Source organism: Brucella haematophila, assembly GCF_005938105.1.
GTDB lineage: Bacteria > Pseudomonadota > Alphaproteobacteria > Rhizobiales > Rhizobiaceae > Brucella > Brucella haematophila.
Genome location: NZ_VCPE01000012.1, coordinates 115,344 through 173,014, shown reverse-complemented (window position 1 = coordinate 173,014; position 57,671 = coordinate 115,344). Strand labels below are relative to the sequence as shown.

Genomic DNA, 57,671 nt, shown 5'->3' with positions numbered 1-57,671 from the left:
TCGTGGAACGGCGTCGAAATTTTTGACGATTACGGTCACCATCCGGTGGAAATCCGCGCCGTGCTAAAAGCCGCGCGCGAAGCCACAAGCCAGGCAGGCGGTCGCGTGATCGCCATTGTGCAGCCGCATCGCTATACGCGCCTGCACAGCCTGTTCGACGAATTTGCTGCCTGCTTCAACGATGCCGACACCGTCATCGTTACGCCGGTCTATACGGCTGGTGAAGACCCTATCGAAGGCGTGAACTCCGAGACGCTCGTCAGCCGCATCAAGACGGCTGGCCATCGTGATGCGCGTTATGCCAGCGGACCGGAAGCCTTGGCACCGCTCGTAGCCTCCATCGCGCAGCCGGGCGACTTTGTGGTCTGCCTCGGTGCGGGCAACATCACGCAATGGGCCTACGCGCTGCCCAAAGAACTCGCCGATCAGGGTAAGAAGTAATGGACTATCACCCGATGGAAAGCGGCGAGACGCTTCTCAAGAAGCTTGATAGCAAGCTGTCGGGCCTGCGCGGGCGCCTGACGCCTGATACGGGCATGGACAAGATCACCTGGTTCCGTGCCGGTGGTCCGGCACAGGTTCTGTTCCAGCCTGCCGATGAGGAAGACCTGTCGAATTTCCTGAAGGCAGTGCCGGAAGAAATACCGATCCTCGTGGTCGGTATCGGTTCCAATCTGCTCGTGCGCGACGGTGGCGTGCCTGGCTTTGTTGTCAGGCTCTCTGCAAAGGGCTTTGGCGAGGTGGAGCGGGTCTCCGAGACGCAGCTCAGGGCAGGCACCGCGACGCCAGACAAGCGCGTGGCTGCGGCGGCGCTTGAGGCGGGGCTTTCCGGCTTCCATTTCTACCATGGCATTCCTGGTGGCATTGGCGGGGCGCTGCGCATGAATGCGGGCGCCAATGGCGTGGAAACACGCGAGCGCGTCGTGGAAGTTCGGGCTCTTGACCGCAAGGGCGAGCTGCATGTGCTTTCCAATGCCGATATGGGCTATGCCTATCGCCATTCTTCGGCATCGCCGGAGCTGATATTCACCTCGGCGCTGTTCGAGGGCGTCCCGGGCGACCGCGAGGATATTCAGCGCGCCATGGACGAGGTGCAGCATCATCGTGAGACGGTGCAGCCTGTGCGCGAAAAGACCGGCGGTTCAACTTTCAAGAATCCCGAAGGCACATCTGCCTGGAAGGAAATCGACAAGGCTGGCTGTCGTGGACTGCGCGTCGGCGGTGCCCAGATGTCGGAGATGCACTGCAATTTTATGATCAATACTGGCACCGCGACCGGGCATGATCTGGAGACTTTGGGCGAGACAGTTCGCGCAAAAGTTTTCGAGAACTCAGGGATTCGCCTCCACTGGGAGATCAAGCGTCTCGGTTTGTTCCGCGACGGCGAGCGCGTAGAAGAGTTTCTCGGCAAAGTTTAATAAAAAAATTGCCCGGATTTTCTGCCTGAAATTCCGGGCTTTTTTGCCTTCGCAAGCGACGCGTAAGGTTCGTCCCTTTTGATAGGGTCTTGTCACGGAATCAATCCTCTGATTCTTTATGGTTAACCACACAGTGATTTGATTCGGCAGGATTTTCCTGCTGTGGGTGTCTGCGGCCTCCAGTGTCGTGGTCTCGAAGTTCGCTAGGGTTCGATATCGTGCGCGAGTGCGAACTTCGAGATCAAAACGACACTGGCTGTTTAAAAAGTAGCCGGTGTTCTTTCGATCCCGAAATTCGTCGGTGATCGATATCGGTTGAAACGAATTTCGGGATCGGAACACCGGTCCGCTGGACTGTTCGGACTCTGTTCTTGATTCACCGCGCAGGGGATTGCGCAGAGGGGATGCTTAACATGACGGGAAAACACGTCGCCGTTTTGATGGGTGGGTTCTCCTCCGAGCGTCCTGTCAGCCTGTCGTCTGGCGCGGCCTGTTCAAAGACCCTCGAAGAGTGCGGTTACCGCGTGACTCGCATCGATGTGGATCGCAATGTTGCCAGTGTTCTTGCCGAGTTGAATCCTGATGTCGCCTTCAATGCGCTGCACGGTCCGTTCGGTGAAGATGGCGCCATTCAGGGCATCCTCGAATATCTCCAGATTCCCTACACGCATTCCGGCGTTCTCGCTTCGGCGCTCGCCATGGACAAGGATCGCGCCAAGAAGGTTGCTGCGGCTGCTGGCGTGGCTGTTGCGCCGTCGCGTCTGATGAACCGTTTCGATATTGGTTCCGAGCATCCGATGGAGCCGCCTTATGTCGTCAAGCCGGTGCGTGAAGGCTCCAGCTTCGGCGTCGTGATCGTCAAGGAAGACCAGACCCATCCGCCGCAAATCATCGGCTCCGCCGACTGGAAATATGGTGACGAAGTTCTGGTGGAAAGCTACATCGCCGGGCGCGAACTGACCTGCGCCGTGATGGGCGATCGCGCCATGGATGTCTGCGAGATCGTTCCGGTTGGTCATCAGTTCTACGATTATGATTCAAAATATGTTGCAGGCGCATCAACTCACGTGTGTCCGGCAAAAATTTTACCAAATATTTACCAAAAAATACAAACAATGGCCCTTACGGCGCATCGGGCAATCGGGTGTCGGGGCGTAAGCCGGTCGGACTTCCGTTTCGATGATCGTTTTTCAGAAGAAGGCGAAGTTATCTGGTTGGAAGTTAACACCCAACCGGGGATGACGCCCACCTCGCTCGTGCCTGATATCGCCAAAGCGGCTGGTATCTCTTTCGGTGAATTGTTGAGTTGGATGGTGGAGGACGCGTCTTGTTTGCGTTGAACGGCAAAAATGATGGATATAGGCGCTCGGGCGCGATGCGAGACGCATCGGCGATGAATGTCGCATTCGTCCTGCCACGCTTTCTGCGCAAGCCGTTTCGCTTCGCCGCCCGTCTGTTTCAGGGCAATGTCAGCATTCCGCGCCATGCCGGCACCATCGGCATGCTGGGCTTCCTCGGCGCCACCGGCCTTTATGGCATGGTCGTCGGCAATCATTCTCAGGAAGTGGTGAAGGCCACGGCCTCGACGCTCGGTTTCGCTATCGAGGATGTCAAGGTTGTCGGCAATCGCGAGACCTCCGATATCGATATTCTGGGCCAGCTTAACCTTGATGGCGAAACGTCGCTGGTGGGCTTGAGCGCAGAAGAAGCGCGCGCCTCCATCGCGCAGTTGCCGTGGGTTGAGAGCGCAGAAGTACGCAAGGTTTATCCGGGCACGGTTCAGGTTGCGCTGCATGAGCGTCAGGCTTTCGCCATCTGGCAGAACGACAACGAATTGTCGCTGATCGATGCCGAAGGCGATACCATCGTTCCTTTCCGTGCCGGTCGCTACAACACGTTGCCACTCGTCGTCGGTGACGGTGCCCAGAAGGTCGTTAAGGGCTTTGTCGACGAGGTCGCAAATTATCCGGCGCTGGCTGGCAAGGTTCGCGCATACATCCGCGTCGCCGACCGTCGTTGGGACCTGCTGCTGGACAATGGCGTGCGCATCATGCTTCCGGCGGAAGATCCGCTTAAAGCGCTCGCGCAGATCCAGAAGCTCGATGAGGAAAAGCATCTTCTGACCCGCGATATCACGGCGGTCGATCTCCGTCTGGATGATCGCATCACCGTTCAGCTGACGGCAAGCGGTATGGAACAGCGCCAGAAGTTCCTGGCGGAGCGTAAGAAAGAATTGGCCCGCACGGGGAAGCGCGTATGAGTATTCTGGGCGGTAAGGGATCATCTCAAGGCGGAACTGCAGGGCGCAAGGTGCGCCTGCTCACGGTTCTGGATGTTGGCTCAAGCAAGGTGTCCTGCGTCATTGCAAGGCTGCGCCCGCATGAAGGCGGCGCGCTCCTGCCAGGTCGCACGCACCGTATGGAAGTGCTGGGCATCGGCCATCAGCGTTCGCGTGGCGTGAAGTCCGGCGTGATCATCGATCTCGATGCTGCCGAACAGTCCATCCGTCTCGCAGTGGATGCCGCAGAACGCATGGCCGGTCTGACCGTCGACAGCCTCATCGTGAATATTTCGGCTGGTCGCCTCAAGAGCGAGACCTTCACCGCGAGCGTCAATCTCGGCGGTCATGAGGTCGAGCAGACCGATATTCGCCGTGTTCTTGCAGCTGGCGCGAAGCAGGCTCTGGCCGCAGAACGTCACCTCGTTCACTCGCTGCCCATCGGCTATACGCTCGATGGCGAGCGTGGCGTGCGCGACCCGCAGGGCATGCTGGGCGATAGTCTTGGCGTCGATATGCACGTGCTGACGGCTGATGCCGCTCCGCTGCGCAATCTCGAGCTTTGCATCAATCGCTGCCATCTGTCGGTCGAAGCCATTGTCGCAACGCCTTATGCAAGCGGCCTGTCGGCTCTGGTCGGCGACGAAGCGGAAATGGGTGCAGCCTGCATCGACATGGGCGGCGGCACGACGACGATTTCCGTCTTCTCCGAAGGCAAATTCATTCACGCCGATGCGGTTGCCATCGGCGGCAATCACGTCACGATGGACGTGGCGCGCGGTTTCTCCACTCGCATGGAAGACGCTGAACGCCTGAAGGTCATGTATGGCTCGGCGCTGCCAAGCGCTGCCGATGACCGCGATCTCATCTCTGTCTCGCCGATTGGCGACGACGAGCGTGATGTTCCCAATCAGTATCCGCGTTCGGTTTTGACGCGGATTATCCGTGCAAGAGTGGAAGAAACGCTGGAACTGGTTCGCGACAGGCTGAACCAGTCAGGCCTCGGACACATTGTCGGCAAGCGTGTGGTTTTGACCGGCGGCGCAAGCCAATTGCCGGGAATGCCGGAGGCAGCCAGACGAATCCTTGCAAGAAATGTACGAATCGGGCGTCCTCTAGGAATAGCGGGATTGCCTGAGGCGGCTAAGGGGGCAGCTTTTGCCGCGACCGTCGGACTTCTGATCTACCCGCAGGTGGCCGGGATAGAAGAACGGTCGGTAAAAGCAGCTTCCTCCGGTCTTATGACCGGTACGGGTGGGCGCATTCAACGTGTCAGCCAATGGCTGAGGGAGAGTTTCTGAGTAACCGATCTTTGAGTGAACAGTCGAATTTTCCGGGACGTGACCATCTGGGTAACAACCAATCAGCACCGCAGCGGCGAAAAGCGGTGACGGGCTTTAAGAGGAACAAGGACCAATGACTATCAATCTGCAAAAGCCGGACATCACCGAGCTGAAGCCCCGCATCACCGTATTCGGTGTCGGCGGTGGCGGCGGCAATGCAGTCAACAACATGATCAATGCCGGTCTGCGCGGCGTGGATTTCGTTGTGGCCAACACTGACGCGCAGGCTTTGACCATGTCGAAGTCCGACCGGATCATCCAGCTCGGCGCTGCCGTGACGGAAGGTCTGGGCGCAGGTTCCCAGCCCGAAGTCGGTCGTGCCGCTGCTGAAGAATGCATCGACGAAATCGTCGATCACCTCAATGGCACGCATATGTGCTTCGTCACCGCAGGTATGGGCGGCGGCACCGGTACCGGTGCAGCTCCGGTCGTAGCCCGCGCAGCACGTGAACGCGGTATCCTGACCGTTGGCGTCGTGACCAAGCCTTTCCATTTCGAAGGCGCGCGTCGCATGAAGACGGCCGACCTCGGCATCGAAGAACTGCAGAAGAACGTCGATACGCTTATCGTCATTCCGAACCAGAACCTCTTCCGCATCGCCAACGACAAGACCACCTTCGCTGACGCTTTCGCGATGGCCGACCAGGTGCTCTATTCGGGTGTTGCCTGCATCACCGACCTGATGGTCAAGGAAGGCCTCATCAACCTCGACTTTGCTGACGTTCGCTCGGTTATGCGCGAAATGGGCAAGGCGATGATGGGCACCGGCGAAGCTTCCGGCGAAGGCCGTGCAATGGCTGCTGCCGAAGCTGCGATTGCCAACCCGCTGCTCGACGAAACCTCGATGCGCGGCGCAAAGGGTCTGCTGATCTCGATCACCGGTGGTCGCGACATGACCCTGTTCGAAGTCGACGAAGCTGCAACGCGTATCCGTGAAGAAGTCGATCCGGAAGCAAACATCATCCTTGGCGCAACCTTCGACGAAGGTCTCGAAGGCGTCATTCGCGTATCCGTGGTTGCTACCGGCATCGACAAGCAGATCGGAGATGCGGCGCCTGCGCCGCTGGAATTTCGCCAGCCAGTAAAGCAGCCGACCTCGCAGGCCAAGCCGATGGCACCGCATGGCGCTCTGCGTCCTCCGGTCGTTGAGCAGCCGCGTCAGGCCGATCCGATTGCTCAGGCAATCCAGTCTGCCGAAGTCGATATGCCGATTGCAGTTGCGCCAGCCGCACCTGCTGCTTCCGCAGAGCCTGATTTCCGTCCGCAGAGCCGCATTTTCCAGGCGCCTGCACCGGAAGCCTTTGAACGCGCACCGGTTGCTCGCGCACCGATGCCGCAGGCTCAGGCCACTCAGCCACAGGCTTACCAGCAGCCGCAGCAGATGCATGCAGAACCGGCCCGCGAACCGCGTCCGGCTCCACGTATGCCAGCTGTTTCGGATTTCCCGCCGGTTGCACAGGCTGAAATCGCAGCCCGTCGCGCTCCGCAGCAGCCACAGCCTGCCCAGGAAGAGCCACGCGGCCCGATGAGCCTTCTCAAGCGTCTGACCCATGGTCTGTCGCGTCGTGAAGAAGAGCAGCCTGCAGCACGTCTGGAGCCAGCTCAGCATCGTGAACCTGGCATGCGTCCGGCTGAACGCCGTCCGATGCAGCAGGACGGCTCGATCTACGCGCCGCGCCGTGGCCAGCTTGACGATCAGGGCCGCCCGCAGCCGCGTGCAGCTTCGGAAGACGACCAGCTCGAAATCCCGGCCTTCCTGCGCCGCCAGTCGAACTGATCGAACGCTGATGTAAAATCCCAAAAAGCCCGCCTGTTTCAGGCGGGCTTTTTGCTTTTGAGGGCAGATACTGGAATAAAACGCGGTTTATGGTAATAGAGCGTAAGAAAGCGTGATTTTGTCGCGACGAACCGGCTCACTATTTTAAGCGTGGTCGGTTGTATCGGGGCTCACACGGGGTTGTGATTCTTTTTGTCTTCCCTGCCGCTAATTTTGCCATATCTAACGGATTAATCGCGTTTGCGAATTAGATTGTGCGATTGCGGGAGCAGGGTACGCCAGCGAGCAAGCGCGGCCTGTTTACGCCTTACGCGTATATTCTGGATTATGAATAGATTGGAACAGCCTTGAGCGCTTATCAGAAGACAATTGGTCGTGCGGTGACCCTCTCCGGTGTAGGCGTACACGGCGGTGCTCCGGCATCGGCCACATTTATTCCTGCTGATGCGGATACAGGCATCGTCTTCCAGCGCTCGGACCTGAAGGGCAGCGCGCGCGAGATCCACGCGCATGTTTCGGAGATCGGCGCGACGGACCTCTGCACGTCGCTTGGGCCGAAAGAAGCGAAGATCGATACGGTTGAGCATCTGATGGCCGCTGTGTCTGCACTCGGCATCGACAATCTGATTGTCGAGGTTGATGGCCCGGAAGTGCCTATTCTCGATGGCACCTCGGCGCGTTTCATCGAAGCGCTCGACGAGGCAGGCATCGTCACGCAGCAGGCCAAGCGTCGTTTTATTCGTATTCTCAAGACGGTTCGTGTGGAAGCTGGCGGCTCCTGGGGTGAATTCCGCCCGTTCTCTGGCACGCGTTTTGAAGTCGAGATCGATTTCGAATGCCCGCTGATCGGACGCCAGAAATTTGCGAATGACATGGACGAAGCGGTTTTCCGCAAGGAAATTTCGACTGCACGCACTTTTGGCTTCATGAAGGACGTGGAGCGTCTTTGGGCCTCCGGCCATGCGCTGGGTTCGTCGCTCGACAATTCTCTGGTCATTGGTGACGACAATTCGGTCATCAATCCGGGCGGTCTGCGCTTCAAGGACGAGTTCGTGCGTCACAAGACGCTGGATGCCGTGGGCGATCTGGCGCTTGCCGGTCTGCCGTTCATCGGCTGCTTCCGCTCCTATCGCAGCGGTCATCGCCTGAATGCTGAGACGGTCAAGGCGCTTCTTGCCGACAAGAGCGCTTTCGATATCGTTGAGGCATCCGGCGTACGCCGCAATGCCAAGAGCTCGGATTTCGTTGCGGTGAAGCCGAATATCGCTGCACCCTGGGCTCTTTAAGCGCTCGCCACTTAGTCCACAATAATTTGGATGATCCCGGAACGCGGCCTTAATTGAGCCGTGTTCGGCGGTTCACCATCATGATGCGAGTCGGTAGTCGTTTGCGATGGGCCGATGAGGGGACCAATCTTCACGGTTCACACGTTGCGAAGGAGCCGTCCGGACAGTGTTTCGGCCAAAATCTGGCGATTGAAGAGCTAGACGATTGCGCCTGCATGTGGTTTATGGACGGCCAAAACAGCCTTGGCACTGTTTAATCTTTGCCGATGTTGAATGATTTGGATGGATGAAGCACGGTTGCAATGCTACAAGCGCGCACGTTGCTTCAAACAGGAATGACGCTGCCAGAAGGCCGGAGACCGCATGACGAGTTTCAAATTCACGGGTGTGACGAAAACCGCGCTGTTAACTGGCGCTATCGCCGTTCTTATCCCGCTCGCCGGTTGTGCCAGCAAGAACGACGATATTGATCTCACCAAGTATGTTGAGACGATCGATCCTGCCGACAAGCTCTACAATGAAGGTCTGGCCAATCTGGACGCCGGTCGTCTCGACGAAGCCTCCAAGAAGTTCGCTGCCATCGACCGTCAGCATCCCTATACGGAATGGGCACGCAAGGCGCTTGTGATGGCTGCCTTCACCAACTACCGCAAGGGTAACTACGAAGAAGCGATCAGCATGGCGAAGCGTTACAACACGCTTTACCCGACATCGCCCGAATCGGCTTACGCCTATTACATCATCGGTCTTTCCTATTTCCGTCAGATTCCGGACGTGACGCGCGATCAGGCTGCCAGCCGCCGTGCGATTGCCGCGATGCAGGAAGTGGTCGATCGCTTCCCGAATTCGGAATATACCGACGATGCGAAAGCGAAGATCCGCTTTGCCCGCGACCAGCTCGCCGGCAAGGAAATGCAGGTCGGCCGCTACTATCTGGAACGCAAGGAATATCTGGCCGCTATCAAGCGCTTCCGCGGTGTAGTCGAGGAATATTCCAACACCCGTCAGGTGGAAGAAGCTCTGGCGCGTCTGGTCGAAGCCTATTATGCGCTTGGCCTGACTGCGGAAGCCCAGATGGCCGCTTCGGTTCTCGGCAAGAACTTCCCGGACAGCCAGTGGTACAAGGACAGCTACAAGCTGCTGCAGAGCGGCGGTCTTCAGCCGCGCGAAAACGGTGGTTCATGGCTGGCCAAGGCTTCGTCGCTCATCACGGGCGGCGGTTCATAACCAGTTTGAGCCCGACATGCTGTCGCACCTCTCGATCCGCGATATTGTCCTGATTGAAAGGCTCGACATCGAGTTCAAGACCGGCTTGTCCGTGCTGACGGGCGAGACCGGCGCCGGTAAATCCATTCTGCTTGATTCGCTGTCGCTGGCGCTGGGTGCGCGTGGCGACGCTTCGCTGGTTCGCCATGGTGCGGATCAGGGGCAGGTGACGGCGGTATTCGATGTGCCGGGTGGTCATCCGGCCCGGCTTTTCCTTCGCGAGAATGGTTTTGATGATGACGGCGACGTCATCCTGCGTCGTCTCCAGATGGGCGATGGGCGCACGCGCGTTTTCATCAACGATCAGGCGGCAAGCGTTGCGCTGTTGCGCGATCTCGGCCGCAGGCTGGTGGAAATTCACGGCCAGCATGACGATCGCGCGCTGATCGATACCGACCTTCACCGCACATTGCTGGATGCTTTCGGTGGTCTCGACGCTGAGACGGTCGTGGTGCGTGAACGGCACAAGGCGTGGCGTGACGCAGAAACCGCATTGTCGCGTCACCGTGCTCGCGTGGAAGCTGCTGAGCGCGAGGGCGATTATCTGCGCTCTTCCGTTGAAGAACTGACCAAACTCGATCCGCAGCCCGGCGAGGAAGACGAACTCGCCGAACGCCGTGCGGTGATGATGAAATCCGAAAAGATCGCCGGTGACGTGAACGAAGCGGGCGAACTTCTGTCGGGCAATGGTTCGCCAGTGCCGACGCTTGCAAGTCTCGTGCGCCGTCTGGAGCGTAAAATCCCGGAAGCGCCGCATCTGCTTGAGCCGGTCTGTAAAGCCATCGATGAAGCATTGAACAGTTTGGCTATTGCGCAGGATGGCATCGACCACGCCATGCGGGAGATCGATTTCGATCCGCGTGTGCTGGAGCAGGTGGAAGAACGCCTGTTCGCGCTGCGCGCGGCTGCGCGCAAATATTCGGTCGCGGTGGAAGGCTTGCCTGCTCTGCGCGACAAGATGGATGCCGACCTTGCAGAGCTGGATGCAGGCGCGGAAAAGCTGGTGCAGCTTGAAGCGCAGGCAACAGAGACAAGGGCGTCCTATGACGCAGCTGCTTCGGAGCTTTCTGCCCGGCGCAAGGATACGGCGGAGCATCTGAAAGCGGCCGTCATGGCGGAACTTCCGGCGCTCAAGCTGGAACGTGCCGAATTCCTGGTCGAGATGATCACCGACCCGGAAGCGCGTGCTGCCGAAGGCATCGACACGGTGGAATACTGGGTCCGCACCAATCCGGGCACGCGAGCCGGTCCGATGATGAAAGTCGCTTCCGGTGGCGAGCTGTCGCGTTTTCTTCTGGCGCTGAAAGTTGCACTGGCGGATCGCGGTTCTGCGCCGACGCTGGTTTTTGACGAAATCGATACGGGTGTGGGCGGTGCTGTGGCGGATGCCATCGGCCAGCGTCTGGCGCGTCTGTCGTCGCGGGTGCAGGTGCTGTCCGTAACGCATGCGCCGCAGGTGGCGGCCCGTGCATCGACGCATTTCCTCATCGCTAAGTCCGCGACCAACGAAGATCGCATGTCGACATCAATCCGGTCTATCGGCGTGGATGAGCGGCAGGAAGAAATTGCCCGTATGCTCGCCGGTGCCAGCATTACCGATGAAGCGCGCGCGGCAGCAGAACGTTTGCTGGCGGAAAACAGCGCTCTGGCCTCCTGACAGCTATCTGACAGTATCCTCTGTTCGTAAAGTCAGGCGGCTGTAGGCTAAATGACATTTCTTGGATATGTTTCTGCTCGATTCAGATAGCCAGGATGCTTGCCGCATATGTCCGAAATTCTCGTTGAAAAACTGACCGACCTTGAAGCCGCTGCCGAACTGGAGCGACTGGCGCGTGAGATTGCTCATCACGATGAGCTTTACCATGCCAATGACAGGCCGGAGATTTCGGATGCGGATTATGATGCCCTCAAGCGGCGCAACGAGGCCATAGAGGCGCGTTTCCCCAAACTGGTGCGCGATGACAGTCCTTCGCGCCGCGTGGGTGCTGCACCCCTGCTGGCGACTTTTGCACCCATCGTTCACGCGCGGCCCATGCTGTCGCTGGATAATGCCTTCTCCGATGATGATGTGCGCGATTTCGTCGGCAGCGTCTATCGCTTTTTGGGGCAATTGCCGGACAATTCCATTGCCTTTACCGCCGAGCCGAAGATCGACGGTCTGTCCATGTCGATCCGCTATGAAAATGGTGTGCTGGTTAGCGGCGCAACGCGCGGTGACGGCACGACAGGCGAAAATGTAACCGCCAATATCCGCACCATCGGCGAGATCCCGCACCGGCTTCCGGCTGGTGCGCCATCGGTGGTCGAAGTACGCGGCGAGGTCTATATGGCCAAGAGTGACTTTCTGGCGCTCAACGCCCAAATGGAAGCGGATGGCAAACAGACTTATGTAAACCCGCGCAATACGGCGGCGGGCTCGCTGCGCCAGCTTGACGCCAAGGTGACGGCAAGCCGCAAGCTTCGTTTCTTCGCTTATGCCTGGGGCGAAATGTCGGATATGCCTGCCGACACCCAGCTTGGCATGGTCGAGGCGTTCCGCGCCTGGGGTTTCCCCGTCAATCCGCTGATGAAGCGCCTTTCGAGTGTCGATGAACTGATCGCCCATTATCGGGCCATTGGTCTGGAGCGTCCCAATCTCGATTACGACATCGACGGCGTGGTCTATAAGGTTGATCGGCTCGATCTTCAGACCCGGCTCGGGTTCCGCTCGCGCAGCCCGCGCTGGGCGATTGCGCACAAGTTCCCGGCGGAACAGGCAACCACTATTCTGCGCGGTATCGATATTCAGGTGGGACGCACTGGCGCAATGACGCCCGTGGCGCGTCTGGAGCCGATCACCGTCGGCGGTGTGGTGGTGACCAATGCCACGCTGCACAATGAGGATTATATCAAGGGCATCGGCCAGAAGGGCGAGCCTATCCGCGAAGGGCGCGACATTCGCATTGGCGATACGGTGATTGTGCAGCGCGCTGGCGATGTCATTCCGCAGATCGTTGACGTGGTGCTGGAAAAGCGCCCGGCGGATGCGGTGCCGTTTCCTTTCCCGCATCAGTGCCCGGTTTGCGGCAGCCATGCGGTGCGCGAGGAAGGTGAAGCCGTCTATCGTTGCACCGGCGGGCTGACCTGCGCTGCACAGGCAGTCGAGCGTATTCGCCATTTTGTGTCGCGCAATGCCTTCGACATTGAAGGTCTGGGCGAAAAGCAGGTTGAGTTCTTCTTCCATGCCGATGATGAAAGCCTGCAAATCAAATCGCCTGCCGATATTTTCACGCTGCAAAAGCGACAGGCCGCATCGCCCCTGAAGAAGCTCGAAAACATCGAGGGTTTTGGCGCGACGTCGGTCAAGAAGCTCTATGACGCGATCAATGACCGCCGTGAAATTGCTCTAAGCCGCTTCCTGTTTGGTCTCGGTATCCGTCATGTCGGCGAAGTTAATGCCAAGCGTTTTGCGCGGGCTTATCTGTCCTACGCTGCTTTCGAAAAGGCGGCGCTGGAAGCCGTTCCGCCAAAGGGTGGAGACCGCACCGACAAGGGCAATGAAGCCTGGCAGGATATGCTTGCCGTTGAAGGCATCGGCTCTATCGTCGCGGAGGCGGTCGTGGATTTTTACGGAGAGCCGCATAACCGCGAAGTGCTGGCGGCACTTCTGGCGGAAGTGACCCCACTGGACGAAGCGGCCCGTGTCGCCACCGGCTCACCGGTGGAAGGCAAGACGGTGGTGTTTACCGGCAGTCTGGAACGCATGTCGCGCGATGAGGCCAAGGCCATGGCAGAGCGCTACGGTGCGAAGACGGCGGGTTCCGTCTCCAAGAAGACCGATCTGGTGGTGGCTGGTCCGGGTGCAGGCTCGAAGCTCGCAAAAGCCGCCGAGCTTGGCATCGAAGTCATTGATGAAGATGCTTGGTTCACGCTCGTCGGGGAGGAATGATCGAATGGCGCCATTCAAGGGTTTTGGTGACAAGGCTATTCCTTTTCTGAAGGCGCTCGATTTCCACCAGAACCGGGAATGGTTTGTGGAGAACAAGGATCTTTTTGAAGAGCACCTGAAAGAGCCGCTTGGCGATCTGATTGCAGAATTGAGCACGCGCTTTGAAAAAGCGGGGCTGGGCTTCAAGGGCGACCGCGTGAAGTCGCAGTTTCGTATCAAGCGCGATACACGCTTCTCGAAAGACAAGGCGCCCTATAACCGGCACCTGTCGGCGCTGCTTTCACGCTCCGGCACCAAATGGGACGAAAGCGGTTGTTTCTATGTCTGCATCGGTCTGCCGGGTGTACGCGATTGCTATGCCGGGGTTGCCTGGTGGGGACCAAAACCGAAGCTCCTGCTGGCCATTCGCAAAGCGATTGCGGAAAAGCCGGATGAGTATCGCGCCGTGGTGGCAAAGCTGAAGAAGAACGGTTTGCAGATCAGCGATAGTGACCGTCTGAAGCGCACACCGCGCGGCTTTGAAAGCGTGACTGAACCGGATCTGGTCGAGGCCATTCGCAATCGTCATTTCGCGGTGCGGATGGAAATCGATCCGGAGAGCATCACGCAAGCAGCGCTTGCGGACCGGCTGGTCGATTTTGTCGAGCGCTCGCGCCCTCTGGTCGACTGGATTAGAAAGATTGAAGGTACATTGCCTCCAGATCAACCGGATTGATCGCCGTATCAAATATCTGCATGAGTGATGCCTAAATGTTGCGTGCGTCAGATAAACTGACCGCACCGTCTCTATTTGTATGATTTTTGCGGGAAACCTATTCCAACAGGTCATGGAATTGCCTAAGAGCCTGTTCCAAAAGTCGTCCTGTGTGGCTGCAAATGGCAATTTTCTCCGTTCCGGTGCTCACGTACCTTAAGTACGCTCCGCTCCGGTACTCGAAAATCACCATTTTCGCACACACATGCCGCTTTTTGATTCAGGCTCTAATGACTACAGGTCTGGAGGAGGGGATTCCGTGGACCAGGGTTTCAGGCCAGCTAAGGCCTCTGCGAGCAGTGAGTTTCTGCACGGTGCGAAACGCGGCGTGCCCATTGTGCTGGCGGGCACACCTTTCGGGGTGCTGTTCGGCGCGGTTGCTCTCGATCACGGCCTTTCGGTCGGTGAAGCGGTATTCATGAGCGCCACGCTCTATGCCGGCGCCAGCCAGATGGTCGGCCTTGATATGTTCGGGCAGAATATCGCTCCCTGGATGATCGTTCTCTCCATTTTCGCGGTCAATTTCCGCAATGTGCTCTACTCGGCAACAGTGGGGCGGCGTATCCGCCACTTCTCGTTCTTGCAGAAAGCTGTCGCCTTTTTCGTGCTGGTCGATCCGCAATATGCGGAGGTCGAGATTCGCAGCGAGGCAGGCAAGAAGATCACTTTCTCGTGGTATATGGGGCTGGGTCTGATGACCTATGTCTGCTGGATTCTGGAAACCTGGATTGGCGCCATGTTTGGCGACCTGATTTCCAACCCCTATGCAATTGGCGTCGATTTCCTGCTGCCGATCTACTTCCTCGGCATGGTGATGAGTTTTCGTCATCGCAAGCACTGGTGGCCGGTGGTTGTCGTCAGCGCGATCTCGGCCATTGCCGCCTATAAATTCGTCGGTTCGCCCTGGCATGTGACGCTGGGGGCGGCTGGTGGCGTTGTGCTTGCAGCCATTCTTGCCAAGCCACAGAATGTGAAGGTGTGACGCCCATGGACACCACGACCTGGATCATCATTGCCGCCGCGTTCTTCACCTATCTGACCCGTATTGGCGGCCATCTGGTACTGTCGCGCTTTGAGCGTCTGCATTTTCGTGTGGAGGCGGCGCTGAATGCCGTGCCCGCGGCGGTGTTGACGGCGATTGTCGCCGCACCTGCATCGGATCATGGCTGGCGGGAGCTGCTCGTGCTCGTCGTTTGCGTTTTTCTGTCCTTGCGGGTCAGCATGCTAACGATGTTTTTTGCAGGCGCAGCGCTGTTGATCGCGCTGCGCCATTTTTTCCCAATTTGAGCTTATAACGGCGCAGTTGCTGTTTCGAGCCACTTGCGTTCGGCATCCTTCAGGTGGCCGGACAGCTTTGCGCGCACGCTGGCGTGGTAATTGTTAAGCCAGTCCAGCTCTTCCTGCGTCAGCAGCGCCTTGTCGATCAGACGACGGTCGATCGGGCAGAAGGTCAGCGTTTCGAAGCCCATCATCGGAATGTCACCACCTTCCGGCACTTCCGGTTCGGTGACGATGATCAGATTTTCGATGCGGATGCCAAACGAGCCCGGCTTGTAATAGCCCGGTTCGTTGGACAGGATCATGCCCGGCAGCAGTTCCTGCGAACCCGTCTTGGCAATCCGCTGCGGTCCTTCATGCACCGAGAGATAAGCACCGACGCCATGGCCGGTGCCATGCGCATAATCGAAGCCGTTTTTCCAAAGCGCGATACGCGCGAGAACATCAATATCCTGCCCACGCGTACCAGCCGGGAAGCGCGCCGTGCTGATCCCGATCACACCTTTCAGAACGAGCGTGAAGGCCTTGATGGTTTCAGGCGCAATCTTGCCGACCGGAACCGTGCGGGTAATATCGGTGGTGCCGTCGCGATATTGTGCGCCGGAATCGACCAGATAAAGCTCGCCATCCTCTAGCGTGCGGTTGGTGTCGGTGTTGACGCGGTAATGGATGACTGCGCCGTTCGGACCAGCACCCGAAATCGTGTCGAAAGACACGTCTTCCAGCGGCATCTGGAAATCGCGTCCGGCATTGGCGCGTGATTCCTCCAGCTTTTGGGCTGCACCGATTTCATCCACGGTACCGGGCTTTTGCCCATCGACCCAGGACAGGAAATTGACCATGGCCACGCCGTCGCGTTCATGTGCAGCACGCGAACCGTCAAGCTCGGCCTTGTTCTTCACCGCACGTGGAATGCGGGCAGGGTCCTTGCCGTCAATCACAGAACCGCCTGCGCCGGTGACGATCAGGCGCAGTTTTTCTGCCGCAAGCGCAGGGTCGAGCAGAATGGCTTCACCCTTTGCGGCACGCGCGCTGAGATGGCCTTCCAGATTGCTGGGAGCCGACAGCTTGGCAAGCTGGGTGAGGTAAGCGCGCGGCTCGATAGCGAGCTTGGCTTCGTCGATGAAGATTTCCGGTTCGCCCTTGGCCGGAATGATGGCGAAGCTCAAGGGCAGGGGCGTGTTGGAAACATCCTTGCCGCGAATGTTGAACACCCATGCGACGGATGACGGATCGGTCAGCACGGTGGCCGTAGCACCGCTTGCCGCGACCGCCTTCTGCATTTCCTTGATCTTGTCCTTGGCCTCATGACCGGCAAAACGTGCGGGCTGGATGGTCACGGCGGCGGTTGGTGCCGCTGGCTGATCTTCCCACACCGCATCGACCAGATTGGTCTCCACCGGAACCAGCTTGCCGCCCTGTTTTTCCAGTGCTTCGCGAAGCGCATGGGCTTCGGAAATGGTGTGAAGCCATGGATCGAAGCCGATGGTCAGGCCCTTGCCATTCTCGGCCAGCCAGACGGAAGGCGGTGTACTCACCAGACTTTCGTAAGAGAAGATCTTCGGGTCAGTCTGCGCGCGAACCTGCAATTCGTAACGTCCGTCGATGAAGACATAGGCAGACTTCTTCAGGATCAGGGCTGCACCTGCCGAACCGGTGAAACCGGTCAGCCATGCAAGGCGCTGCGCATGGGGCGGCACATATTCGCCCTGATGCTCGTCGGCGCGGGGCACCAGAAAACCATCAAGGCTGAGCGCGGCCATCTTCTCGCGCAGCTTCGCCACGCGGGGCGCGCCATTGGCCGGGTTGGTGGTGACGTCAAAGGTCTGAAAAGCCATGGGTCTAACTCACAACAGATGAAAGATAACCGTTTCTGGGTTCTGGTTCCGGAATCACATCACTTCAGATGGATCGCCACCCAGCCTTCGCGATGAAGCGTCTTTTGATGCGTCAGGCCCTGGGCCTGATAGGCGGCGAGCACCGCATCGTGCTGGCTGTCGAGAATGCCGGAGAGAACAATCGAGCCGCTTGGAGCCAGATGCTGCTTCAACGAAGGCGCAAGTTCAATCAGCGGATTGGCAAGGATATTCGCCACGATCAGATCGAAGGGCGTATAGGACCGGAAGATCGAATGGTCGAAACCTTCTGCCGTCGCCGTAATGACGTGCTCGGCAACGCCATTCTTGGCGGCGTTTTCTGCCGCGACGGTGACTGCAATGGGGTCGATGTCGGTGGCGAGAACCGGAATTGGCGCGAGCTTTGCGATGGCGATGGCCAGTACGGCGCTGCCAGTTCCAAGATCGAGCGCATTGGTCGGATGTTCGCTCTCAGCCACTTCTTCGATCAGTTCAAGGCAGCCCGCCGTCGTGCCGTGATGGCCCGTGCCGAAGGCAAGACCTGCATCGATTTCAATAGGAATGTCGTTCGGCTCGATCTTTTCGCGGTCATGCGAGCCATGGACGAAGAAACGTCCGGCGCGAACCGGCTTCAGGCCTTCGAGCGAATGGGTGACCCAATCGATATCCGGCAGTTCCTCGGTTTCGAATTTGTCGGCGCCAACCAGCTCGTCCACACGGGCCGCGACCTCTTCAGCACCGTCTTCGACATAGACCGAGACTTCGAAAATCTGTCGGTCTTCATCGATTTCGGTGATGGCGATGGGAAAGCCGTCATCCTCGAAAGCCTGCTCGAGAATATTATAAACGCGCTCGGCTTCCGCCTTGTTCGCCGAAAAGAAAAGTCGTGATTGGGCCATGAGGTAAAAAGCTCTCTAAAAGTTCAAGAGCTTCTGTTTAGCTGTCGGAGCGCCGCGCGTCCATCCGAACACATAAATGGCGCTCCGAATCTTTGGGATTTACATGCCTTCTAAAGGGTAACTGCCAAAGAAAGCAGCTATCGCTCCAGGATTAGCCAGCAGAAGCGCCCTTGACGAGGTTCTTCAGCTTTTGCAGCGCGGTATCCGGGTTTTCCTGATAGGCGATGGTGCTGCGGAAGCGTCCGCCCTTGTCGAGCAGGAACACCGATGCCGTGTGATCCATGCTGTATTCACCGTCTTCGCCCGGAACCTTCTTGGCATAGATGTGGTAGGACTTGACCATGTCGGCGATGTTCTCCGGTGTGCCGGTGATGCCGACAATCCGCTTCGAGACATTGCCCACATAGGTCTTCATGATGTCTTGCGTGTCGCGTTCCGGATCGACGGTGATGAAATAGGCCTTGAGGTCCTGTCCGTCGCTGCCGAGCTGGTTCAGCCAGCCATCAAGTTCGTAAAGCGTGGTGGGGCAGACATCCGGGCAGTGAGTGAAGCCGAAAAACACCACAGCCGGTGTGGCGCGGAGGTCTTTTTCGGTAAATGGCTGTCCATCCATCGTGACGAGATTGAGCGGCCCGCCGAAGGGTTCCTTCGCGGCCTCGCGATCGCGAAACATGTTGAAACCAGCAGCGCCGACAATCACGACGATGAAGGCAACGATGAAGATGGGCAGGAATTTTTTCATGTCCGATGAACCTTGCATTTCTGAACACGCATTTGCGCGCTCTACAATCACGCACTTCCAAGTGGGCCTAATCTACGGTTCTTTTTTTGATTTTCAATAATTTCTGAAACTTTTGTCCGTTCGCTCTGTTTGCCGGACACCCAAAGTTGAATGGGAAAGTCGGCTATTTCATTTGGTATCGCCCGAAGGATTGTTATATTTCCAATATAAAACTGCAATATTTCAAGAGAATCGTTTTGGAAATCGATTATGTCATCGCGTGGGTGGACGGTCAGGACCCCGCGCATAAGTCTTCCCGGCAGCGATTTGCGCCAGATTCCGAAAAGACCCATTTCGAAGCGGTGACCAGTGAGCGCTACTTCGACAATGGCGAGATTTATTACAATATTGCATCGGTCATAAAGTTCGCGCCGTTCATCCGGCGTATTTTCATCATCACCGACAATCAGAAGCCACGGCTGCTTGATGCTTTTGCGGCGGAAGGCAAGTGCGATCCGTCCTTCATCCAGATCGTCTCGCATGACGATATTTTCAAAGATCTTCCCGCGGCGCGCCCGTCCTTCAATGCGAGAGCAATCGAGGGGGCAGTGTGGCGCATCCCCGGCCTGTCGGAACACTTCATCTATTCCAACGATGATTTCTTCCTGAACGCCCCGCTGGCCGTGTCCGATTTTTATGAGAACGAACGTCCAAGACTGCATGGTGACTGGGTGCGGCCGGAAAATTCCCGTTTGAAATACAAGCTGCGGCGCTTGCTCGGGAAAATTTCACGATACCAGTATACCTTTCCGAAATTCCGTCTTGCCCAGTGGAAAGGCGCTGTCACGGCCGGGGTGAAGGACAGGTTTCTGAGCATCCACCACCATCCGCATCCTCTGAGACGCAGTACGCTGGCCTCGTTCTTCGCGGCAAAACCGGATGTGCTGAACCGTCAGGTCGGTTTCCGCTATCGTAATATCGAGCAGTTCAACACGGTTTCCCTCGCCAACCATCTGGAAATTGCGCAGCATCACACGCCGGTCCATGGCGTGCGGGAACTGGCTTATCTCGATTTTGTTCAGGCCAAGCACTGGGGCGAAGAGCTGGACAAGATCAGTAACGGTTCAGCACCCTTTGGTTGCGTGCAGGGCTTTGAACGGTTTGAGCCAGAGTTTCGGGCACAAATTCATGCGACATTGATCGCGAAGTTTGACGATGTCCTGCCGAATGCTATCAAGGCATACTTATCGAGCGAACAGAGTTCGCAGCAGGCGGCCTAGGTCGCTTTAGAGCACATCCCGAAAAGTGTGAAACGGTTTTCGGACAAGATGTGCGTAAAAACAAACGCGCTCTGAGCAACCTTGAGACTTTTGATGGCCAATTCCGACGATCTTCGTTTCCAGAACAGCGAGCCGCGCATTCATTCGACGGCGCAGCTCAAATCTTCCAAGCTGGGGCGCTATGCCGAGATTGGCGAGCGGGTCATCCTGCGCGAAGTGACAGTCGGCGATTTCACCTATTTCGAGCGCAATGGCGAAGGCATTTATGCCGAGATTGGCAAGTTCTGCTCCATTGCTGCCAATGTGCGGATTAATGCGCTGGAACACCCGATGGAACGGCTGACCACGCATAAGCTGAGCTATCGTCCCAACGAATATTTCCGCTATCTGGGCGTTGATGGCGAGTTTCGTGCGCGCCGCCAGGCAAAGCGGGTGGTGATCGGCAATGATGTCTGGATCGGCCATGGCGCAGTCATCACGCCGGGCGTAACAGTCGGCCATGGTGCGGTGATCGGCGCCAATGCTGTCGTGACGAGGGATGTCGCGCCCTATACGGTGGTTGGCGGCGTTCCGGCCAAACTCATTCGCAAGCGCTTCGACGACGCTGCTATCGAACGGCTGCTGAAGCTTAACTGGTGGGACTGGCCGGTCGAAAAACTGTTTGAGGCCGTGCCCGACATTCAAGCCATGGCGATTGGCGACTTCCTCGATAAGTGGGAGTAGGCGGTTCGGCGGTGGGTGTTTTTAAGTAAGCTCTTGCAAAGACAGGCCAGCCGCGCCACTTCTCCTCACAGGTTTTCAGGGAGAACATGATGAAGCAGACTTTCGCCGCTTTCGCTCTTCTTGCCGTTTCGGTCCTGCCGGCCACTGCCGAGCAGGTTGGCAAGGTTGGCGTGGACTGGGTCGGCAATGATATCGTCATCGACGCAGTGCCCGATCCGAAGGTCAAAGGTGTGACCTGTCATCTTGCATCCTTCTCGCGAAGCATGATCGACCGGTTGCAAAAGGGAAAGTGGTTTGAAGACCCTTCCAATGCGTCCATTTCCTGCGAGCAGACCGGACCGATTTCAATCGGCGATATTGAGCTGAGCCAGAAGGGCGAACGGGTCTTTTCGGAGCGTACCAGCCTGATCTGGAAGAAGCTGGTGATCACCCGCATTTACGACAAACAGAACAATACGCTGCTCTATCTCGCCCATGCCAGTCAGGTGCAGGACGGTTCGGCCAAGACGTCGCTCTCGACCGTGCCGCTCTTCAGGGGTGATGTGACGTGGGAGAAGGGCAAGCCGGAATAACCCGGCTCGCTTTTGTCTCGTGTCAGGCAGGCTGGACGAAGCCGTCGAGAACGCGCTTTTGTCCTGCCTTGTCGAAGTCGATGGTCAGCTTGTTGCCGTCGATGGCGGCGACTTTGCCATTGCCGAATTTCAGGTGGAACACGCGGTCGCCGACCTTGAAAGCCGAGGGCTTGTCGGCCACCGATTTCGCGACCAGTTCACCTTCAATCGTGCGGCCCTTGACCGAGCCGCGCCCGGCGCCGAAGCCGGAATCCGTTTCGCCATAGCCGACGCGTTCCACACGGCTGCCGGAGCGTGAGCCCCAATTGTTGCGCGTGGCTTCCGAACGGTTCTGCTGTGCGCGCTGCCAGCCCGGTGTCGAATAGCTATTCTGGAACGGATCGGCCCGGTCAAAACGGGACTGGCCGTAACCGCTGCCATAGCCGCCGTAATTGCCTTCCAGTTCCGCAACCTCGACATGCGCTTCCGGCAATTCTTCCAGAAAACGCGACGGAATGGTCGACTGCCACATGCCGTGGATGCGGCGGTTGGACACGAACCAGATATGCAGGTTCTTCTTGGCACGCGTGACGCCGACATAGGCGAGGCGGCGTTCTTCCTCCAGCCCGGAGCGTCCGCCTTCATCAAGTGCGCGCTGGTGGGGGAACAGACCTTCTTCCCAGCCGGGCAGGAACACGGTTTCGAATTCCAGACCCTTGGCCGAATGCAGCGTCATGATGTTGACGGCATCCATATTTTCATTCTGTTCGGCATCCATCACCAGAGCGATGTGCTCCAGGAAGCCGCGCAGGCTTTCATAATCCTCCATGGAACGGATCAGTTCCTTGAGGTTTTCCAGTCGCCCCGGCGCTTCGGCGGTCTTGTCGTTCTGCCACATCGCGGTGTAGCCGGATTCGTCGAGAATTGTCTCGGCAAGCTCCGTATGCGGCGTGTTGTCGAGCAGCGACTGCCAGCGGAGGAAGTTCTCCACGACCTCACGCAGGGCGGAGCGCGGCTTTGGCTTCAGCTCTTCTGTTTCGATCAGATCGCAGGCGGCGGCAAACATCGAAATGTCGCGGGCGCGGGCGTAATCATGCACCTGACGAATTGCAGCTTCGCCCAGTCCGCGCTTCGGCGTGTTGATAATACGCTCCAGCGCCAGATCATCGGCAGGCTGCGCGACGACGCGCAGATAGGCCAGCGCATCGCGGATTTCGAGGCGTTCATAGAAGCGCGGGCCGCCGATAACACGGTAGTTGAGACCAAGCGTCACGAAGCGATCTTCGAATTCGCGCATCTGGAACGAAGCGCGCACGAGGATCGCCATGTTGTTCAGCAGATGGCCCTGACGCTGCGCCTGTTCAATCGCTTCGCCGACCGCACGGGCTTCTTCTTCCGAATCCCAGGCCGCGTGCACTTTCACACGCGGATCATCAGGGTTCGGCGCTTCCGTGAAAAGCGTCTTGCCCAAACGGCCCTCATTATGAGCGATCAGATGAGCGGCAGTGCCGAGGATATGCGCGGTCGAGCGATAGTTGCGCTCAAGCTTGATGACAACAGCGCCCGGAAAATCCTTGTCGAAGCGCAGGATGTTGTCCACTTCCGCTCCGCGCCAGCCGTAAATCGACTGATCGTCATCGCCAACGCAACACAGGTTCACTTTGTTTTCGCTCGCGCCGAGTTCGCTACGCTCACCGGCTCCGCGGGGGCCTCGCATCGGCTCGGACGCCCTAGCGGGCTGTATGGGCGCGTTTCCGCCTTGCGTGGCAACAGATGCCGTATTTCTCGCTTGCGGTCTTTGTGCGAGCAGGCGCAGCCAGAGATATTGGGCGGTGTTGGTGTCCTGATACTCGTCCACCAGAATATAGCGGAACTTGGCGTGATATTCACGCAGGATATCAGGATGATTGCGGAAGATGCGGATCGGATGCAACAGAAGATCGCCGAAATCGCAGGCGTTCAGCGTGCGCAGGCGTTCCTGATAGGCCCGATACAATTCGCGGCCCTTGCCATTGCCGAACGAGCGCGCATCGCCTTCCGGAATGTCGGAGGGGCCAAAGCCCTTGTTCTTCCAGCCGTCGATCATATTGGCGAAGGTGCGGGCAGGCCAGCGCTTGTCATCCAGACCTTCCGCCTGAATAAGCTGCTTGATCAGCCGGATCACATCGTCGGTATCGAGGATGGTGAAATCGGATGTGAGATTGACCAGTTCCGCATGGCGGCGCAGCAATTTCACGCCGATGGAGTGGAACGTGCCGAGCCATGGCATGCCTTCCACCGCGCCGCCGACCAGATGGCCGATACGCTCCTTCATTTCACGCGCGGCCTTGTTGGTGAAGGTCACGGCGAGAATCTGGCTGGGATAGGCAAGGCCGGTGGTAATAATGTGGGCGATGCGGGTGGTCAGAACGCGGGTCTTGCCTGTACCTGCACCTGCAAGCACCAGAACCGGCCCTTCGGTCGTCAGCACAGCCTGGCGCTGTTCCGGGTTCAACCCTTTCAGGTAGTCAGGCTCGCCACGCTGCTGGTTGCGCGCGGCCATGGCGCGCGCAGCAATACCGCCGGTAGCTGGCGCGCGGCCAGCCGGTGCATCATCGCCGAAAAACGGCATATCGTCGGGAAAATCGGACATCTGACCCCGAATGTAATGATTCGCTCACAAAAAACAAAGACCCGGAAGGGCTTGTCTATTCGACTACTCTAATTGAGTAACGCGCCGATCCGTGAAGTTCAGGCGATGGGCGGCCAGCGCTTCCACAAGGCCACGCAGTTCCGGCTCGCGCTGCAACAGATCGTCCAGCTCCGTCATCTGATTCATGGCGATCAGGCGCAGAATATCGTCGCGAACGGTGCCGTCTTCGCGGCGCGGCAGATGGGCAACCGGCTGGATCAATTCCACCTTCTGGCTTTTCAGGCGCCCCCGCAGACTTTTCTCGTCTGCATCCAGCGTTTCCACGAAAGCATAGAGACCGACGCCCTTGGCTGGCAGCGAATAAAGCGCCAGCGCCACGTCCTTGACGCGTGGGTCGGACTTGAGGGCGGCCAGAATTGCCGGACCTTCATTGTCGATACGGTCGCCCGTACCTTCGCCATCCGACCAGCTAAAAATGCCGCGGGTGATGAAGTTGTAGACCTTCTTGCCGGTGGCCAGCCAGATGCGTGATGGCAGCGAACGGCGCGCCAGAATGCGCTTTTCCGTCGGTGTCATCAGATCTTTGGCGAAAGCCCGCTTCTGCTTGATGAGGTGGCGGAAGTCTTCATAGGCCATCAGCCGATAAAGCGCGCCGCGACGGCGATGGACGCTGGCAAGCTGGAAATCGATGACCGCTGCTTCGCCTTCCGGTGTCATCAGCCAGTTCTGCGGCTTGGCAAGATCGTTATGCGTAACGCCCAGACGACGCATATCGCGTAAAACCCGGTGCGCGGTGCGATACCATTTCGGATCGGAGGGGCGCGCGAGATGCAGCGGTGTGCCTTCGGTCCATGAGCGATAGAGGCCATCGCGGTCAGTTGCGATCAGTTGCGGAACGCCTTCGATGCCACGCACGGTCTTCAAACCGCGAATTTCGCGCCGGGCGAGAATCCATGCCAGCGGGCTCGACCACCAGGGTGCGGCGCTCACCACACGGCGAATAATGCGCGTGTCGGGATCGTTCGCAAAATAGCCCGCGCGCGTTTCAGAAAACACGTCGCGCTTGAACACGGCTGTTTCCACAAACGGGGGAATTTGGTCGCCCTTCAAAGGCACATCGATATTGGGGTTCTGAGCCATAAGGTTCCACTAGCGCCTTGTGTACCATCAATCAAGTTTGCCGATGAACATCGGTGGATATCCGTTGTTGCAAACATGCGAATGAAGGGGCACAAGAAACGCATATGAGTTTCCAAGGAGCGATAGACGTGGCGCAAGGCGACGACATTAAGCAGATCATCCGTCAGGAACACGCACTGATTTTTCCAACATTCGACGAGAACGAGGCTTTTGCGCTGGGCCAGAGAATTCGTGACATTGCGGTGAAGGAAAAGCTTGGTATCGGCATTGATATTTCGCTGTGGGACCGTCGCTTGTTTTTCGCAGCAACTGTCGGCACTACGGCGGATAATACGGAATGGCTGCGCCGCAAGTTTAATGTCGTGCGCCGTTTTCATGATTCGACCTATCGTCTCGTTCTGGAACAAAATCGTGAAGACCGGATGTTTGCGCCGCACAAGGCGCTGGATGTAAATGATTATGCGCTGGCGGGTGGCGGATTTCCGATCCGCGTTGCGGGCGCTGGTGTGATTGGGGCGGCCATCGTTTCCGGCTTGCCGCAGCGCGAGGATCACAATCTCGTCGTACGCGCCATCGCCTTGCAGCTGGGGCAGGACCCGGCAGCATTGGCTCTTCCTGCTGTTTAGAGCGGTTCCGTTTAATACGGAATCGTGGAACCGCTCTATCTATTTGTTTTTACGCATTATCCTACGCAAAACCGCTGCGCACTTTTGCTGGAAATGCTTTAATATTCCGGAGAATGAACAATGTCGCTTGAACATGTGATCGCGCTTCCACGCAATGAAGAGGGGATCGCCGCTGCAGTCGGTATCCTCAAGCAGCGTTTTGGCGAGCGGGCGCAGACCGGTCAGGCCATCCGCGAGCAGCACGGCCACACCACCAGCTATGTGCCGACGCAAGCGCCGGATATTGTGGTGTTCGCCGAAAATACGCAGGACGTGCAGGATGTGGTGCGCATTTGCGCCGAACATCGCGTGCCGCTGGTGGCTTTCGGTGCAGGGTCTTCGCTCGAAGGTCAGGTCAATGCGGCGGCAGGCGGCGTATCGCTCGATCTGACGCATATGAACCGCATTCTGGCCGTTCATGCCGAAGATCTTGATTGCGTTATCGAACCGGGCGTGACGCGCCGTGAGCTGAACGAATATCTGCGCGATACGGGCCTGTTCTTCCCCATTGATCCGGGTGCAAATGCGACGCTCGGCGGCATGGCCTCGACGCGTGCTTCCGGCACCAATGCGGTTCGTTATGGCACCATGCGCGAGAATGTTCTGGCGCTGAAAGCCGTCATGCCGGACGGTCGCCTGATCGAAACCTCCAAGCGCGTCAAGAAGACCGCCGCCGGTTACGATCTCACCCGTCTGCTGATCGGCGCGGAAGGCACGCTGGGCATCATCACGGAATTGACCTTGAAGCTTCAGGGGATTCCGCAGGCGATTTCCGGCGGCATCTGCCCGTTTCCTGATGTGGAATCGGCCTGTCGCGCGGTGATCGATACGATCCAGATGGGTGTTCCCGTGGCGCGTATCGAGCTGGTCAACAAACTTCAGATGGAAGCGCTGATCCTCTATTCGAAGCTTCCTTACGAAGCGCAGCCCTATCTGTTCGTGGAGTTCCACGGCACGGAAACCGGCGTTGCGGAACAGGCCGAGATTTTCGGCGAGATCGCGGCCGGACATGGCGGCGGACCGTTCCACTGGACGCAGGATGCCGAAGAGCGCGACCGTCTGTGGCGCGCGCGCCATGACGCCTATTTCGCGTCATCCTTGCTGCGTCCCGGCTGCAAGGGAATTTCGACCGATCTCTGCGTGCCGATTTCGCGTCTGGCCGATTGCATTACCGAGACGGAACGCGATCTGGCAGACAGCAACATCATTGCGCCGATCGTCGGTCACGTCGGCGATGGCAATTTCCATCTGCTCCTGCTGCTCAATACGGAAGACCCGGAAGAGATGGAACGGGCGGAAGCTTTCATGGACCGGCTCGTGATGCGGGCACTGGCCATGGAAGGGACCTGCACCGGCGAACACGGCATCGGCCAGGGCAAGATGAAATATCTGGCCATGGAGCTTGGTGAAACGACCGATTATATGCGCATGATCAAAAAGGCGCTCGATCCGCTCAATATCATGAACCCGGGTAAAATCCTGATTTCGTGAGTCAAATCAGCCATCTGCACCGCTTGGTTCAGATGGCGATTCAATGAGCGCGCATATTTAGATCAGTTGGGCGGCAGCTTGCCTTGTTGTCGCCGAACCGATGCTGTTTTTTGTTGACGCGCAATCCTGAAAACCGCTTCGCACTTTGTGCGATGATGCACTATGTTGCGTTGGTAAATATGGCGTGATTCACCCGTTGTGTTGCGCGTAACCGAATTCACCTGACTGACCGGAGCTGCTTCTTGGGCCGCATATTCGTCATTGTCGGCGGGCTTCTGGTGCTGCTTTTGACAGCCGCGCTGGTGGTGCCGCCTTTTGTCGACTGGAGCGGCTATCGGGCCGATTTCGAGCGCGAGGCGACCCGTATTCTGGGGCGCCCGGTCAAGGTGGCAGGCGATGTGAATGCGCGGCTGCTCCCTTTCCCATCCGTGACCTTTTCCGATGTGCGCGTCGGGGCGGATGCAACGCATCCTGTCATGACCCTCGACAGGTTCTCGATGGATGCGGAATTGATGCCTTTCCTGCGTGGTCAGGTGCTGATTTTCGACATGCGTGTCGAGCGTCCGCGCGTAACAATCTCGCTGGATAAGGACGGCAAGGTCGATTGGGCCATTCGTCCGTCCACGCCGCTCAATCCATCGCAGATCAAGGTCGAGCGACTCTCGATCAGCGACGGTGCGGTGACGCTGCATGACGTGGCGAGCGGACGCGTCCACGAGGCGACCGGCCTGAATGCCGTCCTCTCGGCCAACAGCCTTGCCGGGCCATGGCAGGCCCAAAGCAGCTTCAGCCTGGGAGGCCGCAAGCTTGCGGTCGATCTGACGAGCGGCGAGGCCAAGCCTGACGGTTCGCTCAGATTGCGGGCGCGTATTTCGCCGGAAGCCATTCCTGCCGCATTTGAAACGGATGGCGATATCGCCCTCAAGGATGGCCGGTTGAACTATGCGGGTGATTTTTCGCTGCGTTCCTCTGACATGGTGGCGCAAAACGGTGCAAAACAGAAAGACGCGTCGGCGGACAAGCCGTTTTTCAGCGGCCTGCGCCTGACCGGCAAATTTACCGCCGATACCAACCGCTTCGATGCGAGCGAGTTTCGCATGGAGCAGGGGCCAGCCGACAATCCCTATGTCGTCAATGGCAAGGCTCTGATCGATTACGGCAATGTACCGCGCTTTGAAATCAGCGCCGATGGGCAGCAGATTTTCTGGGGTCCGAGCGAGACGGCGGAAGACCAGCAGGTTACGTCCGTCATGCCGCTGACGGACCGCATTGCCATTGCGCGCCGGGTTCTGGAACAATTGCCAATCCCGACCATACCGGGGCGTATTGACCTCCGCCTGCCGGCGGTTGTTGCGGGTGGAACCACCATTCGCTCGGTGACGATCAATGCCGAACCTGATGGCGGGGACTGGAATATTCGCCAGTTTGCCGCCGATCTGCCCGGGCGCACGAAAGTCGAGGCCAAGGGTAGGCTGTCCGTTGGCGATGATTTCGGTTTTCAGGGCGAGATGCTTGTTGCATCGCGCCAGCCGTCCGGTCTTGCCACATGGCTGAATGAGACAGTGGATGAATCGATCCGCACGCTCGACGGGGCTGGTTTCTCCGGCAAGGTCGATCTGCGCGATGGCATGCAGCGTATCGACGATCTTGAAATTGGTCTGGGCAAGACTTCGCTCAAAGGATCACTGCTGCGGCAGGTCAAAGGAGCGGCGCAGCCGACCATCGACGTCAATCTTCAAGGCGGCGCGGTGGAAAGCGATGCCTTGCAGGCTTTCGTTTCGTTCTTCTCGGGCGGTGAGGGGCTGGCGCTTCTCGACGCGCAGACGCTCAATGTCGGCTTCAAGGCCGGGCCGGTTCGTTTCAAGGATATGGAAGCGGCCAGCATCGATCTGGCCATGCGCCTTCACGATGGACGTTTCGATTTCGACCGGTTGATGATCAATGATGTTGCAGACGCAACGCTGACGGCAACCGGGGCTTATGAGCCATTCGCCAATTCACCTTCGGGAAAACTGGACGCGACGATTCTCTCTGGCGATCTGTCGCGCTTCATTGCGCTGATGGCGAACCGTTATCCGCAATTGCCGCTGTTCCGCGCTTTGTCGGCGCGTGCGGCGAACTTCCCCGGACTGTTCGAGGACAGCGAGATCAACGTGATCGCCAATGCGGTTGCGCCGGTCAGGCCGGAAACGCAGGCCAATCCCGCGAAGAACGGTGCAGCGAAGGGCAAAAGCGCCCGCCCGGCTGATACGAAGACCAAGACTTCTCCCGGCAGCGGCGAGTTTTCCTTCAGTGTCACTGGCAAGACCGGCGGAATGAAGCTCGATCTGTCAGGAACGGCCAGCGGCGGCGAGACGGACGCTGACCCCTTGCAGATGCAGCTCAACGGTACAGCCGAGTCCGATCAGGGCGAGGCCGTGCTGGCCTTGATCGGCCTGCCATCGCTTCCATTGGGGCTTGCCGGTGAACTGACCGCAGATCTGACCATGCAGGGTGCGCCGAGCGCCGGGATGCGGACGCTTCTCAAGCTCACAGCGCCTGATGGCACGGCTTCGGCTGACGGGGTAATTTCGCTGATCGGTAGTGATATTGCCGCGAGCGGCAAGGCGCAGGTCAAATCTGCCGATCTGCAACCATTCATCGCGACGGCAGGTTATGCATTGCCGGGGTATGGCGCGGGTCTATCTGCCAATCTTTCCAGCGATTTCCAGTTTGCCAAGGGCATTCTGCGCTTTCCGAACCTTGCCGGTCAATTGGGCGGCGAAGATGTATCGGCGCGGCTGGAGGCGAATTTTGCCGATAGCGGGTTGCCGCAGTTGAAGGGCGAGGCGAAGCTCGCTTCGCTTGAGGTCGATAGTCTGGCAGCCATCATGCTCGGTCAGGATGCGTTTGAACCGGCCAAGCCGACAGAAAAATCCATCTGGCCTCGAGGGGCTTTTGCGGTTCGCCCGTCTTTGCCGCTGCTGATTGACGTGAAGCTCAATGTCGCTCAGGCGCATATGCAAGGCTTTGGTACGGCGACCGAGTTTTCGACGCGCTTGCAAAAGACGATCGACAGTCTGAGCCTGACGGAGCTGACCGGAAATTGGGCCGGGGGCTATCTCGCTGGCACTTTGTCTCTGCGCAACAGCGACAAGAATGCGCTGCTTTCGACTGATCTCAAATGGAGCGGTGCCGATCTCGCCAATTTCTACCGTCTGGAAGATGGTTCTGCGCCTTTGGGCGGTGTCGTCAAGGCCGCGGTGACGCTGAATGGCAGCGGCGAAAACGCTGCCGCGCTGGTCGGTTCGCTGGCGGGAACGGCGACTGTCGATGTCGAGAAATTTGCGGTGGCTGGTCTGGATGGTGCGGCGCTGCCCGCCATGGTCGCAGCCGCTGATGGCATTGGCGACCAGCCTGCCGGTGATGAGAAACTGGATGCGAAGCGATTTGCTGCCATTGCGGATAAGGCCGTTGCGCCGAATGCGCGTTTTACGCCGGGCGATGCGCGCTTCGAATTCACGGTGGCTGGCGGTAATGCGCGCATGACAGCCGCCAATCTGTCCGATGGCAACGCGGCTTTGTTGAGTGACCTGCAATTCGATCTGTCGACGCTTGGCGTTGGCGGCAGCGGAACGTTTACATTCCAGGGCGACGATGGCGCCCAGACCGGCCTTTCGCCGCAGGTGGCTTTCAGTATTGGCGGGACTTATGACCGGCCCGAAGTGCGGCTCGACCGGCAGCCGCTTGTGCAGTTCCTGACCCAGCGTGCGCTGGAGCGTGAGCAGGAACGTGTCGAGGCCATGCAGGCAAGCCTGATGGAAAAGCAGCGTCTGCGCCGTCAGCTTGGCGTTCTGGAAGCCGATGCTGCGGAACGCGCACGTGCCCAGCAGGAAGACGAGACACGCCGCCGCACGGAAGCGGCAGCCCGCGTCGCGGCGGAAAAACAAGCCGAGGAGAAGAAGCGGCTGGAGTCGCAACAGCCCCAGCCAGCCAATCCGGAAGGCGGAGCAACAAATGGCGCAACTGCACCGTTGACCAGCCCGGAAGGTGGTCAGTCGCTCAATGAATTTCTGAAAACTCTGGAGCCCACACCGGCCGCGCCCGCACAGCAGCCCTGATCGGGGTTGTGTTCAGCGGGCTGGTGGTATCTGGGATTTGAGCCAGTTCAACACGTGAAGGCGCAGCGCCGACGAGAGATTCGTGGTGCGCTCACGCTTGCTGTCCACCTCTGCGACAAGGGCTGCAATCGACTGGCCGCGTGTCGTGGCGATTTGGTTGAGAATTTCGAAGAACTCGTCTTCCAGCGTATAGCTGGTCGCATGGCCACGAATGCTGACGGAATGCTTGCGCAAGCCGCCGGTGCTCAACGGTCGCCGTCCGTGTTATCTTTACGCTCCAGGCGGTTGATATCCAGAAAGCGCTCGCTCTTGCGGGTCTCTTCGCGTGCGAAGTCTTTCTCCGTTTTTGTCCGCCCAAAAAGAATGCGGTTTTGATCCGCCTGCTTTTCCTTGGCGTCACGCGCTTTCTTTTTCTTGAACTGCCGCAGATTGACGATGTCGCTCATTTTGATGTCTCGGATGCCTTGCTGCGTCGATATACGCTTTTATACCGCGGTGCTCCGGTGAGCTGCAAGCTGTCAGCGCGGCTTACTGTCTTGGTTCCTTGGGGTTGGTAAACCACCAGATTGCGACCGAAACGGCCACAAGCAGCAAAAGGCCGACCGTCAACTGCCAAAGGGGAAAGTTTGGCGCGTCACTCGCCATGAAGAATGCAGCGATAACGCCGCTTATCCAGAGAACTGCCTGCGCTAACAAACGGACCATGAAATTCCCGCCTTGATTTGGACTGCCGTATTGCCTGCCACCATATCATTTTAAACTTCGGTTGCCTTGATCGAAGTCAAAACGCGTAATTTAGCCAGCGATATACTATGAAATAGTACGCCGCTTGACCATAGCTTTATACAAACGGCTTCTGCGCCGCAGCCTTAAGCTTGCAGCGCAGCCAGCGTTTTCATGATTCCAAGCAGAGTTGGGAGAGAAAATTTACTTCTTACGGAAAGCGTCGAGGGAGACCACGTCGGCAGACGGCTTGGGCGTATCTTCGCCTTCAGCATTGTCCTTGGCGGCGGCTGCCTGCTTCTCAGCGGAAGACTTGCGCGACTTTGCCTTGGGCTTTTCCGGCTTTTCGGGCGCGGATTCCACAGGCATCATCTCGATTGGCGCGATATTGTTCTCTTCGTCATTGTCGCTGGTCGGCTGAACTGCCGCAACATCGAACTCAAGTTCGAAATTGACAGACGGATCGTAGAAGCCGCGCACAGCAGAGAACGGAATGACCAGCTTTTCGGGGATATCGCCGAAAGACAAGCCGACTTCAAAGAGCTGATCCGTAACATTCATGTCCCAGAACTGGTGCTGCAACACGATTGTCATCTGCTCGGGATACTTCTCTTTCAGGCGCGAAGAAATGCGCACGCCCGGCGCTCCGGTGAGGAACGTGATAAAGAAATGATGATTGCCCGGCAGGCCAGCCTTGGCCACCTCCGCAAGAACCTTGCGGATGACGCCACGAAGGGCTTCCTGAGCGAGAATGTCGTAACGGATCAAATCCTGTACCATGGGTTTCTTATCCCACGGATTCGCAGGCAGATGTCAAGTTCGTTCTCGCAGGAAACGATGATATATATCGCGAAAGTGCGGTGGGGCTGCCCGATCTGTCAGGGGCGAGGGGCCGCTTGCGGCGACGATTCAGTCACACCGAATGCTAGCAGGAATGTCCTCACACCATTGATAGCGCTGCGTTCGATGATGTCGTCATCGATGGCGCATCCGTGCAACGCATGCAACTGTGTGTCGGCGCTGATCAGCGCCATGAAATGCAGTGCCGCCAGATCGGGGTCGTCGAGACGCAAATGCCCGGCAAGCGCCAGGCGGGAAAGACATGCAGCAACGGCTGGTATGGCCTGAGCCGGACCCTTGGTCTTGCAGATATAGCCCGCAAAGGACAGATCGGGCGAACTGGACTGCACAAGCTTGCGCAGAAACGCGCCCGACGGATCGTAAACGCAGTTTCGACTCATGCGGATCGCGAAAGCCGTCAGGTCGTGCTCAAGATTGTCGCCGGTCTGTGGAAAAGTGGAAAGCACAGCAAACAGACTCGCATTCATGCGATCCAGCGCGTCTTCCACCACGGCGGCCAGCAAGGCTTCCTTGTCGCGGTAGTGGTTATAGATGGTCTGGCGCGAAACGCCTGCCTCATTTGCAATCAGATCGATGCTGGCACCCTGAAACCCGTCGCGCGAGAAAACACGCGCCGCAGAACACAGGATGAAATCGCGTTTCATGCACTGTCCCGGCTTCATTGCGGCAGAGCCAGCCGCGGCATTCAACCCTTTTCCAGTGGTGCTACGCTTCACCGGCGGGGCGGCCATTTCGATTATGTCAGTAGGTTTCATAAGCCCAACATAAGATGACTTGACGTTTTGGACAATGGTGTCTAATTTGACATCAATGTCAAATTCCTTTTGGCGTTTCGTCTAGACAATAGACTGTGACAGTTGTTTCAGAGGTCCGGTTTGTCCAAAGGTGGGCATATACCCCGGATTGAATCTGAAAAGCCATAGCAGTTCCATATACTTATCAGTCCTGTACCGGTTTTGCGAGCCCAGCGATCCATCCTCCCAAGCGAAGTTGGCGATCCGAAACCGGTGCGGGCACCTCACGAAACATTGATGAAAGCGCGTCTCCCATGGCTTCGAGTCTTGTGCGCAATGCGATTGTTCTTGGTCTTCTTTCCGCAGTTGGTCCGTTCGCGATCGACATGTATCTGCCTGCCTTGCCGACCATTGCCGCCGATCTCCATGCGGAGACCGGCGCGGTACAGATGAGTCTGCTTGCCTTTTTTATTGCTTTGGCGATTGCGCAGCTTTTCTGCGGTCCTTTGTCGGACATGGTCGGGCGCAAAGTCCCGCTTTACGGTGGGCTGATTCTGTTTGCCATCGGCAGTGTCGGTTCTGCGCTGGCGACCAATATCGATGTGCTGGTGCTGTTCCGCTTCCTGCAAGGGCTTGGCGCGGCGGCGGGTATGGTGATTCCGCGCGCCGTGGTGCGCGATCTGCATACCGGCGTGGAAGCAGCGCGACTCATGTCGCTGTTGATGCTGGTCTTCTCGATTTCGCCAATTCTGGCGCCGCTTACGGGCTCGGTCATCATCAGCTTCTTTGGATGGCGCGGCGTGTTCTGGGCCGTTCTGGTCGCGGCGCTTATCGGCATCCTGCTGCTTGCCACCGCCCAGCAGGAAACGCGAACGCGTGAAGCGCGGCTTGAAAGCAGCATCGGTAGCGCTCTGCGCGGCTATGGCCGTCTGCTCAAGGACCGTTATTTCCTTGGACTGGTTTTCGTCGGCGGCTTCGGCATCGCATCGTTCTTCGTCTATCTGGCCAATTCGTCCTTTGTGCTGATCGACCATTACGGCCTGACCCCGAACCAGTATGCGCTGGCTTTCTCGGCCAATGCTGTGTCGTTCTTCGGTGTTTCGCAGCTGAATGGCTTGCTTGGCGCTCGGTTTGGCCTGCGCCGTGTGATGCGCGTTGCCGTATCCGGTTTTGCCGCCGCCATGCTTGCCATGTTCGCCGCCGTTCTCATGGGGCACCATTCGCTCTGGCTGATCGCAGGCTTCCTCTTCGTCGGCTACGGCTTCCTTGGACTTGTGATTCCGACAACGGCGGTCTTGGCGCTGGAAGATTACGGCGCGATTGCCGGTACAGCTTCGGCCTTGATGGGAACGCTGCATTTCGTGATTGGCGGTTTGGCGATCGGCATTACGGGCTCGTTCTTCGACGGAACGGCTGTGCCAATGGTCGGTGGCATCGCTGGTTGTGCGCTGACCGCATTCGTGCTGACGCAGATCGTCCTCTCCCGCAAGACGAGCGACGTCGAAACGGAAGCGGCAGCAGCCTGATCCAAAGAGGGTCTAACGTGTAAGGGAAAGTGGAGGCTTCTGTTGCCAGGTGCCTCCGAACCCCGCCTTAAGGTGCTAACCCTAAGGGCTTTAGAGTGGGTTTCCCGCACCGCCATTAGGCAGCGAGAGCATAACCCTGAGCTTTGTTGTCATTTGCAACTACTCAATTGACCCGATAACGGTGGTATCATGCCGAGTAAAAGAGCGATCTTTACACCCTTGTCGATCCTATTTCGCCCCCGCCACAGCACAGACTAACGATACATCCTGTGTTCTGGTGGAGGCGCCGGGTACCGCCCCCGGGTCCAATGGGTTTATTACACCGTCCGTTTATCACCATAGCTGGCTTGCGCCAGCGAGACGTATATAGGCGTGGTCGATCCATATTGGAAGAGGGGCGGTTACATTTGTCAGGTGCAAATCTACTCCTGAATTTTCTGAAGTATGAATAAAGCGGCCCGTTTTGTTGCCGTCGGAAGAGATGAAACATCAAGGGTTTCATTTTCCGTATGCGCGCCTTTACCCCAGGGGCCTAATCCATCAATGCCCGCCTTCACATACGGCATGACATAGGAAATATCCGCGCCGCCACGGTCTTGCGGGGCTACTGCTTTGAGCGCAGGGCCGCCGAGCTCCTGCGATATGGCGCTATATTGCAATAGCAACGCATAATTGGCGTTGGTTGCGGGCATTACTGGCATAATGTCTTCAAATTTTACCTTGCTTTGTGTTCCGGGAAGCGGATGGGCGGTGATTTTCTGCAAGGACGCTTCGACTTTGTCGCGTTCGTCTTTATTCATGAAGCGCAAGTCGCCATGCGCCAGGGCGTTGCCGGGGATAATGGTTTTGCGCCCACTGGCGTTTCCGATTCCCTGCTCGGCATTCTCCGTGACCTGCTGTCCGCCGAGAAGCAGGCCAGCATTCATGGTGACATTCGGAGTGTTTTTCAGCTCTACCCTAAATGCATCGATCACGCGGGCTATTTCATAGACTGCACCAAAGCCGACATTGGGCTGGAAGAGTTGTGAGGAATGCGCGGCCTTGCCAGTCGCGGTCAGTACCCATTCTGACAGGCCGCGTCTGGCGACGACGACTTCATCGGGGGCGAGCGCGAATTCGAACCCCATCGCAATATCGCTTTCTTTGGCAGCATCGATCAGGGTTTTACGGGAGATGCTTGTGGGCCTCTCCGCCAGTTCTTCGTCGCCGGTCAGAACGATTGTAATATTTGCATAGTTCAGCGCGCCGGCATTTTTAAGCGCCTTCATGGCATAAAGAATGGTTACAAGCCCGCCCTTGTCGTCGATGACACCCGGTCCACTGGCTTGGTTTCCATCGGCTGAAAGGGTGAAGCGCTGGAACGCGCTTGCTGGCGGGAAAACCGTATCCAGATGCCCAATCACGAGAATGCGTGTTGTGGATTTTCCGGTATGTCTGGCAACCAGCGTTCCGGCGTGCTTCAGCCCTGCGGGAAGGTCGTGCCATTGAGCATCGAAGCCAAGCGCTTCAAATTCCGGTTTCAGAAGGTTTCCGACCTGCCTGACGCCCTCGGCATTGGAGGTTCCGCTATTGATGTTGACCAGCTTTTCAAGAAGTTTTAGCTGCTCAGTCTTATGGCGTTGGATATAGGTAGCAATATTCTTCTGTTCGATATCAGCCGGAATCGAATGCGCATGCGCAGGATGAAGAAAAAATTGCAATGCGGTCAGAAGTGACAAAGCTCTAAACATAATAAAACCGTTGTAAAATTGGCATTAAAATTAAAATTTCAACCAGAATAACAATATTCTTATGAATGAATTTCACAGAGAGAATATGTTAGATCGTATTTTGTCCTTTGCAGGGCAAACGAACATTGTCGTGTGTCGCGTCTCTAAAATGTCGTTGACAGCTTGCTCGCACTGGTCAATCTTGGTTGCATATATATTGGAAAGGCTGGGGTTTTCTTCCGGTCGATCGGGATTTGCAGTTGATATTGGGCGGTGTGCCCATACTGAAGGAGAGCCGATATATGAGTGAATACCTCGCAGATGTCCGTCGCTATGATGCTGCTGCCGACGAAGCTGTTGTCGAGAAGATCGTCAAGCATCTGGGCATTGCGCTTCGCAATCGCGACTCCTCGCTCGTTTCGGCGACCGATCCGGAAGAAATGAAGCGTGTGCGCGACAGCTGGGTTGGCAAGAAGCTCGGCGTCACCGACGCGGCTAAGGCTGAAGAAGTGGTGAACCACGTCGCGGAAGTCATGAAGGGTGACCGCAACAAGCACCGCGTGACCTTCTACTATCTGGTTGCCAAGCAGCTCGGCAAACTCGGCGATCTCTGAGAGCCTGTTCCAAAAGTCGCCCTGTGTGGCTGCAAATGGCAATTTGATTTTTGCATTCGCATAATCTGAACCGAAAAGTCTGCAACTTTTCGGGATTATGCGAGGCTTCCGGTGCTCACGTACCAATAGTACGCTCCGCTCCGGTACTCGAAAATCACCATTTTCGCACACACATGCCGCTTTTTGATTCAGGCACTGATCGGTGCATATTGCCTGTGGAATTCGAACCCCGGTGCCCCGCGCCGGGGTTTTTCCTTATAGTAGGGGTGAAACGAATCGATCCCGAAAACCCCACTGGGAACATCCCATGCGCACCTATCTCGATCTTCTCCAGCATGTGCTCGATAACGGCACCGATCGCGGCGACCGCACGGGAACGGGCACGCGCTCGGTTTTCGGCTATCAGATGCGCTTCAATCTGGAGGAGGGCTTTCCGGTCCTGACCACCAAGAAGCTGCATCTGCGCTCGATCATCTATGAACTGCTATGGTTCCTGAAGGGCGATACCAACATTGCCTACCTCAAGGAAAACGGCGTTTCGATCTGGGATGAATGGGCAGACGAGAAGGGCGATCTCGGCCCGGTCTATGGTTATCAGTGGCGCTCCTGGCCAGCGCCTGACGGTCGCCATATCGACCAGATCGCCAATCTCATGAAGATGCTGCATGGCAATCCGAATTCCCGCCGCCTGATCGTGTCGGCCTGGAACCCGGCGCTGGTTGATGAAATGGCCCTGCCGCCATGCCATTGCCTGTTCCAGTTTTATGTCGCGGACGGCAAGCTGTCCTGCCAACTCTATCAGCGCTCCGCGGATATTTTCCTCGGCGTACCGTTCAACATCGCTTCCTATGCGCTTTTGACCATGATGATCGCGCAGGTGGCGGGTCTCAAGCCCGGCGAATTCATCCACACGCTGGGCGATGCGCATATTTATTCCAACCATTTCGAGCAGGCTCGTCTGCAACTGACCCGCACGCCGAAAAAGCTGCCGGTCATGCGCATCAATCCGGATGTGAAGGACCTGTTTTCCTTCCGCTTCGAGGATTTTGTGCTGGAAGGCTATGAAGCCGATCCGACGATCAAGGCGCCGATTGCCGTATGAGTAATAGCGTGAGCACGGACAAGCCCGTCGTTTCGATTATCGTGGCCGCAGCCGAGAATGGCGTGATCGGACGCGACAACGACATGCCATGGCGGCTTTCGACCGATCTGAAGCGCTTCAAGGCGTTGACGCTTGGCAAGCCGGTCATCATGGGACGTCGCACCTGGGAATCGATTGGGCGGCCTTTGCCGGGGCGACCCAATATCGTCGTGACCCGTGACGCGAGTTTTAAAGCCGAGGGAGCACACATCGTCGGCTCGCTGGAAGAGGGCATTGCGCTTGGGCGCAAGCTTGCGGAAGAGCTTGGTGTTGGCGAAGTCTGTATCATCGGCGGCGGAAAGATTTATGCGCAGGCCTTGCCGCTGGCGGGCCGGGTGCATCTGACGCGTGTTCTGGCGGAAATCGACGGGGACACGCATTTCCCGGAGATTAAGCTGGATGCATGGCGTCTGGTGTCGTCGGAAGACGTGCCAGCCGGAGAAAAAGACAGCCATCCGACCCGTTATATGGTTTACGAAAAGCGTGATGCGTAAAGCATAACATAGGAATTTTATTGCGCTTCCGTTGAAAGCGCGCCTCCCGATGCCTATAAAACGGTAACATTAGTTGATGACGGGGGTTTGCGCCTTGCTTTCCCGTCTTCCGGGAGCATCTCCGTTAGAAGCGCTGACGCGTTTTTTGCCGGAGATGCGGGAAACAGAAGCTTAGAGGTGAGGATGCCCTGGAGCAATCAGAATGGCGGCGGCGGCCCATGGGGTGGCGGCGGCGGTGATAACAATAATAATAACAACAATAATAACGGCCCCTGGGGACAGGGCCCGAAGGGCCCGCGCGGCGGCGGGCAGAACACGCCACCTGATCTCGAAGATATTTTGCGCAAAGGCCAGGACCGCCTGAAGCAGGTATTCCCCGGTGGTGGCGGTCGCAGTGGCGGCAATCGCCCGATCTATCTGTTGATCGGCGCGGCCTTGCTCGGCTTCTGGGTTTTCCAGTCCGTCTATACGGTGCAGCCTGATGAGCTGGCGGTTGAACTTCGTTTCGGCAAGCCGAAGGATGAAGTTTCCGAGCCGGGCCTGCATTTCCATTGGTGGCCGATTGAAACCTATGAAAAGGCGCAGATCGTCGAAAAGCAGATCAATATCGGCGCTCAGGGTTCCCGTACGGCTACGCAGGGTCTGATGTTGACCGGCGACCAGAACATCGTGAACGTCCAGTTCTCGGTTCTCTACCGCGTTTCAGATCCGCGCGCCTATCTGTTCAACGTCGACAGCCCGGATGCGATGGTGCAACAGGTTTCCGAAAGCGCGATGCGTGAAATCGTCGGTCGCCGTCCGGCGCAGGACGTTTTCCGCGATAATCGTGCCGAGATCGCGCAGAGCGTGCGCGCTATCGTGCAGCAGACGCTGGACAGCTATCAGGCCGGTATCCAGATCAACGCCGTGTCGATCGAAGATGCGTCACCGCCGCGTGAAGTGGCCGATGCCTTTGATGAAGTGCAGCGCGCCGAACAGGACGAAGACCGTTTCATCGAGGAATCGAACCAGTATTCCAACCAGAAGCTCGGTCAGGCTCGCGGTGAAGCGGCTCAGGTTCGCGAAGAAGCAGCAGCTTACAAGAACCGCGTTGTTCAGGACGCCGAAGGTGAAGCGCAGCGTTTCAGCTCGGTTCTCGGCCAGTACGAAAAGGCGCCGGAAGTGACCCGCAACCGTCTCTTCCTCGAAACCATGGAACAGGTGCTGAAGAGCACCAAGAAAGTCATTGTGGAACCCGGAAAGGACGTCGTGCCCTATCTGCCGCTGAACGAACTGATGCGCCAGCAACCGCGCGCAGGCGCAACGGGCGCTACTCCGGGCGCTAATGTGACCACGACTCCCTCGACCGGCGGAGGTGCCCAGTAATGGCTCAGAACAGACTTCCGATCATTGCGGGTATTATCGCTATCCTCGCCTTTCTGCTCTATTCCGCGACGTTCATCGTTTCGGAGCGCCAGCAGGCAATCGTTCTTCGTTTCGGTCAGATCGTCAGTGTGAAGACCGAGCCGGGCATCTATTTCAAGCTGCCATTCGGCTTCCTTGACGCCGATACGGTGCAGATGATCGATGACCGTCTGCTGCGTTTCGATCTGGACGATATCCGCGTTCAGGTTTCGGGCGGCAAGTTCTATGATGTCGACGCGTTCCTCGTCTATCGCATCACTGATGCTCGCAAATTCCGTGAAACGGTTTCGGGCAGCACGCTCCTTGCCGAACAGCGTCTGCGCACCCGTCTGGATGCAGCGTTGCGCGGTGTCTACGGTCAGCGCGGCTTTGAAGCTGCTCTTTCGGAAGAGCGTGGCGACATGATGCGCGAAGTGCGCGATCAGCTTCGTCCCGATGCAACATCGCTTGGCCTGACCATTCAGGACGTTCGTATCCGTCGCACCGATCTGACGGCCGAAGTCTCGCAGCAGACCTATGAGCGCATGAAGGCGGAACGTCTGGCGGAAGCCGAGCGTCTGCGTGCCCGTGGCCGTGAAGCCGCCCAGCGTATTCGCGCCGTGGCTGACCGTCAGGTGGTGGAAACCATTGCCGAAGCGCGCAAGGAATCGGAAATCCTTCGCGGTGAGGGCGATGCGCAGCGCAGTGAAATCTACGCAGCCTCTGCATCGAAGGATCCGGGCTTCTTCGCCTTCTATCGTTCGATGGCCGCTTATCGCGAAGCGCTCGAAACCCCGGATACGACGCTGGTTCTCTCGCCGGATTCGGAGTTCTTCAAGTTCTTCCGTGATGCTGGCGGCAAGCTGGCAACGCCTTCCCAGTAAAGCACGGGAACAGCTCTGATGAGCGATTTTCTAGCCGCCGTAGGACTTCTCTTCGTTATCGAAGGGCTGCTCTACGGCGGCTTTCCTTTTTTCGCCAAGAAACTTGCTCGTGAAGCGAGTGAAGCGCCGGAAAGCGCATTGCGCATTGCCGGTATTGCTGCGCTGGCCATCGGCGTCGGCATCGTCTGGCTTGTCAGGGGATAAGCCCCCTTCGTTCCGTTATTTATGACCCTTCGTCTATACGGGGCCGTAAACAGGCCTTAATTTACGGTGATCTAACCTTTATGTTATTTGCGTAGATATTCAGGATCGGAGCAGAGCTTTATGGCAATCGTACCGAAGGCGGGGTTCGCTCGCACCCTATTCGCAACCGTGGCAATGGGCGCGCTGGCTGTCACCGGAACGCTAACGGTCGCAACACCGCCAGCCTTTGCTCAGGACGCTCCGGTGAAAGGTATTCAGGGGCCGGGTTCCGTTGCCGATCTCGCAGAAGGGCTGCTGGATGCGGTGGTGAATATCTCCACCTCGCAGACCGTAAAGGACGATGGCGGCGAGGGCGATGGCCCCGTGCCTATGCCGAAAGTGCCGGAAGGCTCGCCGTTCCAAGAGTACTTCAAGGATTTCTTCAACAACAAGGACGGTGAGCAGAACGACGAGTCCCGCAAGGTGCAGTCGCTTGGATCGGGTTTCGTCATCGATGCCGAAAAGGGCTTCATCGTCACCAATAATCACGTCATTGCGGATGCCGACGAGATTGAAGTCAATTTCAACGACGGCACCAAGCTGAAGGCCGATCTGGTCGGCAAGGATATCAAGACTGATCTGGCTGTCCTGAAAGTCGATCCGACCAAGCACAAGCTGAAGGCCGTGCAGTTCGGCAATTCAGAAAAGGCGCGCATTGGCGACTGGGTTCTGGCCATCGGCAACCCGTTTGGACTGGGCGGAACGGTAACCGCCGGTATCATTTCGGCGCGCAAGCGCGATATCAATTCCGGCCCCTATGATGATTTCATCCAGACGGATGCGGCCATCAATCGCGGTAACTCCGGCGGCCCGCTGTTCGATATGAACGGTCAGGTAATCGGGATCAACACGGCGATCATTTCGCCTTCGGGCGGCTCTATCGGCATCGGTTTTGCCATTCCGGCTGAAATGGCCGTTGGCGTGATTGATCAGCTGAAGGAATTCGGTGAGGTCAAGCGCGGCTGGCTCGGTGTGCGCATCCAGCCGGTGACGCAGGATATTGCCGACAGTCTTGGCCTGAAAGACCCGAAAGGTGCACTGATTGCCGGACTGATCGAGAATTCCGGTGTGGACAACACGGCGCTGAAGGCCGGTGACGTGGTCATCGGCTATGAAGGTAAGCCGGTGGATACCGCGCGCGATCTGCCACGCCTTGTTGCCGAAAGCCCGGTTGGCAAGGAAGTGGAAATCAAGGTTGTTCGCGATGGCGCGGAGCAAACCGTTAAAGTGAAGCTTGGCCGCCTTGTCGAAGACGACAAGAGCACGGATGCTGCAACCGAAGATCAGGCGCCGGTTCCGGATGGAACAGAGGGCGAAGACGGGCAGGAAGCGCCAGCCAAGCCGAAGAAAGAGCAGAAGAGCGAAGCCACCGGCCCGACCGTGCTTGGCATGAAGCTTTCCGAACTCAATGATGATGTGCGCGGTGAATTCGGCATTGCCGAAGACGTGAACGGTGTGGCCATTCTTTATGTGGCCCCAGGTTCTGCTGCAGGCGACAAGCGGGTTGAGACAGGAGATGTTATCGTCGATATCAATCAGGTCACCGTCAAGGCACCCGAGGATGTGAAGAAGCGCATCGACGCGCTGCGGCGGGAAGGGCGCAAGAACGCGCTGCTCATGCTGGCGTCGCGTTCCGGCGAGTTGCGTTTCGTGACTGTTCGGATCGACTGAGACTTCTGCAAGATGGAATTGGAGCGGCGCTGCGGATCATCCGCAGCGCCGTTTTCATTTGCGATTTGAATCAAATAGCGGCAAGTGCTGAGAATGAGATTCAGGATTGAAGCGCCAAAACGCTTCATGGAGTGGTGTGCGAGTTGGAAACTGTCGATAGTGTTGTGATAGGTGCGGGCGCAGCCGGAATGATGTGCGCCATCGAAGCGGCCAAGCGCGGACGCTCGGTGCTGGTTGTCGATCATGCCAAGTCGGCGGGTGAGAAAATCCGCATCTCCGGCGGTGGCCGGTGCAACTTCACCAATATCCATGCCAGCCCGAAGAACTATCTGTCGCGCAATCCGCATTTCTGCATCTCGGCGCTAAGCCGCTATACGCAGCGCGATTTCATCGCATTGGTCGAGCGGCATCGCATCGCCTATCATGAGAAGACGCTCGGGCAGCTTTTCTGCGACGGCTCGGCAACGCAGATCATCGATATGCTGTTGGGCGAGATGAAGCGTCACGGCGCGCGGCTGAAACTCTCCTGCGGTGTCGAGAGTATAGCCAGAATATTAGGAGAAGGGTTTGAGCTGCGGCTGACGGAAGGCGGCATCCGCACGACAGTCAGGTGCCGTTCTGTGGTCGTCGCCTGCGGTGGCAAATCCATTCCGAAAATGGGCGCAACCGGCTTCGGCTATGACCTTGCCGAACAATTCGGGTTGCGGCTGGTTGAGACGCGTCCGGCGCTGGTCCCGCTCACCTTTGAGCCGAATACGCTGGAACGTTTGAAGCCGCTGGCCGGTATCGCTGTCGATGCGGTGGTGTCATGCGGCAAGACGAGCTTTGCTGAGGCCATGCTGTTCACGCATCGCGGCATCAGTGGCCCGTCCATCTTGCAGATATCGTCCTACTGGAAAGAGGGCGACGAAATTCGCATCAGCATGTTGCCCGGAACGGACCTGTTCGAAGCCCTGCGCGCACAGCGCACGCAGAATGGCAAGCAGGCCTTGCAGACCGCGCTCGGCCTGCATCTGCCGAAGAAGCTTGCGCAGACCATCGCCGAGGAGAACGGTGCCAGTGGGCATCTCGCCGATATGTCCGACAAGCTGTTCCGCCGCGTGGACGCCGCTGTCAATGACTGGCGCATCAAGCCCGCCGGTTCGGAAGGCTATCGCACGGCGGAAGTAACGCTGGGTGGTGTCGATACGCGTGATCTCGATTCGCGCACCATGGAGGCGAAGTCTGTGCCGGGCCTTTATTTCATCGGCGAAGTGGTCGATGTTACGGGTTGGCTCGGTGGCTATAACTTCCAGTGGGCATGGTCGTCGGGCTGGTCCGCGGGTCAAGCGGTGTAGTGCTGAGCCCTGAGACAAACCGCTATTCGACGAAATCCGTTTTTCTGTAACCCTGAATGTAGAGAAGCGCAGTCAGGTCGCCATGGTCGACACGCACCTTGGCTTGCGCTGCAACCGCCGGTTTGGCATGAAGCGCCACGCCCGTGCCTGCGAGCTGGATCATGCCGAGATCGTTGGCGCCGTCGCCCACCGCGATTGCATCGTCGGGTGAAAGACCCAGACGATCAGCGATTTCTTCCAGCCGTTCCACCTTGGCTTCGCGACCGAGAATCGGCTCCGCGACAACGCCTGTCAGCCTGGCGCCATCATCCAGAAGAAGGTTGGCGCGGTCTTCGTTGAAGCCGATCATTTCGGCAATGCGGTGGGTGAAGGATGTGAAGCCACCCGAGACAAGCGCGGTATAAGCGCCGTGCTTGCGCATGGTGCGCACCAGTTCCGGTCCGCCGGGTGTGAGTGTGATGCGGGTGGCGATCACCTTGTCGATAACCTGGAGGGGCAAGCCTTTTAGGAGTGCAACGCGTTCACGCAGGGCCGGTTCAAAGGCGATTTCGCCATTCATGGCGCGGGCGGTGATTGCGGCGACATGGTCGCGCAGGCCTGCTTCTTCGGCGAGTTCGTCGATGCACTCCTGCTGGATCATGGTCGAATCCATGTCGGCAATCAGGATTTTCTTGCGGCGGCGATCCTGCTCCTGCACAACGACATCAACCGGTGCGCCGTCCAGCGCCGCGCGCAGCGCAGCGTCGGCTTCGTCGGCGCTCAGGCCGCTTGGCAGGGGGATATCGCAAGCAATACCGTCTGCAAGCCAATAAAGTCCTGTTGCATTCACTGCCGCTGAAGCTTTAATCCCGAGCGATGGAACAAGAGCGGCCTTGGCCGGGTTGGCGATCAAAGTGGCAATGAGCGAAGCGGATGCAGACATGAGGGAGCGATTCCTGCGATGAGTGAGGAGGCGATCAAGGATGCCATCCTGATAGCTGGCCCGACGGCCAGCGGCAAGTCGGCACTTGCTGTTCATATGGCAAGGGAGACCGGCGGTTTCATCGTAAACACCGATTCCATGCAGGTTTATGACGTGCTGGATCTGTTGACGGCGCGTCCGGGGGCAGATGATCTGGGTTCAGCCGAGCATCATCTATACGGCCATGTCGCGCCGTCAGTGTCTTATTCCACCGGCAAATGGTTCGCGGATGTGGCGGCGCTTCTGGCGCAGCCGGAGTTGACAGGACGGACACCGATTTTCGTCGGCGGCACTGGTCTTTATTTTCGCGCACTGCTGGGTGGTTTGTCGCAAATGCCGGAAGTATCGCCGGATGTGCGCAATCATTGGCGCGCCCGCATGGAGGCGGAAGGCGCAGAAGCGTTGCATCGGGCGCTGTCCGAGCGTGATCCGCAAATGGCCGCAACGCTTCAACCAACCGATAGCCAGCGCATCGTGCGGGCGCTGGAGGTGATCGAGAGCACCGGCAAATCCTTGAGTGAGTGGCAGCAGACCAAGGGGCGCGTGCTGGTGGATGACCAGTCGGCGCGCAAGGTTGTGCTTTTGCCAGATCGCAGCTGGCTCTCCGAGCGCATTGCGCGGCGCTTTGCCCTGATGTGGAACAATGGCGCTATCGATGAGGTGAAGGCGCTGTTGGCCTTGCAGCTTGATCCGGCGCTGCCTGCCATGAAGGCTATCGGCGTTCGGGAGATTAGCGCTTTCCTCGAAGGTACGATGAGTGAAGACGAAGCCATCGAACGATCAGTGATTGCAACGCGGCAATATGCCAAGCGCCAGTCGACCTGGTTTCGCAACCAGCTTGATAAAAGCTGGAATTTTTTAAGTAATTCTGATGAAGCACTACTTCAATTAACGACACTGAAATAACTCGCTGGCAATCTCCGAAAAGAGAGGCGGGCGCGAAATATGCGGTTTCATAAATCGGAGCGGGCATTTTTCATTCTGATTATTTTGATGTGCGGGATAGGCATATTGCTTTATCGCGTGCATGTGGACTTGGGTATGCTTGCATCGACCCCTCTCGATGCGTCCGCTGCTGAACTGGTGGCCGTTCTCGGACGGCTCAACCACGCGGCGATCTGGGTTCTGATCGCCTCCATCGTTTGCGGGCTTTTGCTGATCTATCCGCAGATACGCACCGAGGCGCTGGATCGCGGCAAATTGCAGATCATCACGCAGGATTTGTCCGAACGGTCGCAGACACTCGAACATGCCGCCCTGACCGACAGTCTGACCGGCATGCAGAACCGGCGTTATTTCGATGAAGCACTGAAGGAATATCTGGTTCAGTTCGACCGTATCCAGCGGCCAGTCGGTCTGATGATTATCGATCTGGATCACTTCAAGGCAGTCAACGACACCCATGGACACGATATTGGCGACGTGGTGTTGCAGGAAGTTGCGCGCTGCCTGCGCGATTATACCCGATATCACGATGTGGTTGCGCGTCTCGGCGGTGAGGAATTTGCCGTACTGGCTCCGAATATGGATGCGGAGCTGATGATCAAGCTCGCCAATCGTATCCGCAAGGCCATAGCGGGGCTGGAGATCGATCTTGGCGATGTGAAGCTGACGGTCACTGTCAGTATCGGGCTTGCCGTATGGGACAGGCGGGAAACGTCGAAGGACCTTTATCGCCGCGCCGACAAGATGCTCTATGCCGCCAAGAATATGGGGCGCAACCGCGTTTGCGCTTGATGCTGTGTCGGTGAGGGCCGTGTATCAGCCTTCAAAATCCTTACGGAAATTGCGCACCAGATCGCCAAGCTTTTTCATGCTTTGGGCTGTCTCGCTGTTATGAGACACGACCGGCGCTGGTCGCTCCGGTGCAAGTGGTGCTGTGGAAACGGTTTCCAGCCTGCTGATTGTCGCAGGCTTCTCCAATAGATCGCTGTCTTCGGATGGTTTTTCAGGCACGCCTGTTTGCGCATTGTTTTCGAAAGAGCGAAGCCGATCCACAATGCGGTCCAGCGCGATTTTATCATCGACCTGCCAGGATGAGGTGAGGCTTTCGGCCTTGCGGCGTCCCGGCAATTGATGCGGCGGGACCGTTTCGAAGGTCAGTCGCATTGGTGTTGAAAAAGCTTCGCCGAAGGCGATGGCTTCGCGGTTGGCAATTGACGAGAGGAAACCGGCCATGCTGCGGGCACCGCCGCGCAATGCGCCCTTGATGATTTCCTGATCGCGCTCATTGCCGAGGCGCATTGCGAAAATGGAGTTGCACTGCGAGAGAATGGTGGCATCCAGCTCGCCGGGGCGCTGGCTGATCACGCCAAGATAGGAGCCATATTTACGCCCTTCCTTGGCGATGCGGGCGATAGCCTGTCGTGTCGGCCAGAAACCGGCATCCTTATCGGCGGGAATATAACGGTGTGCTTCCTCGCAGATGACGAGGGTTTGCAGGCTGCCTTCGCTCGACATGGCTATGTCGAAGGAGAGGCGGCACAGAACCGAAGCAACCGCATTGACCACCTCGGATGGCAGGCCTGCGAGCTGGAAGGTGCAGATCGGCTTGCCATTATGCGGAATGCGGAAAATGCGGGCGATGGCCTGACGCATGGTTTCCGGGCCGCCGGTGACGGCAAACATGAAGCGGAAGCGCGGATCGCTGGCAATGGATTCCAGCCGTGCTTTCAGGTTGCGCAGATAGGGGCGCTCGGCCTTGCTGTCGAGAAGGCCGATCCTGTCTTCGATTAGGGTCAGGAGATCGCGCAGGCGATAGGCAATCGGCGTATCGACGCTGACCGTCCTGTCCGATAATTTGCGCCGCAAGGTCTGGCGACCGCCGGTTTCGCTATCATTCGTCTTTTCGCGGGCAAGCTGCACAAGGTCGCGCAATATGTCGTATTCGGTCGGTTCGGGGGGGCGCCCGCGAAAGATGACATCTGCAAACTCGTCCAGCCGCAGCATCCAGAACGGCAATTCGATATTGGTCTGGTCGACGGCGATGGCGAGATCGGGAAACGCGCCCGCAAATTCATTGTGCGGATCAAGGATCAGGATGCGCAGATCAGGCCGCTGCAAGACGATGCGGCGCAGCAGCAGCATGACCGCGCTGGATTTGCCCACGCCCGTGGTGCCGACAACGGCGAAATGGCGTGAGATGAGGTCTTCCACCGAAACATAGGCGGGAACGGAAGTGTCCTGGGTCAGCGCGCCGATGGGAACGCTCGTCTGCCCCATCTGGGCATAGACCGCGGACAGGTCAGTAGCGCGGATGCGGTGGGCGATAGCGCCGGGATAGGGATATCTGGAAATGCCGCCGCTAAACGACATAACACCATCCGGTTCGCCGCGGACCTCTCCAAGAAATTCGACATGGACGTGCACGATGTTGTCGCCGCCGCGTGTCCAGGCATTGTCGGGCACGGTGACATTATGGACGAGGCCGACCAGACGGTTGCCGCCGGACTGTATCGAGATGAGCTGGCCAACGGTCCAGTAGTCGTCGGATGCCGTGGAAGAGGGGCCGGACAGAGCCGCGATGATTGCGCGCTCACCGTCGCATTGGATGACGTGACCTTCCGTGCGGTTGCGCTGTACAAAGCCGCGGTCTTTCATCTCGGCATTGCCGTCAATATCCCCGCCCATGTTCATTTCGCTAACTTTCAAAAGAGTAATGAGCGAAACTAGCAAATCCGGGTTGAAATAAAGTTATCGAAAGGGTGGGGTGAATCTTAAGAAAATATCGCAGGGCCTGTATTTATGCGTTGACGGCTCGTTTTCAGGCGATTAGTGTCCCGCCCCATGAACACGTTTATTATTCTTGTGGTACGGGCGCGCATGGGCAGGATGGTGTAACCATCCGGCGAAAGCTCCCATGCGCGAAAGACAGGCTCCCTCGGGGGCCTTTTTTATTATCCAAAAAAGCCCGATGCGGCTAAATCCAACACCGAAATATCGACTAGACGGGAAGAGAACGATGACTGCAGGTAAACAAGAGGCGGAAGCAACCGCCGCAGGATCACAGGAAACAAGCCATCCGCGCGAGATGACCGGCGCGGAAATGGTTATCCAGGCCATGATCGATCAGGGCGTGGAAAGCATTTTCGGCTATCCGGGCGGCGCAGTGCTTCCGATCTATGACGAACTGTTCCAGCAGGACAAGATTCAGCACATTCTCGTGCGTCACGAGCAGGGCGCAGGCCATGCTGCCGAAGGCTATGCTCGCTCCACCGGCAAGGTCGGTGTGTTGCTTGTGACGTCCGGTCCCGGTGCAACCAATGCGGTTACGCCGCTTCAGGATGCACTGATGGATTCCATCCCGCTCGTCTGCATTTCCGGTCAGGTCCCAACCTCTCTGATCGGCTCCGATGCTTTTCAGGAGGCCGATACTGTTGGCATCACGCGTCCCTGCACCAAGCACAACTGGCTGGTGAAGGACGTCAACGACCTGTCGCGCGTTCTGCATGAAGCCTTCCATGTCGCATCCACGGGTCGTCCCGGCCCGGTTCTGGTCGATATTCCGAAGGATATCCAGTTTGCCAAGGGCATCTATACGCCGCCACAGACCACGCCGCGCACCACGTACCGTCCGGTTCTCGACGGCAATGCGCAGGCGATCGCCGACGCTGTTCGTTTGCTCGCCACGGCCAAGAAGCCCGTCATCTATTCCGGCGGTGGCGTGATCAATTCCGGCCCGGCAGCTTCCCGTCTGCTGCGCGAGCTGGTTGAACTCGGCAACTTCCCGATCACCTCTACCCTGATGGGTCTCGGCGCTTATCCCGCTTCCGGCAAGAACTGGCTCGGCATGCTGGGCATGCACGGCACCTACGAAGCCAATATGACCATGCATGATTGCGACGTCATGCTGTGTGTCGGCGCGCGCTTCGATGACCGCATTACCGGTCGCCTCAATGCCTTCTCGCCGAATTCGAAGAAGATTCACATCGATATCGATCCGTCATCGATCAACAAGAATGTCCGCGTGGATGTGCCGATCATCGGCGATGTCGCGCATGTTCTGGAAGATATTGTTCGCCAGTTCCGCGCTTCCGACAAGAAGCCGGAAAAGAAGACCATCGCGGCATGGTGGGAGCAGATCGACCGTTGGCGCGCCCGCAATTCGCTGGCCTATACGCCGAACAAAGACGTCATCATGCCGCAATATGCCATTGAGCGGCTGTATGAACTGACCAAGGATCGCAAGACCTACATCACCACTGAAGTTGGCCAGCACCAGATGTGGGCTGCGCAGTTCTACGGTTTTGAAGAACCGAACCGTTGGCTGACCTCGGGCGGTCTGGGCACCATGGGCTACGGCCTGCCTGCCGCGCTCGGCGTGCAGATCGCGCATCCCGATGCGCTGGTTATCGACATTGCCGGTGACGCATCGATCCAGATGTGCATTCAGGAAATGTCGGCGGCCATCCAGCACAATGCGCCGATCAAGATCTTCATCCTGAACAACCAGTATATGGGCATGGTCCGCCAGTGGCAGCAATTGTTGCATGGCAATCGTCTGTCGCATTCCTATACGGAAGCGATGCCGGATTTCGTCAAGCTGGCGGAAGCCTATGGCGCGCATGGCATCCGTTGCGAAAAGCCGGGCGATCTTGATGCCGCCATTCAGGAAATGATCGATATCGACAAGCCGGTCATCTTCGACTGCCGCGTTGCCAATCTGGCGAACTGCTTCCCGATGATCCCGTCCGGCAAGGCGCATAACGAAATGCTGTTGCCTGACGAAGCTACGGACGAAGCCGTTGCCAATGCCATCGACGCCAAGGGCCGCGCGCTCGTCTGATCCGGAGGATATAATTATGAATGCACAAAACCTAGCTTCCGGATCGGCCTACTTCATCGCAGCCGAAACCCAGACCCCGGAAACCCACACGCTTGCCGTCCTCGTCGACAACGAGCCGGGTGTCCTTGCCCGTGTGATCGGACTTTTTTCCGGTCGCGGCTACAACATCGAAAGCCTGACGGTTTCGGAAACCGAGCACGAGAAGCATCTGTCGCGTATCACAATCGTGACGCGTGGTACGCCGCATGTGCTTGACCAGATCCGTCACCAGCTGGCGCGCATCGTTCCGGTTCACCGCGTGGTGGATCTGAGCCACCGTGCGAGCGAACTTGGGCATGATCGTCCGATCGAGCGCGAACTGGCGCTGGTCAAGGTGGCTGGCAAGGGTGAAGCCCGTGCCGAAACCCTGCGTCTTGCCGATGCGTTCAAGGCTAAGGTGGTCGACGCGACGACGGATCACTTCATTCTGGAGATCACCGGCAAGACCGCGAAGATCGACCAGTTCATCTCGATCATGAAGCCGCTCGGCCTCGTCGAAATCTGCCGCACTGGCGTGGCGGCGATGAACCGCGGTCCTGAAGGCATGTAATACAGCTTCTCTGCCAAGGGCAGAGGGTCGATACAATAAGGCTCAAAACCGGCACAATGTTTCGATTGTGCCGGTTTTTTATTGAGCTAATTTGTGCGGGTAAATCGGGTTCATCACATGTCTGTCGAAATATTTCTGGCGCTGATCGCCTTCGCTTTCGTTTCTTCCATAACGCCGGGTCCGAACAATCTGATGCTTCTGGCTTCGGGTGTGAATTTCGGTTTTCGCCGCACGATCCCCCATATGCTGGGTATTGGCGTCGGCTTTTTCGGCCTGCTTCTGGCGGTGGGCTTCGGATTGGGTGTGATGCTTGAAACCGTGCCAGCCTTCTATACAAGTCTGAAATTCGCTGGCGGCGCTTATATGCTCTATCTCGCATGGAAAATCGCGACATCGCGTTCCATCGGCGAGGCCAAGGGTAATGGTGACGGCAAGCCGATGACGTTCATGCAGGCGGCAGCCTTTCAGTGGGTCAATCCCAAGGCGTGGGTGATGGCTGTCACCGGCATCGCCACCTATGCAACGCATGACAATTACTATCTCGCGGTGTCGCTGGTGAGTGTCGCTTTCGCGCTGGTCAATCTCCCGAGCGTGTCGGTCTGGGCAGGCTTTGGCATGTTGCTGCGCAACTGGCTGGACGACCCTGTGCGTCTCAAATGGTTCAACATGGCTATGGCCTTGCTGCTTATCGCAAGCCTTTGGCCGATGTTGCGTTAGAGCGAATATCTGATTGAATCAGATCTTCGCTCTAAGCCTTTGTTCTAACGCGCATCTTTTCCGAAAACCGTTTCACACTTTTCGGGATGCGCTCTAATTCAATCAGGAGCATGAGCATGTCGGCACTTCCCACCTATGACGATGTTGCATCCGCAGCGAGCCAGATCGAAGGTCACGCGTTTCATACGCCGGTTCTGACTTCCATGGCGCTGAATGACGAGACCGGCGCAGAATTCTTTTTCAAGGTGGAAAGCCTGCAGCGGATCGGCGCGTTCAAGTTTCGCGGTGCGTTCAACGCCCTGTCGCGTTTCAGCGACGAGCAGAAGAAGCGTGGCGTGATCGCGTTTTCGTCGGGCAACCATGCGCAGGCCGTTGCTCTGTCGGCAAAGCTACTTGGTATCTCCGCCACCATATTGATGCCGGAAGATGCGCCGCAGTCAAAGCTCGAAGCGACGCGCGGCTATGGTGCGAATGTCATCACGTTCAACCGCTATAAGGATGATCGCGATGCCCTGACGAACCGTCTGGCGGAGGAGGGTGGTCTGACCCTGATCCCGCCCTATAACCACCCGCATATCATTGCAGGACAAGGCACGGCGACCAAGGAACTGATCGAGGAAGTGGGGCCGCTCGACGCGCTGTTCGTTTGTGTCGGCGGTGGCGGATTGATTGCCGGATCGGCTCTGGCCGCCAAAGCGCTTTCGCCCGATTGCGCGGTTTATGGTGTTGAGCCGGAAGCAGGTAACGACGTCCAACAGTCGCTGCGTGCGGGCGAGATTGTGCGCATCGACACGCCGCAGACGTTGGCCGATGGCGCGCAGACGCAAGCCCCTGGCGATCTGACCTTTGCCATTATCCGCGAAAAGGTGACGGATGTGCTGACGGTCAGCGATCAGGCGCTCGTTGATGGCATGAAGTTCTTTGCTCGACAAATGAAGCTGGTGGTCGAGCCGACCGGCTGTCTGGCCTTCGCCGGTGCCCGCCAGATTGCGGATCAATTGCGCGGAAAGCGCGTGGGCGTGATCATCAGTGGTGGCAATGTCGACCTCTCCCGCTATACGGCCCTCCTGAATACGGCTGTTTGATCACGGTTTGATCTTGTTTTCGGGTCGCGAATCCTGTCTGAAAGAGCCATGCAGTTTTCACCGGAACAGGATCAGGCGCTCAAGGCCGTGGGACAATGGCTGAAAGATGGCCGTAGTCCCATTTTCAGGCTGTTCGGCTATGCCGGAACAGGCAAGACGACACTTGCGCGCTATTTCGCGGAACATGTCGATGGCGACGTGCAGTTTGCTGCCTTTACCGGCAAGGCGGCGCAGGTTCTGCGTTCCAAGGGCGCCAGCAATGCGCGCACGCTGCATTCGCTGATCTATCGTCCGCGTGGCGAGGAAGCCATCGAGGACGAGACGACGGGCAAGACGTCCATCGCGCCGACATTCTCGCTCAACCGGCAAAGCCCGGTCGCCAAGGCGGCGATGATCGTGGTCGATGAATGTTCGATGGTGGACGAGGCGCTTGGGCGCGATCTCATGAGCTTCGGAACGCCGATCCTTGTGCTGGGCGATCCGGGTCAGTTGCCGCCGATTTCGGGCGGCGGCTTTTTCACCGAACATGAGCCGAACTATCTGCTCACCGAAATTCATCGTCAGGCGCAGGACAATCCGATTATCCGCATGGCGCTCGATGTCCGGGAAGGGCGCGAATTGCCTTATGGTGATTACGGTGCGGCGAAGGTCATCAGCAAGAACGAAGTCAATCAGGAGATGGTGCTGAAGGCGGATCAGGTTCTTGTCGGCACCAATCGCACGCGGCGTCGCTACAATCAGCGCCTGCGTGAGTTGAAGGGCTTCACGGCGGATTATCCGCAGGCGGGCGACAAGCTCGTTTGCCTGCGCAACGATCCGGCCAAGGGCCTGCTCAACGGCTCGCTTTGGAAGGTCATGACCTCATCCAAGGAAACCGTGAAGCCCGGCATCAATCTGCTGGTTGCGCCGGAAGACGATGATCGCGGTGTCGCTAAAATCAAGCTTTTGAAGGCGCAATTCGAAGACCCGGATAGCGAAATTCCCTGGCAGACCAAGAAGCGCTACGACGATTTCGACTATGGCTATGCGCTGACCGTGCATAAGGCGCAGGGTTCGCAGTGGGACGATGTCGTGCTGTTTGATGAGAGCTTTGCTTTTCGCGATACGCGCGAGCGCTGGCTTTATACGGCCATTACCCGCGCGGCTGAACGCCTGACGATTGTAAAATAATCAGCTTTCGACCGGTTTGGCGCTTAGCCACTCCCATGCGTCTTCTTCTTCATCGGTTTCGAAGGAGCGCATTTCGATGGAGAGGAAGGGCTGCATCAGGGTGATGCTGGCCTGTATCCACAATGGCCCTCCGACAATTGCGTAGCGGCGCAGATGCTTGAGCGATTTTGAACGCATCGACAGCATGCTTTCGGAAAAGGCTGCCGTCCAGTCCACGCCTTCATAGCCGGTGAGACGGATCAGAAGATCAATCTCTTCAAACTGCTCATAGGCGGCGTCAAGCAGACCGTAGAGATTCTCCAGCGATGAATCGTCCAGATGCCCTTCAATGGCAAAGGCGAATACATCATTCCGGTCTGTGGGAATGCGGCGGACGACGGGGATGTCCTCATTGCGCATCATCGGTCTCCAAGCGTCTTTCTATCATCAATCGTCAAATCGAGCCCTTGTTGGGACAGGATTCAAACGTCTGGACCCAGCGAAAGGTTGCGGATCGTTGTTCCAATTTTGGCGTGGAAAAGCTTGCCCCATGCTCGAAAGGCGGGAAACGGCAACATTTGGGGATGGGTGATCGGGTGCGGCGGGAAAACACTCACACTTTCCTGCGGCGGGCGATATAAGAGCCTGACTCAAAAAGCGGCATGTGTGTGCGAAAATGGTGATTTTCGAGTACCGGAGCGGAGCGTACTATTAGTACGTGAGCACCGGAATGCAGAAAATCGACATTTGCAGCCACACAGGACGGCTTTTGGAACAGGCTCTAAAGCGAAAACCGATCATGGGAGAAATGCCTCCATGCCTGCGAAATTATCTGTCAATCTCAATGCCATCGCCATGCTGCGTAATCGTCGCGATCTGCCCTGGCCGAGCGTCACCGGTCTTGGACGGATAGCACTTGCGGCAGGGGCTGCGGGTTTGACGGTGCATCCGCGTCCGGATCAGCGCCATATCCGTTTTTCCGATCTTGGCGATATTCGTGCATTGATCGACGATGAATTTCCGCAGGCTGAATTCAATATTGAAGGTTTTCCGAGCGAAGCTTTCCTCGAACTGGTTGAAAAGCACCAGCCGGAGCAGGTGACATTGGTGCCGGACGATCCGACACAGGCCACTTCCGACCATGGCTGGGATTTCCTGTCCAAGGCCGATTATCTTGCGCCCATCGTGGCGCGGCTGAAGAAGGGCGGCATGCGTGTTTCGCTGTTCGCCGATCCCGATCCGCTGGGCTACGACAAGGCCAAGGCTCTTGGTGCCGACCGGCTGGAATTCTATACCGGGCCTTACGGCGCGACCTATGACGATCCGGCAGCGGCAGCGCGTGAGCTGGACCGGATAGGCAAAGCCGCAGAAGCCGCGACGGCGCTCGGCCTTGACGTCAATGCCGGCCATGATCTGACGGTCGAAAATCTTCCCGCACTGGTCAAGCGCATGCCACAATTGAAAGAAGTTTCCATCGGACATGGATTGACGGCGGACGCTTTGACGTATGGTATGTCGGCGACAGTGGCACGTTTCATCGCTGCTTTGGCTGGGTAATTGGTGCGTTCAATGCGTCATATGCATAGCTTCCATGTGAGCATTGCAAAAAGCGCATTTGTGCCAAAGCTCAACAAGCTATAGGCGTCCGCGGCTGGTTCTATCCGCGTCGGGGGCGCGCAGGAACGTATGAGGGAAGCATTGATACAGTTTTCCGAAGTCCGCATTCCGCATCGGTGCGCCCCGGCGAGTTTCGCCTTGCGGGCTTCATCGGAGCGGTGCGTTTCTGCCGTTCGGTCCGGTGATCATGATTGAACCTGATTGGGGCAAAGGTGCGGCACGGTTGTTGCAATCCGCAATCTTTCGCGGGCGTTCCTGTGAGTGGACTCCACATAATATGATTTCCAGCCAGAATGACTTCAGGACGGTGCGAGGTGTTTGCAAATGAGCGATGAGCTGAACGGCCAGAACGCGCAACCGCAACCCACCCCGCAGGACGCCGCTGCCGCGCCGCTTGTTGGCGGCGCCGCGGGTTCCGAAGGCGGGTTTGCCGCCGAAGAGAACGATCATCACAATGACAGCATGAAGACGCTGGTCCTGGGCGCTCTCGGTGTCGTTTATGGCGATATCGGTACCAGCCCGATCTACGCCTTTCGCGAAGCGCTGCATGCGGCGGCTTCCGATGGCGTTCTGTCCCGCTCCGATATTCTTGGCGTTGTATCGCTGATCTTCTGGGCGCTGACGCTGGTCGTCACGATCAAATACGTCCTGTTCGTGCTGCGTGCCGACAATAACGGCGAAGGCGGTATCCTCTCGTTGATGGCGCTGGTGCGCGGTGCGCTGAAGGGGCGTCCCAATCTCATTCTCGGCGTCGGCATTGTCGGCGCAGCGTTGTTCTTCGGCGATGCGGTGATTACGCCCGCCATTTCCGTGCTTTCCGCCATGGAAGGTCTGGAAATTGTCGCGCCCAGCCTCACACCCTTCGTGGTGCCCATCACAGTGGTCATTCTTGTGACCCTGTTTTCGGTGCAAAAGCTCGGTACCGGCAGGGTGGCTATCGTGTTCGGGCCGATCATGGCGATCTGGTTTCTGGCGCTTGGCGCGTCGGGCCTCTGGCATATTTTCGACGACCCCACAGTCATCTCCGCGCTTAATCCTTATTATGCCGTACGCTTTCTGGCG

Annotated in this window: 51 protein-coding genes and 1 other RNA gene (2 of these 52 cut by a window edge); 37 read left to right on the top strand and 15 right to left on the bottom strand. The window is 57.7% G+C overall.

Annotation, left to right across the window (positions count from 1 at the left end; all coding sequences use genetic code 11):
• The 13 genes from murC to FGI60_RS17990 all read left to right on the top strand — a co-directional run.
• Window positions 1-441, top strand: partial view of a UDP-N-acetylmuramate--L-alanine ligase gene (gene murC / locus FGI60_RS18050; RefSeq protein WP_138786377.1) — the 3' portion only. The gene continues 975 nt to the left of window position 1, outside the view; the window shows 441 of its 1,416 coding nt (coding positions 976-1,416); its start codon lies off the left edge, out of view; the stop codon is at window positions 439-441.
• 14 nt (window positions 442-455) lie between these two features.
• Window positions 456-1,418, top strand: a complete 963-nt coding sequence (murB, locus tag FGI60_RS18045; RefSeq protein ID WP_138786391.1) for a UDP-N-acetylmuramate dehydrogenase — start codon at window positions 456-458, stop codon at window positions 1,416-1,418.
• Window positions 1,419-1,831: 413 nt separating this feature from the next.
• A complete protein-coding gene (locus FGI60_RS18040) occupies window positions 1,832-2,758 on the top strand; it encodes a D-alanine--D-alanine ligase (protein WP_138786376.1) in 927 nt (308 codons plus the stop codon).
• A complete protein-coding gene (locus FGI60_RS18035; protein ID WP_138786375.1) occupies window positions 2,746-3,678 on the top strand; it encodes a cell division protein FtsQ/DivIB in 933 nt (310 codons plus the stop codon). Before FGI60_RS18040 ends, FGI60_RS18035 begins: the two co-directional genes overlap by 13 nt.
• Complete coding sequence (ftsA, locus tag FGI60_RS18030; protein WP_109369408.1) at window positions 3,675-4,997, top strand: cell division protein FtsA; 1,323 nt, start codon at window positions 3,675-3,677, stop codon at window positions 4,995-4,997. The genes FGI60_RS18035 and ftsA overlap by 4 nt, the downstream gene beginning before the upstream one ends.
• Window positions 4,998-5,112: 115 nt before the next feature.
• A complete protein-coding gene (gene ftsZ, locus FGI60_RS18025; protein WP_138786374.1) occupies window positions 5,113-6,816 on the top strand; it encodes a cell division protein FtsZ in 1,704 nt (567 codons plus the stop codon).
• Window positions 6,817-7,163: 347 nt separating this feature from the next.
• Window positions 7,164-8,102: a UDP-3-O-acyl-N-acetylglucosamine deacetylase gene (lpxC, locus tag FGI60_RS18020; protein WP_138786373.1), complete on the top strand. Its 939-nt coding sequence runs from the start codon at window positions 7,164-7,166 to the stop codon at window positions 8,100-8,102.
• Window positions 8,103-8,465: 363 nt separating this feature from the next.
• Window positions 8,466-9,329 (top strand): outer membrane protein assembly factor BamD, encoded by an 864-nt coding sequence (locus tag FGI60_RS18015; protein ID WP_138786372.1) that lies wholly within the window; start codon window positions 8,466-8,468, stop codon window positions 9,327-9,329.
• A gap of 16 nt (window positions 9,330-9,345) precedes the next feature.
• On the top strand, window positions 9,346-11,025 hold the full coding sequence (recN, locus tag FGI60_RS18010) for a DNA repair protein RecN (RefSeq protein ID WP_138786371.1): 1,680 nt from the start codon (window positions 9,346-9,348) through the stop codon (window positions 11,023-11,025).
• A 108-nt stretch (window positions 11,026-11,133) separates the two neighbouring features.
• Window positions 11,134-13,296 carry an NAD-dependent DNA ligase LigA gene (gene ligA, locus FGI60_RS18005; protein ID WP_138786370.1) on the top strand — a complete coding sequence of 721 codons (2,163 nt, stop codon included), beginning with the start codon at window positions 11,134-11,136 and terminating at the stop codon, window positions 13,294-13,296.
• Between the two features lie 4 nt (window positions 13,297-13,300).
• Window positions 13,301-14,011 carry a DUF2461 domain-containing protein gene (locus FGI60_RS18000; protein WP_138786369.1) on the top strand — a complete coding sequence of 237 codons (711 nt, stop codon included), beginning with the start codon at window positions 13,301-13,303 and terminating at the stop codon, window positions 14,009-14,011.
• 298 nt (window positions 14,012-14,309) lie between these two features.
• Window positions 14,310-15,032: an AzlC family ABC transporter permease gene (locus tag FGI60_RS17995; protein ID WP_138786368.1), complete on the top strand. Its 723-nt coding sequence runs from the start codon at window positions 14,310-14,312 to the stop codon at window positions 15,030-15,032.
• Window positions 15,033-15,037: 5 nt separating this feature from the next.
• Window positions 15,038-15,337, top strand: a complete 300-nt coding sequence (locus FGI60_RS17990) for an AzlD family protein (protein ID WP_138786367.1) — start codon at window positions 15,038-15,040, stop codon at window positions 15,335-15,337.
• Window positions 15,338-15,339: 2 nt separating this feature from the next.
• On the opposite strand, the gene FGI60_RS17985 is transcribed toward FGI60_RS17990, so the two are convergent.
• The 3 genes from FGI60_RS17985 to FGI60_RS17975 all read right to left on the bottom strand — a co-directional run bounded on the left by FGI60_RS17985 (window position 15,340) and on the right by FGI60_RS17975 (window position 18,825).
• The gene (locus tag FGI60_RS17985) at window positions 15,340-17,166 is read right to left on the bottom strand and encodes an aminopeptidase P family protein (protein WP_138786366.1); all 1,827 of its coding nucleotides are present in this window, start codon (window positions 17,164-17,166) and stop codon (window positions 15,340-15,342) included.
• A gap of 59 nt (window positions 17,167-17,225) precedes the next feature.
• Window positions 17,226-18,083: a 50S ribosomal protein L11 methyltransferase gene (locus tag FGI60_RS17980; protein WP_138786365.1), complete on the bottom strand. Its 858-nt coding sequence runs from the start codon at window positions 18,081-18,083 to the stop codon at window positions 17,226-17,228.
• Window positions 18,084-18,234: 151 nt separating this feature from the next.
• Window positions 18,235-18,825, bottom strand: coding sequence for an SCO family protein (locus FGI60_RS17975; protein ID WP_138786364.1), 591 nt, complete (start codon window positions 18,823-18,825; stop codon window positions 18,235-18,237).
• A gap of 236 nt (window positions 18,826-19,061) precedes the next feature.
• Here FGI60_RS17975 and FGI60_RS17970 point away from each other — a divergent pair, with 236 nt between their 5' ends.
• The 3 genes from FGI60_RS17970 to FGI60_RS17960 all read left to right on the top strand — a co-directional run bounded on the left by FGI60_RS17970 (window position 19,062) and on the right by FGI60_RS17960 (window position 21,379).
• A complete protein-coding gene (locus FGI60_RS17970) occupies window positions 19,062-20,084 on the top strand; it encodes a hypothetical protein (RefSeq protein WP_138786363.1) in 1,023 nt (340 codons plus the stop codon).
• 93 nt (window positions 20,085-20,177) lie between these two features.
• A complete protein-coding gene (locus FGI60_RS17965; protein ID WP_138786362.1) occupies window positions 20,178-20,807 on the top strand; it encodes a DapH/DapD/GlmU-related protein in 630 nt (209 codons plus the stop codon).
• An 89-nt stretch (window positions 20,808-20,896) separates the two neighbouring features.
• On the top strand, window positions 20,897-21,379 hold the full coding sequence (locus tag FGI60_RS17960; RefSeq protein WP_138786361.1) for a CreA family protein: 483 nt from the start codon (window positions 20,897-20,899) through the stop codon (window positions 21,377-21,379).
• 22 nt (window positions 21,380-21,401) lie between these two features.
• On the opposite strand, the gene FGI60_RS26430 is transcribed toward FGI60_RS17960, so the two are convergent.
• Window positions 21,402-23,990 (bottom strand): ATP-dependent helicase, encoded by a 2,589-nt coding sequence (locus FGI60_RS26430; RefSeq protein ID WP_210238450.1) that lies wholly within the window; start codon window positions 23,988-23,990, stop codon window positions 21,402-21,404.
• A 63-nt stretch (window positions 23,991-24,053) separates the two neighbouring features.
• Window positions 24,054-25,130 carry a serine/threonine protein kinase gene (locus FGI60_RS17945; protein WP_138786360.1) on the bottom strand — a complete coding sequence of 359 codons (1,077 nt, stop codon included), beginning with the start codon at window positions 25,128-25,130 and terminating at the stop codon, window positions 24,054-24,056.
• A gap of 128 nt (window positions 25,131-25,258) precedes the next feature.
• Here FGI60_RS17945 and FGI60_RS17940 point away from each other — a divergent pair, with 128 nt between their 5' ends.
• From FGI60_RS17940 to FGI60_RS17930, 3 genes are all read left to right on the top strand, one after another.
• Entirely contained in the window at window positions 25,259-25,756 is a 498-nt protein-coding gene (locus tag FGI60_RS17940) for a heme-degrading domain-containing protein (RefSeq protein ID WP_138786390.1), read from the top strand.
• A gap of 120 nt (window positions 25,757-25,876) precedes the next feature.
• Window positions 25,877-27,286 (top strand): FAD-binding oxidoreductase, encoded by a 1,410-nt coding sequence (locus tag FGI60_RS17935; RefSeq protein ID WP_138786359.1) that lies wholly within the window; start codon window positions 25,877-25,879, stop codon window positions 27,284-27,286.
• A gap of 242 nt (window positions 27,287-27,528) precedes the next feature.
• Window positions 27,529-31,386 carry an AsmA family protein gene (locus FGI60_RS17930; RefSeq protein WP_138786358.1) on the top strand — a complete coding sequence of 1,286 codons (3,858 nt, stop codon included), beginning with the start codon at window positions 27,529-27,531 and terminating at the stop codon, window positions 31,384-31,386.
• Between the two features lie 12 nt (window positions 31,387-31,398).
• On the opposite strand, the gene FGI60_RS17925 is transcribed toward FGI60_RS17930, so the two are convergent.
• The 5 genes from FGI60_RS17925 to FGI60_RS17910 all read right to left on the bottom strand — a co-directional run bounded on the left by FGI60_RS17925 (window position 31,399) and on the right by FGI60_RS17910 (window position 33,725).
• Window positions 31,399-31,635, bottom strand: coding sequence for a ribbon-helix-helix domain-containing protein (locus FGI60_RS17925; protein ID WP_138786357.1), 237 nt, complete (start codon window positions 31,633-31,635; stop codon window positions 31,399-31,401).
• On the bottom strand, window positions 31,632-31,832 hold the full coding sequence (locus FGI60_RS17920) for a DUF4169 family protein (RefSeq protein ID WP_138786356.1): 201 nt from the start codon (window positions 31,830-31,832) through the stop codon (window positions 31,632-31,634). The genes FGI60_RS17925 and FGI60_RS17920 overlap by 4 nt, the downstream gene beginning before the upstream one ends.
• 82 nt (window positions 31,833-31,914) lie before the next feature.
• On the bottom strand, window positions 31,915-32,091 hold the full coding sequence (locus FGI60_RS26320; RefSeq protein WP_171058798.1) for a hypothetical protein: 177 nt from the start codon (window positions 32,089-32,091) through the stop codon (window positions 31,915-31,917).
• A 222-nt stretch (window positions 32,092-32,313) separates the two neighbouring features.
• The gene (locus FGI60_RS17915; protein WP_078339387.1) at window positions 32,314-32,889 is read right to left on the bottom strand and encodes an SspB family protein; all 576 of its coding nucleotides are present in this window, start codon (window positions 32,887-32,889) and stop codon (window positions 32,314-32,316) included.
• Window positions 32,890-32,987: 98 nt separating this feature from the next.
• Window positions 32,988-33,725, bottom strand: coding sequence for a TetR/AcrR family transcriptional regulator (locus tag FGI60_RS17910; protein ID WP_138786355.1), 738 nt, complete (start codon window positions 33,723-33,725; stop codon window positions 32,988-32,990).
• Between the two features lie 293 nt (window positions 33,726-34,018).
• Here FGI60_RS17910 and FGI60_RS17905 point away from each other — a divergent pair, with 293 nt between their 5' ends.
• Window positions 34,019-35,230, top strand: coding sequence for a multidrug effflux MFS transporter (locus FGI60_RS17905; protein WP_138786354.1), 1,212 nt, complete (start codon window positions 34,019-34,021; stop codon window positions 35,228-35,230).
• A 28-nt stretch (window positions 35,231-35,258) separates the two neighbouring features.
• Here the strand turns inward: FGI60_RS17905 and ssrA are convergent.
• Window positions 35,259-35,626: a transfer-messenger RNA gene (gene ssrA, locus FGI60_RS17900) on the bottom strand.
• A gap of 26 nt (window positions 35,627-35,652) precedes the next feature.
• Window positions 35,653-36,960, bottom strand: coding sequence for a M20 family metallopeptidase (locus FGI60_RS17895; RefSeq protein WP_138786353.1), 1,308 nt, complete (start codon window positions 36,958-36,960; stop codon window positions 35,653-35,655).
• 281 nt (window positions 36,961-37,241) lie between these two features.
• Between FGI60_RS17895 and FGI60_RS17890 the strand changes: the two genes are divergently transcribed.
• The 8 genes from FGI60_RS17890 to FGI60_RS17855 all read left to right on the top strand — a co-directional run bounded on the left by FGI60_RS17890 (window position 37,242) and on the right by FGI60_RS17855 (window position 44,706).
• Window positions 37,242-37,553 (top strand): DUF2853 family protein, encoded by a 312-nt coding sequence (locus FGI60_RS17890; protein WP_078339383.1) that lies wholly within the window; start codon window positions 37,242-37,244, stop codon window positions 37,551-37,553.
• A gap of 307 nt (window positions 37,554-37,860) precedes the next feature.
• Entirely contained in the window at window positions 37,861-38,655 is a 795-nt protein-coding gene (locus FGI60_RS17885) for a thymidylate synthase (RefSeq protein WP_138786352.1), read from the top strand.
• Between the two features lie 83 nt (window positions 38,656-38,738).
• Window positions 38,739-39,188: a dihydrofolate reductase gene (locus FGI60_RS17880; RefSeq protein ID WP_374843805.1), complete on the top strand. Its 450-nt coding sequence runs from the start codon at window positions 38,739-38,741 to the stop codon at window positions 39,186-39,188.
• A 183-nt stretch (window positions 39,189-39,371) separates the two neighbouring features.
• Window positions 39,372-40,553, top strand: a complete 1,182-nt coding sequence (hflK, locus tag FGI60_RS17875; RefSeq protein ID WP_235889853.1) for an FtsH protease activity modulator HflK — start codon at window positions 39,372-39,374, stop codon at window positions 40,551-40,553.
• On the top strand, window positions 40,553-41,455 hold the full coding sequence (hflC, locus tag FGI60_RS17870; protein ID WP_078339380.1) for a protease modulator HflC: 903 nt from the start codon (window positions 40,553-40,555) through the stop codon (window positions 41,453-41,455). Before hflK ends, hflC begins: the two co-directional genes overlap by 1 nt.
• A gap of 18 nt (window positions 41,456-41,473) precedes the next feature.
• A complete protein-coding gene (locus FGI60_RS17865) occupies window positions 41,474-41,659 on the top strand; it encodes a DUF2065 domain-containing protein (protein WP_078339379.1) in 186 nt (61 codons plus the stop codon).
• A 120-nt stretch (window positions 41,660-41,779) separates the two neighbouring features.
• Window positions 41,780-43,369: a DegQ family serine endoprotease gene (locus tag FGI60_RS17860; RefSeq protein ID WP_138786350.1), complete on the top strand. Its 1,590-nt coding sequence runs from the start codon at window positions 41,780-41,782 to the stop codon at window positions 43,367-43,369.
• Window positions 43,370-43,512: 143 nt separating this feature from the next.
• Window positions 43,513-44,706 carry a BaiN/RdsA family NAD(P)/FAD-dependent oxidoreductase gene (locus tag FGI60_RS17855; RefSeq protein WP_138786349.1) on the top strand — a complete coding sequence of 398 codons (1,194 nt, stop codon included), beginning with the start codon at window positions 43,513-43,515 and terminating at the stop codon, window positions 44,704-44,706.
• A gap of 22 nt (window positions 44,707-44,728) precedes the next feature.
• Here FGI60_RS17855 and serB read toward each other — a convergent pair whose 3' ends face one another.
• Window positions 44,729-45,628 (bottom strand): phosphoserine phosphatase SerB, encoded by a 900-nt coding sequence (gene serB / locus FGI60_RS17850; protein ID WP_138786348.1) that lies wholly within the window; start codon window positions 45,626-45,628, stop codon window positions 44,729-44,731.
• An 18-nt stretch (window positions 45,629-45,646) separates the two neighbouring features.
• Between serB and miaA the strand changes: the two genes are divergently transcribed.
• Together miaA and FGI60_RS17840 are read left to right on the top strand one after the other, a co-directional pair.
• The gene (miaA, locus tag FGI60_RS17845) at window positions 45,647-46,573 is read left to right on the top strand and encodes a tRNA (adenosine(37)-N6)-dimethylallyltransferase MiaA (protein ID WP_138786347.1); all 927 of its coding nucleotides are present in this window, start codon (window positions 45,647-45,649) and stop codon (window positions 46,571-46,573) included.
• A 39-nt stretch (window positions 46,574-46,612) separates the two neighbouring features.
• Window positions 46,613-47,404 carry a GGDEF domain-containing protein gene (locus FGI60_RS17840; RefSeq protein WP_138786346.1) on the top strand — a complete coding sequence of 264 codons (792 nt, stop codon included), beginning with the start codon at window positions 46,613-46,615 and terminating at the stop codon, window positions 47,402-47,404.
• A gap of 24 nt (window positions 47,405-47,428) precedes the next feature.
• On the opposite strand, the gene FGI60_RS17835 is transcribed toward FGI60_RS17840, so the two are convergent.
• Window positions 47,429-49,297 carry an ATP-binding protein gene (locus FGI60_RS17835; protein WP_138786345.1) on the bottom strand — a complete coding sequence of 623 codons (1,869 nt, stop codon included), beginning with the start codon at window positions 49,295-49,297 and terminating at the stop codon, window positions 47,429-47,431.
• Between the two features lie 331 nt (window positions 49,298-49,628).
• Between FGI60_RS17835 and FGI60_RS17825 the strand changes: the two genes are divergently transcribed.
• The 5 genes from FGI60_RS17825 (at window position 49,629) to FGI60_RS17805 (ending at window position 55,013) form a co-directional block, all read left to right on the top strand.
• Window positions 49,629-51,452 (top strand): acetolactate synthase 3 large subunit, encoded by a 1,824-nt coding sequence (locus FGI60_RS17825; RefSeq protein ID WP_138786344.1) that lies wholly within the window; start codon window positions 49,629-49,631, stop codon window positions 51,450-51,452.
• Between the two features lie 16 nt (window positions 51,453-51,468).
• The gene (gene ilvN, locus FGI60_RS17820; protein ID WP_078339370.1) at window positions 51,469-52,041 is read left to right on the top strand and encodes an acetolactate synthase small subunit; all 573 of its coding nucleotides are present in this window, start codon (window positions 51,469-51,471) and stop codon (window positions 52,039-52,041) included.
• A 117-nt stretch (window positions 52,042-52,158) separates the two neighbouring features.
• On the top strand, window positions 52,159-52,758 hold the full coding sequence (locus FGI60_RS17815; RefSeq protein ID WP_138786343.1) for a LysE family translocator: 600 nt from the start codon (window positions 52,159-52,161) through the stop codon (window positions 52,756-52,758).
• A 116-nt stretch (window positions 52,759-52,874) separates the two neighbouring features.
• Window positions 52,875-53,843, top strand: coding sequence for a threo-3-hydroxy-L-aspartate ammonia-lyase (locus FGI60_RS17810; RefSeq protein WP_138786342.1), 969 nt, complete (start codon window positions 52,875-52,877; stop codon window positions 53,841-53,843).
• A 48-nt stretch (window positions 53,844-53,891) separates the two neighbouring features.
• Window positions 53,892-55,013, top strand: a complete 1,122-nt coding sequence (locus FGI60_RS17805) for an ATP-dependent DNA helicase (protein WP_138786341.1) — start codon at window positions 53,892-53,894, stop codon at window positions 55,011-55,013.
• On the opposite strand, the gene FGI60_RS17800 is transcribed toward FGI60_RS17805, so the two are convergent.
• Window positions 55,014-55,412 (bottom strand): SpoIIAA family protein, encoded by a 399-nt coding sequence (locus FGI60_RS17800; RefSeq protein ID WP_171058802.1) that lies wholly within the window; start codon window positions 55,410-55,412, stop codon window positions 55,014-55,016.
• Between the two features lie 396 nt (window positions 55,413-55,808).
• Here FGI60_RS17800 and FGI60_RS17795 point away from each other — a divergent pair, with 396 nt between their 5' ends.
• Both FGI60_RS17795 and FGI60_RS17790 read left to right on the top strand, forming a co-directional pair.
• Window positions 55,809-56,549, top strand: coding sequence for a pyridoxine 5'-phosphate synthase (locus FGI60_RS17795; RefSeq protein ID WP_138786339.1), 741 nt, complete (start codon window positions 55,809-55,811; stop codon window positions 56,547-56,549).
• A gap of 522 nt (window positions 56,550-57,071) precedes the next feature.
• Window positions 57,072-57,671, top strand: the start of a protein-coding gene (locus tag FGI60_RS17790; protein WP_138786389.1) for a potassium transporter Kup. The gene runs 1,245 nt beyond the window's last position; the window shows 600 of its 1,845 coding nt (coding positions 1-600); it begins with the start codon at window positions 57,072-57,074; the stop codon falls past the right edge of the window.

Bases quoted from the DNA above. Each gene is read 5' to 3' on its own strand.
- FGI60_RS17800 (WP_171058802.1), bottom strand. From the start codon at position 55,412: ATGCGCAATGAGGACATCCCCGTCGTCCGCCGCATTCCCACAGACCGG.
- ftsA (WP_109369408.1), top strand. From the start codon at position 3,675: ATGAGTATTCTGGGCGGTAAGGGATCATCTCAAGGCGGAACTGCAGGG.
- FGI60_RS17915 (WP_078339387.1), bottom strand. From the start codon at position 32,889: ATGGTACAGGATTTGATCCGTTACGACATTCTCGCTCAGGAAGCCCTT.
- FGI60_RS17920 (WP_138786356.1), bottom strand. From the start codon at position 31,832: ATGAGCGACATCGTCAATCTGCGGCAGTTCAAGAAAAAGAAAGCGCGT.
- FGI60_RS17815 (WP_138786343.1), top strand. From the start codon at position 52,159: ATGTCTGTCGAAATATTTCTGGCGCTGATCGCCTTCGCTTTCGTTTCT.
- FGI60_RS17865 (WP_078339379.1), top strand. From the start codon at position 41,474: ATGAGCGATTTTCTAGCCGCCGTAGGACTTCTCTTCGTTATCGAAGGG.
- FGI60_RS18040 (WP_138786376.1), top strand. From the start codon at position 1,832: ATGACGGGAAAACACGTCGCCGTTTTGATGGGTGGGTTCTCCTCCGAG.
- FGI60_RS17860 (WP_138786350.1), top strand. From the start codon at position 41,780: ATGGCAATCGTACCGAAGGCGGGGTTCGCTCGCACCCTATTCGCAACC.
- serB (WP_138786348.1), bottom strand. From the start codon at position 45,628: ATGTCTGCATCCGCTTCGCTCATTGCCACTTTGATCGCCAACCCGGCC.
- hflC (WP_078339380.1), top strand. From the start codon at position 40,553: ATGGCTCAGAACAGACTTCCGATCATTGCGGGTATTATCGCTATCCTC.
- FGI60_RS17835 (WP_138786345.1), bottom strand. From the start codon at position 49,297: ATGGGCGGGGATATTGACGGCAATGCCGAGATGAAAGACCGCGGCTTT.
- ftsZ (WP_138786374.1), top strand. From the start codon at position 5,113: ATGACTATCAATCTGCAAAAGCCGGACATCACCGAGCTGAAGCCCCGC.
- FGI60_RS17965 (WP_138786362.1), top strand. From the start codon at position 20,178: ATGGCCAATTCCGACGATCTTCGTTTCCAGAACAGCGAGCCGCGCATT.
- FGI60_RS17890 (WP_078339383.1), top strand. From the start codon at position 37,242: ATGAGTGAATACCTCGCAGATGTCCGTCGCTATGATGCTGCTGCCGAC.
- FGI60_RS17960 (WP_138786361.1), top strand. From the start codon at position 20,897: ATGAAGCAGACTTTCGCCGCTTTCGCTCTTCTTGCCGTTTCGGTCCTG.
- recN (WP_138786371.1), top strand. From the start codon at position 9,346: ATGCTGTCGCACCTCTCGATCCGCGATATTGTCCTGATTGAAAGGCTC.
- FGI60_RS26430 (WP_210238450.1), bottom strand. From the start codon at position 23,990: ATGTCCGATTTTCCCGACGATATGCCGTTTTTCGGCGATGATGCACCG.
- FGI60_RS17795 (WP_138786339.1), top strand. From the start codon at position 55,809: ATGCCTGCGAAATTATCTGTCAATCTCAATGCCATCGCCATGCTGCGT.
- FGI60_RS17980 (WP_138786365.1), bottom strand. From the start codon at position 18,083: ATGGCCCAATCACGACTTTTCTTTTCGGCGAACAAGGCGGAAGCCGAG.
- murB (WP_138786391.1), top strand. From the start codon at position 456: ATGGAAAGCGGCGAGACGCTTCTCAAGAAGCTTGATAGCAAGCTGTCG.
- FGI60_RS18015 (WP_138786372.1), top strand. From the start codon at position 8,466: ATGACGAGTTTCAAATTCACGGGTGTGACGAAAACCGCGCTGTTAACT.
- FGI60_RS17975 (WP_138786364.1), bottom strand. From the start codon at position 18,825: ATGAAAAAATTCCTGCCCATCTTCATCGTTGCCTTCATCGTCGTGATT.
- FGI60_RS17910 (WP_138786355.1), bottom strand. From the start codon at position 33,725: ATGAAACCTACTGACATAATCGAAATGGCCGCCCCGCCGGTGAAGCGT.
- FGI60_RS18000 (WP_138786369.1), top strand. From the start codon at position 13,301: ATGGCGCCATTCAAGGGTTTTGGTGACAAGGCTATTCCTTTTCTGAAG.
- ilvN (WP_078339370.1), top strand. From the start codon at position 51,469: ATGAATGCACAAAACCTAGCTTCCGGATCGGCCTACTTCATCGCAGCC.
- FGI60_RS17805 (WP_138786341.1), top strand. From the start codon at position 53,892: ATGCAGTTTTCACCGGAACAGGATCAGGCGCTCAAGGCCGTGGGACAA.
- FGI60_RS17895 (WP_138786353.1), bottom strand. From the start codon at position 36,960: ATGTTTAGAGCTTTGTCACTTCTGACCGCATTGCAATTTTTTCTTCAT.
- FGI60_RS17840 (WP_138786346.1), top strand. From the start codon at position 46,613: ATGCGGTTTCATAAATCGGAGCGGGCATTTTTCATTCTGATTATTTTG.
- hflK (WP_235889853.1), top strand. From the start codon at position 39,372: ATGCCCTGGAGCAATCAGAATGGCGGCGGCGGCCCATGGGGTGGCGGC.
- FGI60_RS17945 (WP_138786360.1), bottom strand. From the start codon at position 25,130: ATGGCTCAGAACCCCAATATCGATGTGCCTTTGAAGGGCGACCAAATT.
- FGI60_RS17905 (WP_138786354.1), top strand. From the start codon at position 34,019: ATGGCTTCGAGTCTTGTGCGCAATGCGATTGTTCTTGGTCTTCTTTCC.
- miaA (WP_138786347.1), top strand. From the start codon at position 45,647: ATGAGTGAGGAGGCGATCAAGGATGCCATCCTGATAGCTGGCCCGACG.
- ligA (WP_138786370.1), top strand. From the start codon at position 11,134: ATGTCCGAAATTCTCGTTGAAAAACTGACCGACCTTGAAGCCGCTGCC.
- FGI60_RS17885 (WP_138786352.1), top strand. From the start codon at position 37,861: ATGCGCACCTATCTCGATCTTCTCCAGCATGTGCTCGATAACGGCACC.
- FGI60_RS17935 (WP_138786359.1), top strand. From the start codon at position 25,877: ATGTCGCTTGAACATGTGATCGCGCTTCCACGCAATGAAGAGGGGATC.
- FGI60_RS17810 (WP_138786342.1), top strand. From the start codon at position 52,875: ATGTCGGCACTTCCCACCTATGACGATGTTGCATCCGCAGCGAGCCAG.
- FGI60_RS17825 (WP_138786344.1), top strand. From the start codon at position 49,629: ATGACTGCAGGTAAACAAGAGGCGGAAGCAACCGCCGCAGGATCACAG.
- FGI60_RS17985 (WP_138786366.1), bottom strand. From the start codon at position 17,166: ATGGCTTTTCAGACCTTTGACGTCACCACCAACCCGGCCAATGGCGCG.
- FGI60_RS17990 (WP_138786367.1), top strand. From the start codon at position 15,038: ATGGACACCACGACCTGGATCATCATTGCCGCCGCGTTCTTCACCTAT.
- FGI60_RS26320 (WP_171058798.1), bottom strand. From the start codon at position 32,091: ATGGTCCGTTTGTTAGCGCAGGCAGTTCTCTGGATAAGCGGCGTTATC.
- FGI60_RS17880 (WP_374843805.1), top strand. From the start codon at position 38,739: ATGCCATGGCGGCTTTCGACCGATCTGAAGCGCTTCAAGGCGTTGACG.